The sequence below is a fragment of the Actinoplanes campanulatus genome (assembly GCF_014647795.1).
GTDB lineage: Bacteria > Actinomycetota > Actinomycetes > Mycobacteriales > Micromonosporaceae > Actinoplanes > Actinoplanes campanulatus.
Window position 1 is genome coordinate 1 of the sequence record NZ_BMPW01000012.1, and the last position, 57,671, is coordinate 57,671.

A 57,671-nucleotide genomic window follows, 5' to 3' on the forward strand; every position below is an offset into this window, starting at 1 on the left:
AGGGTGTGGGAGAGTAGGACGCCGCCGGACTCAACGTGATAGAAAGGCCCACCCCATACGGGGTGGGCCTTTCTTTTTGCCTTTTTTCGGTAACGGAAGGCTCACGCCCGGCGGGCGCTGCACGGCTGGGACGGCGCAGCGCCTCGCGGGGACTCCCGGAACGGGGTGGTGCGTTTGGGGGCGGGCACTTTCGTACCGGAAATGGGTTTTAGCTTCGGGTTTGGGTGGCGGAACGGATTTGGAGCATCAAGGGGGCGGCTTCGGCCGGGGTGCGGTTCGGGAACATGGCCAGGGCCAGGCTGCCGTGGTCGGCCCAGCCACAGACCGTCAGGTCGCCCTCGGGGGAATGGGTCACTCCGCATTTCATGGTGCCGCCCAGATCGCCGGCTTCCACATCGCTGATCTCGGTGACCGCGCCCTGGTCGTCGCCCACCAGATCGAAAGCGGTGTCCAGCTCGGAGCCGGGAGACCAGAAGAGCGAGGTGCCGCCGAAGAACAGGACGCTCTTCTCGTCGGCCCCGGTGTAGACGGCGCCCACCGCCTTGGTCATCGGGATCTCCGCGGAGAGAGCGGTCTGCAGGTAGTCGGCGGTCGCGGTGGCCTCCTCGCTGTCGTCGAGGGTGAGCGAGCCGATGCTGGTCGGTGTGGCGAGCGTCGTGTTGCGCTGGGAGTTGATCCGCCAGCCGAAGACGGCCATGGCTCCGGCGCCGGCGACCGTCACCGCGAGCAGGCTTGCCAGGACGATCGTGCGGGTCCTGCTGCGCGGCTTTGCGGGGCGGGTGGTGTCGTCGCTCTCCGCAGCGGTCAGACCGAACGCATTGTCACTGTCCGGGTCGTCGGGGGTCGCGCTCAGTTCCAGCGGGGTGTCATCGGGTGCGGGTGGTGGAGGGGCGCTGGGCTCGGAAGTGGGCGGTGTGGGCTGGTCCGCGGAGGACCCCGGAGCGGGCGCGGGCTCCGGCTGCTCCGGGGAGGCGGGAGGTGGTGTGTGCTGACCGCGGTCCGACATCAGGCGAGCCTATCCGGTGGCGGCCGGCGCCGTGGGTGGTGGACGGGCCGATCACCCGGGGCGCCGGGGTCCTTCGGAGGAGGTGCGAATTCGGGGCGGTGGGCGGGGATCCGTAGACTTGTCGGGTGACCGATGAGACCGAACCCCGTACTCCCGACAGCCGGCCCACCGGTGGCCTCTCCGCCCAGTACCAGCCGGGCGAGGTAGAGCAGCGGCGGTACGAGCGGTGGGTATCGGAGGGTTACTTCACGGCGGACCCGAAGAGTGACAAGCCGCCGTTCACGATCGTGATCCCGCCGCCGAACGTGACCGGGTCCCTGCACGTGGGGCACGCCCTCGACCACACGATTCAGGACACCCTGGTCCGGCTCAAGCGGATGCAGGGCTACGAGGTGCTGTGGCTGCCCGGCATGGACCACGCCGGCATCGCCACGCAGAACGTGGTGGAGCGGCAGCTCGCCGCGCAGCAGCTGTCCCGGCACGACCTGGGCCGCGAGAAGTTCGTCGAGCGAGTCTGGGAGTGGAAGGCCGAGTCCGGTGGCGCCATCCTCGGGCAGATGCGGCGGCTCGGCGACTCCGTCGACTGGTCGCGCGAGCGGTTCACCATGGACGAGGGCCTCTCCCGCGCCGTTCAGACGATCTTCAAGCGGCTGTACGACGACGAGCTGATCTACCGGGCCAACCGGATCATCAACTGGTGCCCGCGCTGTCTCACCGCGCTCAGCGACATCGAGGTGGAGCACACCGAGGACGAGGGCGAGCTGGTCTCGATCCGGTACGGCGAGGGCGAGAACTCGATCGTCGTCGCCACCACCCGTGCCGAGACGATGCTCGGTGACACCGCGGTGGCCGTGCACCCCGACGACGAGCGGTACAGGCACCTGGTCGGCACCGAGGTCGAGCTGCCGCTGACCGGCCGGCGCATCCCGATCGTGGCGGACGAGCACGTCGACCCGTCGTTCGGCACCGGCGCCGTCAAGGTGACCCCGGCCCACGACCCCAATGACTTCGAGATCGGGCAGCGGCACGGTCTGCCCAGTCCGGCGATCATGGACGAGCGGGCGATCATCACCGTACCCGGGCCGTTCGAAGGTCTTGATCGTTATGAGGCCCGTCCGGCGATCGTCGCGGCGCTGCGGGAGCAGGGCCGGATCGTCGCCGAGAAGCGGCCCTACCTGCATTCGGTGGGGCATTGTTCGCGGTGCAAGACCACGGTGGAGCCGCGCCTGTCGCTGCAGTGGTTCGTCAACACGAAGCCGCTGGCCAAGGCGGCCGGGGACGCGGTCCGTGACGGCCGGGTGAAGATTGAGCCGGCGGAGCTGTCCAAGCGGTACTTCGCCTGGGTCGACAACATGCACGACTGGTGCATCTCCCGGCAGCTGTGGTGGGGCCACCGGATCCCGGTCTGGTACGGGCCGGACGGCGAGGTCGTCTGCGTCGGACCGGACGAGCAGCCGCCCACCGGCGAGGGCTGGAAGCAGGACGAGGACGTCCTCGACACCTGGTTCTCCTCGGGCCTGTGGCCGTTCTCCACGCTGGGCTGGCCGGAGCAGACCGCCGACCTGGAGAAGTTCTACCCGACCAGCGTGCTGGTGACCGGCTACGACATCCTCTTCTTCTGGGTCGCCCGGATGATGATGTTCGGTCTCTACGCGATGGACGGCCGGCAGCCGTTCGACGTGGTGAACCTGCACGGCATGGTGCGCGACCAGTTCGGCAAGAAGATGTCGAAGTCGTTCGGCAACGTGGTCGACCCGCTCGACTGGATCGACCGGTACGGTGCCGACGCCACCCGCTTCACGCTGGCCCGCGGCGCCAACCCCGGCTCCGACGTGCCGGTCAGCGAGGAGTGGTGCCAGGGCTCCCGCAACTTCTGCAACAAGCTGTGGAACGCGACCCGGTTCGCCATGATGAACGGCGCGTCAGTCTCGGGCGACCTTCCTTCGCCGTCCGAATTGTCAGCTATCGACAAGTGGATCCTCTCCCGCCTCCAGCATGTGACCGCGGAAGTGGACGGCTACTTCGCGGCCTACGAGTACGCGAAGGTCTGTGACGCGCTCTACCACTTCGCGTGGGACGACGTGTGTGACTGGTACCTGGAGCTGAGCAAGCCGGTGCTGGCCCAGGGCAGCGCCGTGACGCAGCGCGTGCTCGGGCACGTGCTCGACCAGCTGCTGCGGCTGCTGCACCCGGTCATCCCGTTCGTCACCGAGGAGCTGTGGATCGCGCTGACCGGCGGCGAGACGGTGATGAAGGCGGCGTGGCCGTCGGCCGACCCGGCGCTCGTCAACGACGCTGCCGAGGAGGAGCTGGCCGCACTCCAGAAGGTGGTCACCGAGGTCCGGCGGTTCCGTTCCGACCAGGGGCTCAAGCCGAGCCAGCGGGTCACCGCGGCGCTCACCGGCCTGGGCAACGTCGGCATCGACGTGCACGAGCCGCTGATCCGTTCGCTGGCCCGGCTCGACGCGCCCGGCGCCGACTTCGCCACCACCGCCACCCTCGCGGTGACCGGTGGCATCACCGTCGACCTGGACACCCGGGGCGCCATCGACGTGGCCGCCGAACGGGCCCGGCTGGAGAAGGACCGGGCGGCCGCCGAGAAGGAGGCCACCCAGTGCCGGGCCAAGCTCGGCAACGAGGCCTTCATCGGCAAGGCCCCGGAAGCCGTGGTCGCGAAGATCAAGGACCGGCTCGCGGCCGCCGAGGCCGATCTGGTCCGGATCGCCGCCGCCCTCTCGGCGTTGCCGGCATCATGAGCAACCCCGAGTACGACGAGGTCGAGGCCGCGCTGGACAAGCGCGGCTTCACCCGCATGGCGTTCGACATGCAGAAGATCCGGGACCTGATGGACGTGCTGGGCAGCCCGCAGCGGGCATACCCGGCGATCCACCTGACCGGGACCAACGGCAAGACCAGCACGGCGCGGATGATCGACGCGCTGCTGCGGGCCCACGGGCTGCACACCGGCCGCTACACCAGCCCGCACCTGGAGAGCGTCCGGGAGCGGATCAGCCTCGACGGGGAGCCGGTGTCGGAGGAGCGGCTCGTCGCCACGTTCGGCGAGGTGGCGCCGCTGGCCGAACTCGTCGACGCGCGTTACGCGGAGCCGCTCACCTACTTCGACATGACGACGGCCATGGCGTACGCGGCGTTCGCCGACGCGCCGGTGGACATCGCGGTCGTCGAGGTGGGGCTCGGCGGCGAGGAGGACGCCACCAACGTCATCGAAGCGGGCGTGTGCGTGCTCACCCCGATCGGGCTCGACCACACCGAGTGGCTCGGCGACACGATCGAGGACATCGCCTGGCACAAGGTGGGCATCATCCACCAGGGCGCCACCGTGATCACCGCGCTCCAGACCGAGGAGGCCATGCGGCCCATCCTCGAACGCTGCGCCGACATGCAGGCCACCCTCGCCCGGGAGGGCAGCGAGTTCGGGGTGGTCGAGCGGACCCAGGCGGTCGGCGGGCAGGTGCTCACCCTCCAGGGGCTCGGCGGCGTCTACGACGAGATCTTCCTGCCGCTCTTCGGCGCCCACCAGGCGCAGAACGCCGCGATCGCGCTCGCCGCCGTCGAGGCCTTCCTCGGTGCCGGCGCCGGCAGGCAGCTCGAGGTCGACCTGGTCCGGGAAGGGTTCGCCCGCGTGGACTCGCCCGGCCGGCTGGAACGGGTGCGCAGCGCGCCCACCATCCTGCTCGACGGCGCGCACAACCCGCACGGGATGGCCGCCACGGTCACCGCGCTGGAGGAGGAGTTCTCCTTCCGGCACCTGGTGGCGGTCGTGTCGGTGCTCGGCGACAAGGACGTCACCGGACTTCTCGACCTGCTCGAACCGGTCGCCGCCAAGATCGTGGTGACGCAGAACAGCTCGCCGCGCGCCATGCCCGCCGAGGAGCTGGGCCAACTGGCGGTGGCCGTCTTCGGTGAGGACCGGGTGACGGTCACGGCGACCATGCCCGACGCCATCGAGGAGGCCGTCGTCCTGGCCGAGGAGGACTCCTCCGGGGACACCAGCGGCATCGCCGTGCTGATCACCGGATCGGTCGTCACCGTCGCCGACGCGCGGAAGCTGCTCAAACGATGAGCGCCCCGCAAGAGCCACGCCCCTCCGGGCTCAAGAACCCCCAAGCAGCGGTACGGGGACTCGGCGCCGGGACACTGGCGCTGGAGACGGTCGTGCTGCTGCTCATGGTGGCGCCCCTGAAGACGATCGCCGGAGACGGTAGCGGCCCGGCGATCATCATGGTGCTCGTCCTCGCCGTGCTGGCGATCGTGCTGGCCGGCAGCATGAAGCGGAGCTGGGCGTGGGCCGGTGGCACCGCACTCCAGGTCCTGTTGCTGCTCGGCGGGTTCCTGCACTGGACCCTGGCCGCGGTCGGGGTGATCTTCGGGTTGACGTGGGTGTACGTGCTGCACGTACGCCGGACGATCCTGGGCTGACACCCGGTCCCGTTCCGGGACCGGGTGATGCCCGTCAGCGAATGGCCCGCCACTGGGTGATCGCGATGTTGTGGTTGTCCGGGTCGCGGAACGTCGCCGACCACAGCTCCAGGCGGTCGCCACGGTTCACCGGGCGGGGCGAGTGGACGAACTTGACGCCCTTCTCCCGCAACTCGGCGTGCACCGCCTCGATGTCGCCGACCTCCAGGTTCAGGTAGATCAGCCGGCCCGCGTCGGACGACAGGTTGTGCACCGTACGCAGCACCAGGCGGGTGTCGCCGGACGCCAGCACGGCACTGCCGTCGCCGGTGTCGATCTCGTGGAAGCCGAGCACGTCCCGGTAGAACTCGGTCGAGCGCGCCAGGTCGGTGACCAGGATGGTGATGCCCACCCCGTGGATCGAGCCGGCCGGGCCCGGGCGGGCGCTCGGATAGCCGGTGATCACATCGGCGGCGTGCTCGTCCGGCTCGTTGCGGCCGGCGAAATCACCCCACGGGTTGCCGTCCTCCGGGTGCGGCGAGACGGCCGCGCGGCCCACCGCCACACCCAGGATGCCGTCGCGCAGCGCCGACGCGCCCTTCGGTGGCTGGGCCGGGGGCGCGACGATGCCGTCGGCCACGGCGGGCGCCGCCTGCGCGGACGTCTCCGGAGCCGGCTCCGGATTGCCGCGCAACGGCAGATCCAGCGGGATGTCGACCTGGTCGCGGGACGGATAGGAGACGGCCGGCGGCGGCGCGCTCGGGAACGGCCGGTCCGGGGTCGGGGCGCTCGGGGGCGTCGTCAGCGGGGACGGCGTGGGCGTGGCGCGCTCCGGGCGTGGCTGTGCCGGGAACGCCACCGGGGTCGGCCCCGGCCTGGTGTCCGGCTCGTCCTCGGCGGTCGTCGAAGGGGTGCCCGGCTCGGTGCCCGGCTGCACGAAGAAGCGGGTTCGGCTGCCCAGCGGATGGGCGTCGACGTTCGGGGGGACCGGCGTGGGTTCGTCCTCCGGCTCCGCCCACGGGGAGGTCGTGGGGCGCGCCCAGCGGTCGTCGTGGGGCGGTGCGGCCTGTCGCGGGGCCGGGCGATCCGGTGTTCCGGGGGTGGGCGCGGCCCAGCGTCCGTCACCGCGGGGCGCGGTCGTCTGCGATGGCCGGGACCACGGGTCCCGCGGTGGTACTTCGGCCCGGGCCGGGCGTGCCGTGGGGGTGGTCGTCTGAGGTGCGGGCGGCGTCGTGGCCGGGCGTGCCGTGGGGGTGGTCGTCTGAGGTGCGGGCGGCGTCGTGGCCGGGCGTGCCGCCGGGCTGGTCGTTTGAGGTGCCGGCGACGCTGCGGCCGGGGTGGTCGTCCGAGGTGCGGGCCGGGCCTGAGGTGGGGGTGGCGCCGCGTGACTCGGGCGGGGCACGCGCCTCGGGGGCGGTGTGGGGGCGTCGGCCGGGCGCGGGACCGGTGGCGGTGGGGGCTTCAACCCCTGGCTCCACGCGGTGGGTGGTGGCGGGGGAGTGCCGGTTCGGGGCGTCCGTGAGGCGGGCGAGACCGGATCGACCGGCCCGGTGCTGCGGCGTGGCCCTCGCGAACCCTCGGGGGCCTGCGACGACGGGCGCCCGGCGGGGACGGTCGGCGCGCTGGACGTGGCCGTCGTCTCCGGGGTGGATCGCTGGTCGTTGGCCGCACGCTCGTGGCGGCCGGGGTCGGAGGCGTCGGGCCCGGCCGGGGTCTCGCGGGGGATGCCCGGGGCGGTCTCCCGGGTGGTGCCCGGGTCGGCTTCGCGGGGGGTGCCCGGGACGGCTTCGCCATCGGAGGGGCGCGCCGGGGGGCCGATGTCGTCGGCTCGGCGGTGGGCCGCCTGGCGTGGAATCGCCGCCGACCGGGGCGAGGCCGCGGCGGCGGCCGTGGTGCCGGCGCCGGATTGCGCCGGGCGGGTGGGCGGGCCGTCCAGGTCCAGGTCGACGGCCGGGTCGACGGACTCCAGGTCCAGGTCGACGGCCGGGCCGGCGTCCCCCAGATCGAGATCGACGGCCGGATCGGCATCGGGTTCGGCGTGGGCGCGGTGTGCGCCCGTCGTGCCGGTCCCGGGCTGGTGGTGGCCGGGCTTCTCGGTGCCGCTCCGGTGGGTGTCGGCCTCGTCCGGGTAGGGGCCGGCCGGGTGGACGGTGCTCTGGGGAGTCTCCGCTGCCGGGCCGGTGTAACGGGTCTCCCGGGTGGGCGGGGCGGGGTCGTCGGTTTCGGTGGGCCGGCGGGGGCGGGGTGCCGGGGAGGCGGCCCGGTCGCTCTCGGTGCGGTGGGCCTCGTCCGCGTCGGGAGCCTCGGCGGTGCGGAGGTCGGCCGGTGGGGTGGGAGCCGACTCGGTCGACGTGCGCTGCGGTGGGGGCATGGTGGTGGCCGTCCGGCTGGTGGCGCGGGACGCGGCCGGTGGGGTGTCGCGCTCGACCGTCGCGGTGGCGGAGGAGCTCCGGGGGCGCGGGCTCGGGCGGGAGCCGGGCGGGCGGGTGGAGGCCGAGGCGGTCGTGGTGCGGGGACCACCCGCCGGGCCGGGTCCGCCGGCGGACGGGTCGGAAGGGTCGGGGCCGAACGGGCGGCCGGGGGCCTCTCCGGGCGAGGTGGCGAAGGCGGCACCTGACGGCGGGCCCGCGAACGACGCGGCGGGGCCGGGGGCCGGGCGCGGGCCGGCCGACGGGGCGGAGCCGGAGGTCGGGTGCGAATTGGCCGACGGGCCGGGGCCGGGAGTCGGGCGCGGGCCGGCCGAGGGGGTGGGGCCGGGGGCCGGGCGCGGGTCGGACGACGGGGTGGGGCCCGAGTCGGACGACGAGGTGGAGAAGTCCTCGGCGTGGTCGTGTGCACCGGACCTGGGCGGGTCGTCGAAGGCCGTGGACGCGGTGGCGGCGGCGGGGCCGAACGGCCGCGCCCGGCGGGGCAGCGGGGGCGGCTCCTCGTCGGTGCCGACCACCTGGCCCTCGACGATGGTGCCGGCGGGCGTGTCGCGGACCACGACCGGCGTGGTGGTCCGGCGGCCGAACCCGCCGGAGGAGGCACGCGGGCCGGGCGGGGGTGGCGGGTCCTCGGTGTCGACGTCCCACTCGCGTTCGCGGCCCTCCCACGGGGCCGGGTCGGCGGAGCCTAGAAGTTCCTCGTCGAGATCGTCCGGATCGAGGCCGTCGGCGGGGTCGGGAGGTGGCGGCGGATCCTCGCCCTGGGGGCGCGCGACGGCGTCCTTCCAGTTGATCCGGACGCGGCGGGTGTCGTCGACGTCGACGGTGATCGGGACGGTGGTGCCCGGATCCGGCCACTTCTCGATCGGCACCCGGGACTCGCGGACCATGGCGTCGAAGGCACCCAGGCCGGGCGCCACCACGATGAGCTCGATGCTGGCCCGCCCATATGCCCCGACCGGCGGCGGCTCGGTGATCGACCGCACCTCGGCGGTGCCCGCCACGGTGGCCCGGCCACCACGGCGCGACACGTTGAGGAAAGCGACCGCTATGGCGATGGCGAGAACGGCGACGCCGAAGAAGGCGACGGCCGAACTGCGCATGCCGAGCCCGTAAACGATCACGAAGGCCGCCAGCGTGGCCATGATCGCCGCTACCAGCTTGCGCGCCGGGGCGATTGGCCGGCCGGTCTGGTTCGCCACTGTGGACCTCCCGGTTGTTCCCGTCAGGTTATGGCCCTGCGGTGCGTCCGCGAAAGTGCGGCAGTACGGACATCGCCGCTCGCCCCGTTCGCGGTACCGATAGGCTGAACTCCCCGCGTGTCGGCCTGTAGTGATAACGGAGGAACTGCGTGTCCAGCCCTACCGAGCGTTCGCTCGTCCTGATCAAGCCCGACGCGGTGCGCCGCGGCCTGCTCGGTGAGATTCTGTCCCGTTTCGAGGGTAAGGGCCTGGTCATCGAGGCGCTGGAGTTGCGCACGATGGACGGCTCCCTGGCTGACGCGCACTACGCCGAGCATGTGGACAAGGCCTTCTACCCGCCGCTGAAGGACTTCATGACGAGCGGGCCGCTGGCGGCTCTGATCCTTTCCGGTGACTCGGTCATCGAGGTGGTCCGGGCCATGATCGGCGCGACCGACGGCCGCAAGGCGGCCGCCGGCACGATCCGTGGTGACCTGGCGCTCTCCAACCGGGAGAACCTGGTGCACGCCTCCGACTCCCCGGAGAGCGCCGAGCGTGAGCTGGCCCTCTGGTTCCCGAAGTTCTAGATCTGACAGTCGTTACAGGGTCTCCAGGCTCGCCCGGCGACGGGACTCGGCCTCGAAGACCTTGAGCAGGAGCGCGGCGAGGACCGCGTAGCCGGCGCCGACCAGCAGTTCCCGGCCCAGCGCGGGCGCGGCCGCATCGAGGCCGCGCCCGGCCGCGAGCAGCCGGGCCGCCTCCGCCGCGTGGGTGATCGGCAGCAGTTGTCCGACAGTGATCATCCAGTCGGGCAGTCCGTCGCGCGGCACGTTTACCCCGGTCAGCAGGAGCAGCAGCGCGGCCGACACGTTCGAGACCACCCACACGTCGCGGAACCGCAGACCCAGCGCGCCCAGCGTGAGCCCGAAGAAGCCGCAGGCCAGCGAGCCGGCGGCCAGGGCCAGAGCCAGACCGGGCAGAGCCGAGGCCGGGATCCGCAGGCCGAGCAGCAACACCCCCATGAGCAGCGTGAACGCGGCGATGAGCAGGCCGTTTCCGGCGTACGGCAGCACCCGTCCCCAGAACACCACGGTCCGGCTGCGCGGGGACAGCAGCACGTGGCCGAGGGTGCCGTAGCGGCGCTCGTTGGCGACCGCCATCGTCCCGCCGAACACGCAGGCGGTCGACGCGGCCAGAACCGCGTTGCCGACGATGAAGAACCGGTCGTCGGCCACCTGCAACTGCCGCCCCAGGTAGGCGAAGAACAGCAGCTGGAAGGTGGGCCCGGCGAGCAGTGTCCCGGTGTACATGGCGGGGGTGGTCCAGTTGAACAGGGCCCGGTACGCCAGCGCGCCACCGATGCCCATCAGTCGAAGTGTCCTCATGCCAGCGCCAGGGTCGCGGCCGCGCGGGCGCGGCGTTCGAACGATTTCAGCAGGACCGCGCCGAGCACCAGGCACACCGTGCCGAGGGCCAGGCAGATCCCGATCGACGGCCAGACCGGCCCGCCGACGGTGGCCTCGCGCAGCGCCCGGGCGCCCCACGTGGTCGGCAGGACGGCCGCGATCGGGGCGGTCCAGGCCGGCAGCACGCTGATCGGCACGAGCATTCCGGAGAGCAGCCAGATCGGGTAGTCGAGCGGGTTGGCCAGCGCGTTGGCGTTGCGCAGCAGCACGAACGTGGAGGCCAGCAGCAGGCCGAACATGCCGAGCCCGGCGATGCAGGCCAGGGTGGCGGCCCCGAAGGCGAGCGGGTGCGCCAGGTCGATCGGGATGCCGTAGACGAGGCGGCCCCACAGCAGGGTGGCGACCAGCGCGTAGCAGCCGGTGACCGCGGTGGCGGCGGTGAGCGGCAGGATCACCAGCACCGGGTGCCGGGGCGTCAGCATGATGATCTCGAGGGTGCCCTCGAACCGCTGGTGCTGGATGGCGCCGCCGGAGCCGGTGAGCACCGAGGCCCAGACGCCCATCAGGCCGGCGCCGACCGCGGCCTCCAGCAGCCGGTGCGGCTCGTCGCCGGCCCGGAACAGGTAGACCGCGAGGGTGGCCTGGACCAGCGGGATGACCAGTGCCATGGCGACCTCGAACGGGGACCGGCTGAGGTGCTTGGCGCGCAGCACGGTGCCGATCAGCAGGGTGCGTAGCGTCCTCATGCGGCACCCACGATCGCCACGTACGCGTCCTCCAGCGTCGGCTCCCGGCTGTCCACCCGGCCCAGCCGGATCCCGGCGAGTTCCCGCAGCACATCACCCTGTACGTCGACGTGCGCATCGGACTGGACGGTCAGCAGTTGCAGCGCCCCGCGGTCCTCCACCGAGGTTTCGCGGACGCCGGGCAGCCCCCGTAGGGCGCTGATCGCGGTGTCCGGGACGCCGTACGCCTCGACCTCCACGACCCGCCGCCCGTCTGCCCGGCTCCGCAGCTCGGCCGGTGTGCCGAGTGCCTGTATCTCGCCGCCGGAGATCACCGCGATCCGGTCGCAGAGCTCGTCCGCCTCAGCCATGTAGTGCGTGGTCAGCACGACCGTCGTGCCGCCCGCGGCCAGCCCGGCCACGGTGCGGCGCAGCTCCCGGGCGGCGACCGGGTCGACCCCGATCGACGGCTCGTCGAGGAACAGCACCTCGGGGGCGTGCAGCCGCTGCCGCATGCCGCGGGAGTAGCCCTCGACCCGCTCCTGCTCCCGTCCGGTGAGTCCGACGAGTTCCAGCAGCTCGGCGATGCGCCGTCTCTGGTCGCGGGGCGGTACGCCGTACAGCTCGGCGAAGTACCGCAGGTTGTCCAGCGCCGACAGCCGGTCGTAGAGGCCGCGGTCGCCGCCGAACACGTACCCGATCCGCCGTCGTACCTCCCGGGTCTGCTCGACCACGTCGAAGCCGCGGATCCGCGCGGTGCCGGCGGTCGGGATGAGCAGGGTGTTGAGCATCTTGATGGTGGTGGTCTTGCCGGCGCCGTTCGGGCCGAGCAGGCCGAACAGTTCGCCGCGGCGCACCGTCAGGTCGATGCCGCGGACCGCCTCCACCGTCTCGCGCCGGGGCCGCAGCCAGCCGGTGCGGGTCCGGTACGTGCGGCGCAGGCCCTCCGCCTCGATGGCGTAGTCGCTTTCCATGCCCGGAAAACTAGGGAACGACGGTCGATTCAGGAAACGAATTCGGTCGTGGCCGAATCGTCGCCGAGCAGCTTGACCAGTGCCAGCCCGGCCGGTTCCAGGCCGTAGAGGACCCGGCGTCCGGCCCGCCGCCGGTGCACCACCCCGGCGGCCTGCAAGCCGGCCAGGTGCTCGGAGACCGTGCTCGGCGCCAGCCCCAGCACTTCTGCCAGCCCGGTGGTGGTGGCCGGGATGGTCAGCGCCCGCAGCACGGTGGCCCGCCCCCGGCCGATGAGCAGGGTGAGCCGGTCGTCCGGGGCCGGGGTGTGGCTCTCGGCCAGTACGGCGGCGCCGCGCGCCTGGTAGGTCACCAGCACCACCTCGGGATGGTCCGAGGAGTAGAGCAGCGCGCCCCGCGAGAAGATCAGCGGCACCAGCAGGAGCCGCTGGTCGGTCGCGGTGAAGTCGTCCTCCAGCTGCTTCATCAGGGTGAGCACCGGCCGCTCCCAGCGGACCCGGTCGTGCAGCCGGGCGAGCAGGGCGTCCGGGCCGTCGGCGGCCAGCGCCCGGGCCCGCAGCAGGACCTCCTCGTCGAGCGCGGCCCGCATGGCCGGCCAGTACGGCGCCATGGCCCCGTCCCAGAAGGCGGCGAGCCCGTCGGCGAGCCGGTTCAGCGCGGTCTCCCGGTCGTCGAAGAACGGCCGCAGGCAGGGCGGAACTCCGTCCGGGTGGTGCCGGGCGACCTGCTGCGCGATCACCTCGGCGGGCGTGTGCCGGACCTCGTCGAGCTGCTCCTCGATGGTGGGCGCCGGCGACCCCGGCATCGGGGCGAGGAAGTCCGGCAGCATCCGGCCCACCTCGAAGTAGACCCGCAGCGGGGCGGTCGCCGGATCGGTGCGCAGCACGGCCTGCGCCCGCCGGGCCCAGCCGTCGTACGGCCAGGGCGCGGTCTCCGGGTGGCGGTGCAGCAGCCAGAGGCCGCAGACCGTCTCGATCAATGGGCTGATCGCGATCCGGGTACGCGACAGCGTCGGTTCGTCGAGCTCGATCCGGATCACGCCCACGAGTTTACGGTCGAAGGGCGAGTGGGCAGCTCCGCCCGGCGCGGGCGGCACCGGGCGCGAGCAGCGACGGACGTCGCTTCCGGCCCACGGCGGCCGCGCGTAGCCCGTACCCCTGAAGTAATGCGGATGAGAGAAGCTGAGCGTGCCCGGTATCGTTGTGCGCACGCAGGCTTTGAACCGGCCATCACCGGGGAGCCTCCGGAAGAACGGGTCTTTTTTGAAAGTGCCCTAGTAGAACCGGGCGGACACCGGACCGCGCAGCCTTCCGGCGAATGAGCGGGCGGGTCTCCACGAACCGCCAAGCGAGGTGGTACCGCGGGTCTTCGTCGAAGGCTCGTCCTCGCAGTCACGTCATGTGAACTGCTTGAGGGGAACACCAGATGGCCTACCCGAAACACACCGACGCCACCGGCGTTCCGGCGAGCCCGGATCTGCCGGCGGTCGAGCGCGCCGTCCTCGACCACTGGGCCGCCGACAAGACGTTCGAGGCGTCCGTCGAGCGGCGCCCGGCGGGCGAGAACGGCGCGAACGAGTACGTCTTCTACGACGGTCCGCCGTTCGCCAACGGCCTGCCGCACTACGGCCACCTGTTCACCGGGTACGTGAAGGACCTGGTGCCGCGCTACCAGACGATGCGCGGCAAGCGGGTGGAGCGGCGGTTCGGCTGGGACACGCACGGCCTGCCCGCCGAGGTCGAGGCGGAGAAGCAGCTCGGCATCACCACCAAGGCGCAGATCGTCGACCTGGGCATCGACAAGTTCAACGACGCCTGCCGGACGTCGGTGCTCGCCTACACCAAGGACTGGGAGCGTTATGTGACGCGCCAGGCCCGGTGGGTGGACTTCCAGAACGACTACAAGACCCTCGACCCGGAGTACATGGAGTCGGTCATGTGGGCGTTCAAGACGCTGCATGACAAGGGCCTGGTGTACGAGGGCTTCCGGGTCCTCGCCTACTGCTTCCGGTGCGAGACGCCGCTGTCCAACACCGAGACGCGGATGGACGACGTCTATCGGGATCGGACCGATCCGGCCTTGACGGTGAAATTCCGTCTGGAGACCGGCGAGGACATCGCGGTGTGGACCACCACGCCGTGGACGCTGCCGTCGAACCTGGCCCTGGCGGTCGGCCCGGACATCGAGTACGCGGTTCTGTCGGATGAAAACGGGCAAAAACTGCTGGTGGGTGCGACGCGAGTCGGCGCCTACGCCAAGGAGCTCGAAGGCTACGAGCAGGTCGGCAGCGTCTACGGCCGGGAACTCGTCGGCCGCCGCTACACCCCGCTGTTCGACTTCCTGGTCGAGCCGGGCGGGGAGAACGCCTTCCAGGTCCTCGGCGCCGAGTTCGTGACCACCGAGGACGGCACCGGTGTCGTCCACATGGCCCCGGCCTTCGGAGAGGACGACCAGAACGCGTGCAACGCGGCCGGCATCCCGACCGTCGTGACCGTCGACGACCACACCCGGTTCACCTCGCTGGTCCCGGACTACCAGGGCCTTCAGGTGTTCGACGCCAACAAGCCGGTGATCGCCACGCTGAAGGAGCGCGGCGTGGTGCTGCGCCACGACGGGTACATGCACTCGTACCCGCACTGCTGGCGCTGTGACACCCCGCTCGTCTACAAGGCGGTGTCGTCCTGGTTCGTGGCGGTGAGCACGTTCCGGGACCGGATGGTCGAGTTGAACCAGCAGATCAGCTGGACGCCCTCGCACATCAAGGACGGCTCGTTCGGTAAGTGGCTGTCCAACGCCCGTGACTGGTCGATCTCCCGGAACCGGTTCTGGGGCTCGCCGATCCCGGTGTGGAAGTCGGACGACCCGCAGTACCCGCGCGTCGACGTCTACGGCTCCTACGAGGAGCTCGCGCGCGACTTCGGGGTGACCATCACCGACCTGCACCGGCCCTATGTCGACCAGCTGGTCCGCCCGAACCCGGACGACCCCACCGGCAGGTCGATGATGCGGCGCGTGCCCGAGGTGCTGGACTGCTGGTTCGAGTCCGGGTCGATGCCGTTCGCCCAGGTGCACTACCCGTTCGAGAACAAGGACTGGTTCGAGCACCACTACCCGGGTGACTTCATCGTCGAGTACATCGGGCAGACCCGCGGCTGGTTCTACACCATGCATGTGCTGGCCACGGCGCTGTTCGACCGGCCCGCGTTCCGTAACTGTCTGAGCCACGGCATCCTGCTGGGCGAGGATGGTCGCAAGATGTCCAAGTCTTTGCGGAATTATCCGGACGTGTACCGAGTTTTCGATACTTACGGCTCGGATGCCATGCGCTGGATGCTGATGTCGTCGCCGGTCCTCCGCGGTGGGGACATGCCGGTCACCGAGGTGGCGATCCGTGACTCGGTTCGGCAGGTGCTGCTGCCGTTGTGGAACGTCTGGTACTTCTTCTCCCTCTACGCCAACGCTTCCAACTATGTCGCGAAAAATCGGACAGACTCCACCCACCTGCTCGACCGGTACATCCTCGCGAAGACCGGCGAGCTGGTCGCTCAGACGGAGAAGCAGCTCGACGACTACGACATCTCCGGCGCCGCGGCGACGGTCCGTAGCTACCTCGACGCCCTGACCAACTGGTACGTGCGCCGTTCCCGGGACCGCTTCTGGGCCGGCGACGAGGACGCCTTCGACACCCTGGCCACCGTGCTGGAGACCCTCACCAGGGTGGTGGCGCCGCTCGCGCCGCTGACCGCCGAGGAGATCTGGCGGGGCCTGACCGGCGGCCGTTCGGTGCACCTGACCGACTGGCCCTCGGCGGACGTGTTCCCGGCCGACCACGAGCTGGTCGCGTCGATGGACGCGATCCGGGACGTGGCGTCGGCGGCCCTGTCGCTGCGCAAGGCCAAGGGGCTGCGGGTCCGGCTGCCGCTGGCCACGCTCACCGTGGCCACCGCCGACGGAAGCCGGCTGGCCGGCCTCGGTGACCTGCTCAAGGACGAGGTCAACGTCAAGAACGTGGTCTTCACCGACGACGTGGCCGCGTACTGCCAGCAGGTCCTGACGGTCGTCCCGCGGGCGCTCGGCCCCCGGGTCGGCAAGCAGGTCCAGCAGGTGATCAAGGCGGTCAAGAGCGGCGAGTGGCAGCTCGTCGACGGCGCCCCGGTCGCGGCCGGCGTCACCCTCGCCGAGGGGGAGTACGAGCTGAGGCTGGTCGCCGCGGACGTGGAGAACTCCGCACCGCTGCCGGCCGGCGGCGGTGTCGTGGTCCTCGACACGGTCGTCACCGAGGAGCTGGCCACCGAGGGCCTGGCCCGCGACGTGATCCGCGTCGTGCAGCAGGCCCGCCGGGACGCCGACCTCGACGTCAGCGACCGGATCGCGCTCGTGCTGTCGGCCGCGCCGGTGGTCCGGGCCGCGGTCGAGGCGTACCGGGAGTTCGTCGCCGGTGAGACTCTCGCCACGTCGGTGGAGTTCGCCGAGCTGGCGGACGGCTTCACGGGCGAGGTCGGCGACGCCGAACAGGTGACGGTGACCGTTTCGGCCGTGTGATTCAACCGATTGGCCCGGATGTTCGCCTGGTGTGGGCGAATGTCCGGGCCGGTCCAAGATCACTAGGTACTTCGCGCCAACTGTCAGCTAACCTCACAACACCATCCACCCCCCACGCGTCCGGAGGACGAGTTGCCGCTGCTCTACTCGATCGGCAAGGTCACTGTCGGCAAGGTGCTGATGACCGGCTGGCGGCCGCACGTCGAAGGCATCGAGAACATCCCGCAGACCGGCGGCGCCATCTTCGCGGGCAACCACCTCTCCGTTGCCGACGAACTCCTCCTCGGCGCCGCGGTGCCCCGCCACCTGGCCTTCTGGGCCAAGTCCGACTACTTCACCGGCACCGGCGTCAAAGGTTTCCTCAACCGCAAGCTGATGGAGGGCCTCGGCGCCATCCGCGTCGAGCGCGAGGGTGGCCGGGCCGCCCTCACCGCCTTCGACGCCGCCATCCCGGCGCTGCGCGACGGTGAGCTGATCGCGGTCTACCCCGAGGGCACCCGGTCGCCCGACGGGCGCCTCTACCGCGGGCGGACCGGCGTCGCCCGGCTGGCCGTCGCCGCGGGCGTCCCGATCATTCCGGTCGGCGTCCTCGGGACCGACAAGGTTCAGCCGATCGGCCGTCTCGTCCCGAAGCTGGAGCGCGGCGTCATCACGGTCAAGTTCGGCAAGCCGATCGACACGGTGGGCCGGCCCGACGACCGCACCGCGCTGCGCGAGCTCACCGACCAGGTGATGGGCGAGATTCAGCGGCTCACCGGGCAGGAGTACGTTCCGCGCTACGCCCCCAAGCGCGAGGAATAGACCGCAGCGCCCAGGGCCGGCCGTTTCAAGCGGCCGGCTCCAGGACGGTGTCGCGGAGACTGCTCACCAGCTCGGCGCTCTCCTCCAGCGACCGCCGGGTGAGCAGAACCGTGGCGAGACTGCCGTGGTCCGCCCAGGCGCACGCCACCACCGCCGTGTCCTCCAGCCGGCCGGTCCCGCACAGCTGATGCGCGCCGAACACACCCAGGTCGAACGGCTGCACGTCCTTCAGCCGGAGCGAATCGGACAGCCGCGCCAGTTGAGCCTCCACGTCGGAGCCCGGGGTGAGCCGGAAACCGGTGACCCCGAAGACGGTGACGCGCTTGCCGCGCCCGTCGGCGTAGATGCCGGCGAAGGAGTCGCCGCCCGATCCGGCCGACTGCAACTCGTCGGCCAGCCGCTGTGCGGCGCGCTGGCCGGCCGCGGTGTCGCGCAGCCTCAGATCGGCGAAGGAGTCCGGGAGCACGGCCGTCACCGGGTACTGCCGGACGCCCGGCACCAGCCAGTAGCCGAGGGCCAGTCCGATGATCACCAGCAGCACGAGGCGGCGCAGCCGGCGGCGCCGGCGTGGCCGGGGGAGCGGCCGGGCCGCCCAAGGGGGTGGCGTGGCCGGCGGGCGGGGCTGAACCGGGATCCGGTTCGGGATCCGGTCCGGGGCCGCGACCTTCCGGCCCCACGCCCGGATCTTCTCCGGGGCCTTGCCGGCCGCCTCCTGACTCTTCGCCGCGGCGCTGCGGGCCGCTTCCTGGCTCTTCGTGGCGGTGCGGCGGCCCCAGGCGCGGACCTTCGGTGAGAGCAGCGGCGGCAGGCCGGCGCCGGCGGCCGGCGGCGGATAGGTGCCCGGTGGCGGGACGGCGGGTTGCGGGGCCGCGGCCCGGGTGGGCTCCGGCACGGGCGCGTCGAGGCGGGTCACCGGCAGATCGACCGGGGCGGCCGGTGTGGCGTAGGCGTCCGGCCAGACCGGAGTGTCCTGATCGGCCCACGGGTCGACGGCCGGCACCGCGGTGCGGTCGTCCTCCGGGTCGGCCTCGCCGCCGGTGAGCCGGTCGATCATGCGGGACCAGCGGGAGCGGCGCGGCCCCTGCTCGGGCACCATCGCGGCGCCGCTCCACCGGCCGGGAAGCGCCTCGGTGGGCGGGTCGTTCTCGCCGGATCCGGCGAACCGGGTGGGGTCGGGCATTCCGGCGGCCGGAGTCTCGTCACCCGGCTGCGGGTCGGCCATCTCTCCGATCTCCTCCACGCTCGGCGACACGATCGTCTTCACCAGGTTAGGGATGCTGTGCCAGTGGGACGGCGAGGCCGGATCCGGGCAGCGGACACCAATGGCGGACAACGAGGGCGATGTGCGAGACGCTCCGGAGTCGTATGGTTACCCGGACTTGGCATCGTCCGGCCTCGCCGGCCGGATGAGTGCCCGGATTCACGTTCGCGTGCAGACGGAAGAGGTCGCCGCACCATGAGCACGACGCAGAGGAACGCTGTCACGGTCTCCGGGGCGGCCTCCGGCCGTCCGATGCTGTTCGCCCACGGATACGGCTGCGATCAGAACATGTGGCGGCTGGTGACCCCGGCGTTCGCGGACACCCACCGGATCGTCCTGTTCGACCACGTCGGGAACGGGCGGTCGGACCTGTCGGCGTACCGGGACTCACGGCACGGCACGCTCGCCGGCTACGCCGAGGACATTCTGGAGATCGTCGAGGAGCACGATCTGCGGGACGTCGTCTTCGTCGGGCACTCGGTGGCCGCCATGATCGGCGTGCTGGCCGCGATCCGGGAACCGGACCGGTTCGCCGGGATCGTGATGGTCGGCCCGTCCCCGCGGTACATCGACGACGAGGCGGACGGCTATGTCGGCGGGTTCGCCCGCTCCGACATCGAGGAGATGCTGGAGTCGCTGGACAGCAACTATCTGGGCTGGTCCAGCGCGATGGCGCCGGTGATCATGGGCAACCCGGAGCGGCCCGAGCTGGGCGAGGAACTGACGAACAGCTTCTGCCGGACCGATCCGGCGATCGCCAGGAAGTTCGCGCAGGTCACCTTCCTCTCGGACAACCGCGCCGACCTGCCCAACCTCCGGGTCCCGTCGCTGATCCTCCAGTGCTCGGACGACGTCATCGCCCCCACCGTGGTCGGTGAGTACGTTCACAAGAACACCAGGGAGAGCACCTTCATGGCCCTCAACGCGACCGGGCACTGTCCGAATCTGAGCGCACCGGAGGAGACGGTTGACGCGATCAAGTCCTGGTTGTAGACACGGGCATGATCGGCGGACGATTGGCGTGAGTGAATCTGGCGGGCCGGACGTGACACAGGAGTTGCGACTGCCCTGGGACGACGATCCCGAGGATCTGTACGAACACGCGCCGTGTGGCTACCTCACGACGCTTCCGGACGGCACCATCGTCCGGGTCAACGAGACCTTCCTGACCTGGACGGGGTATGCCCGTACCGATCTGATCGGTCACAAACGGTTCCGTGACCTGCTCACGCCCGGTGACCAGATCTTCCACGAGACGCACTACGCGCCGTTGCTGACGATGCAGGGTGAGGTGCATGAGATCGCGCTCGACGTGGTCCGCGCCGATCGGAGCCGGGTGCCCACCCTGGTCAACGCGGTGCTGGAGTCCGGCCCCAACGGCACTCCCCGGATCATCCGCACGATGATCTTCAACGCCACCGAGCGGCGCCGCTACGAGCGGGAGCTGCTGGGCTCCCGCCGCGCCGCGGAGTCCTCCGAGCAGCGGGTGCGGGTGCTCCAGCAGATAGTGGCCGACCTGGCGGCGGCCCCTACCGAGGCCGAGGTGGCGGAAGCGGTGATCCGCGCCCCGGAACCCGCGTTCCAGGCCGCCAGCAGCAGCATCTTCCTGGTCGACCCGGAGCGGGACGAGCTGGTCGCGGTCTCCTCGACCGATCCGACCACCGGCAACTGGGACGACATGCCCCGCTCGTCGACCCGGGCGGTCGCCGAGGTGGCCCGGCGTGGCGACCTGCACGTGATCGCCACCGTGGCGGAGGCCGAGGAGCACTTCCCGGATCTGGCCGAGTCGATGCGCCGCTCCGAGCGCAAGACCGTGGTGCTGCTGCCGCTCACCACCGGGCCGGCCGAGGAGCACGGAGCCGTGGCGGTGCTGGGTGTGCTGGCGTTCAGTTTCCGTGAGGAGCGCGTGCTCACCGACGGCGAGCTGCGGGTGATCCGGCTGCTCGGACAGCAGGCGGGACAGGCGCTGGACCGCGCCCGGCTGTACGACGAGGGCCGCCGCCGCGAGGACCGGTCCTCCTTCCTGGCCCGCACCACCCGGGCGCTGGACGAGCAGCACCGCCTGTTGCAGCGGGCCCGCCGCCTGGTCGAGCGGGTGGTGCCGGAGATCGCCGACTGGGCGCTGGTCCGCCTCCAGGTGGGCCCGGCCGGCCTGGTCGAGTACCACGGCGGCCCCGCCCCCGATCCGGAGCTGCTGGACGCCCGGGTCGCCGAGGCGGTCGAGACCTGCGCGCCGGTCTATGCCGGCGACGGTGACGGACTGGACTGCACCGTGCTGCCGCTGACCGTCCGCGGCCGGGTGATCGGCACCCTGGCCCTGCGGATGGCCCCGGACCGGCGCGGCGCCGGGGCGGACCGGCTCTTCCTGGTCGATCTGGCCGACCGGGCCGCCCTGGCGCTGGAGAACGCCCGGCTCTACGAGCAGGAGCGGGCCATCGCCCGGACGTTGCAGCGCAGCCTGCTCGCCGCGGACGTGCCGGGCGCCGACTCCCGGTTCGCGCTGGAGACCCACTACCAGGCCGCCGCGCAGGACCTGGAGGTCGGCGGCGACTGGTACGACGCCTTCCTGATCACCGCGAACAAGCTGGCCGTGGTGGTCGGCGACGTGGTCGGGCGGGGCATCGACGCGGCCACCACGATGGGTCAGCTGCGCAGCGCGATCCGGGCGCTGGCCACCGCCGAGAACGGTCCGGCACGGCTCCTGGAGGGGCTGGACCGGTTCTGCGAGCGGGTCGAGTCGGCGCGGATGGCGACCGTCGTCTACGCCGAGATCGACCTGCTCAGCGGCGAACTCGCGTACGCCACGGCCGGTCACCTGCCGCTGCTGCTGCACGAGCCGGCCGGCCCGCCGCAGTACCTCATGCAGGCCCGTTCGGCGCCGCTCGGCTCCCGGGCCGGCGACCGCCGCCGGGTCGAGGACCGGATCCGGCTGACCGGCGGGAGCCGCCTGCTGCTCTACACCGACGGGCTCATCGAGCGCCGGGGCCGCGGACTCGACCGGGGTTTCGAGATCCTCGCCCGGGAGTTCTCGCGGCTGCGCGACGCCCCGCTCAAGGGCCTGACCGCCGGGCTGGCCGACATCCTGGTCGGCCGCGACCACGGCGACGACGTCTGCATGCTCTGCCTCTCTCTCGGCACCGAGGAGCGGCTGGAGCGCTCGATCGGCGCCGACCCGGTCCAGATCTCCCGGCTCCGCGCGGACATGCGGGGCTGGATGGCGGGCCACGGCATCGACCCGGACTGTCTGAACGCGGTGCTGCTGGCCAGTTCCGAGGCGGTGGCGAACGCGATCGAGCACGGCTACCGGGACGACCCGTTCGGGATGGTGGACGTGTCCGCCACGATCAGCGCCGACGCCGTGGAGGTCCGGGTCAGCGACCACGGCGCCTGGCGTGGGCCGGGCGCCGACCTGGCCCGGGGCCGCGGCCTGCAACTGATCTACGAGTCGATGGACGAAGTGAGCTTCGACCAGGGGGAGGGGACCACGGTGACCATGCGGCGGCATAGAGGCGCACGATGACGGACCATTGGGTCAGCTTCTCCCGCCGGGGGACCGCCGAACTGGTCCACCTCAAGGGTGAGATCGACCTGGCCAACGCCAACGACATCGGCCGGGCCATCGTGGCCCGGACCACCGGGGCCGACGCCGTGGTGATCGACCTGACCGCGGTTTCGTTCCTGGACAGCGCCGGGGTCCGGTTGCTCGACTTCATCGTGGGTGACCTGGATGATCGGAGGAAGCCGGTTCGGCTGGTCGTCGGCGAGCATGGGGCCGCACGGATGACGTTGCAGCTCTGTTCGTTCCGCAGTGACCTGCTGGCCACCGATCTGGACCGGGCGGCGGAGGAACTGGACCGATAGCCTCCATCGGCCTCGCGTACCCTGGACACCCATGAGCGTGAGTTCCGTCTTCCCGCAGCTCGAGCAGCTGCTGCCCCGGGTCAGCAAACCGATCCAGTACGTGGGCGGCGAGCTCGGCGCCGTCGTCAAGGACTGGGACGCCACCACGGTCCGGTGGGCGCTGATGTATCCGGACGCGTACGAGGTCGGCCTGCCCAACCAGGGTGTGCAGATCCTCTACGAGGTGCTCAACGAGCAGGAGGACGTGCTCGCCGAGCGCACCTACGCGGTCTGGCCGGACCTCGAGGCCCTCATGAAGGAGAACGGCGTCCCGCAGTTCACCGTCGACGCGCACCGCCCGGTGAAGGCGTTCGACGTGTTCGGCCTGTCGTTCGCCACCGAGCTCGGCTACACCAACATGCTGAGCGCCCTGGACCTGGCCGGCATCCCGCTGGACAGCGCCGACCGGGACGAGACCCACCCGATCGTGCTGGCCGGTGGCCACGCCAGCTTCAACCCGGAGCCGATCGCCGACTTCATCGACGCCGCCGTGCTCGGTGACGGCGAGGAGGCGGTCCTGGAGATCACCGGGATCATCCGGGACTGGAAGGCGGAGGGCTGCCCGGGCGGCCGGGACGAGCTGCTGCTGCGCCTGGCCCGCACCGAGAGCATCTACGTGCCCCGGTTCTACGACGTCGACTACCTGCCCGACGGCCGGATCCAGCGGGTCGTGCCGAACCGGCCGGACGTGCCGTTCCGCGTCGCCAAGCGGACCACCATGGATCTGGACGCGTGGCCGTACCCGAAGAAGCCTCTCGTCCCGCTCGCCGAGACGGTCCACGAGCGCTATGCCGTGGAGATCTTCCGGGGTTGCACCCGGGGCTGCCGGTTCTGCCAGGCCGGCATGATCACCCGCCCGGTGCGGGAGCGGTCGATCACCACGGTCGGCCAGATGGTCAAGGAAGGCCTGGAGTTCTCCGGCTTCAACGAGGTCGGCCTGCTCTCGCTGTCCAGCGCCGACCACTCCGAGATCGGTGACATGTGCTCCGGTCTGGCCGAGCAGTACGCGGACACCAACGTCTCGCTGTCGCTGCCGTCCACCCGGGTCGACGCGTTCAACATCGATCTGGCCCAGGAGCTGTCCCGCAACGGACGGCGGACCGGTCTCACCTTCGCGCCGGAGGGCGGTTCGGAGCGGATCCGCAAGGTCATCAACAAGATGGTGACCAAGGAGGACCTGATCCGTACGGTCGTGACGGCGTACTCCAACGGCTGGCGCCAGGTGAAGCTGTACTTCATGTGCGGCCTGCCCACCGAGACCGACGAGGACGTCCTCGAGATCGCGCACATGGCCCACGAGGTGATCCGGGCCGGCCGCGAGGCCGCCGGCACCAAGGACATCCGCTGCACCGTGTCGATCGGCGGTTTCGTGCCGAAGCCGCACACCCCGTTCCAGTGGGCCTCGATGGAGCGTCCCGAGGTCATCGACGCCCGCCTTCGGCTGCTCAAGCAGGAGATCAACAGTGACCGTTCGCTCGGCCGGGCGATCGGTTTCCGCTACCACGACGGTGAGCCGTCGCTGATCGAGGGCCTGCTGTCCCGCGGTGACCGCCGGGTCGGCAAGGTCGTCCGCCGGGTCTGGGAGAAGGGCGGCCGCTTCGACGGCTGGTCCGAGCACTTCTCGTACGCCCGGTGGGTCGAGGCCTGCGACGAGGTCCTGCCCGAGATGGGCGTGGATCTGGACTGGTTCACCACCCGCGAGCGTGAGGAGCAGGAGGTCCTGCCCTGGGACCACCTCGACTCCGGCCTCGACAAGGACTGGCTCTGGCAGGACTGGCAGGACTCGATGAGCGAGTTCGAGCAGGACGACTGCCGCTGGACCCCGTGCTTCGACTGCGGCGTCTGCCCGTCGATGGACACCGAGATCCAGATCGGCCCGACCGGCAAGAAGCTGCTTCCTCTTACACCCGTGAACAATCTGCGGGTCCCCGCTTAGGAGATAGACGATTCCCCCGAAGAACCAACCCGTCGGCGGCCAGGCGCCGGTCGTCCAGCGGATCCGTCTGCGGTACGCCAAGCGTGGCCCGCTACGGTTCACCTCGCACCGCGACTTCGCCCGAGCGTTCGAGCGGGCGCTGCGCCGTGCCGCCGTGCCGATCGCCTATTCGCAGGGCTTCACCCCACACCCCAAGATCTCGTACGCGAGCGCCGCGCCCACCGGGGTCGGCAGTGAGGCGGAGTACCTGGAGATAGGCCTCCAGGCGCCGGTCGACCCGGAGCAGTTGCGTGCCGCACTGGACGCCGCGCTCTCCCCGGGCCTCGACGTCCTGGAGGCGGTGATCGCCGGCGAGGGCAGCCTGGCCGACCGGATCGACGCCTCCCGCTGGCAGCTGGAACTGCCCGGGGTCGACCCCGGGGACGCCGAGAAGGCGGTGACCGCGTTCCTCGACTCCGCGGAAGTCCTGGTGGAACGCATGACCAAGCAGGGTCGCCGTACCTTCGACGCCCGGGCCGCGGTGACCCGTTGTGCGTTGGCCGGGGAGCCGGACCTACCTTCCGGGGCCGTTGGCGTACGGTGTGCGATAATCGACCTTGTCGTACGGCAGGTGACGCCCGCCGTGCGGCCCGATGACGTCCTCTCCGGCCTGCGCGTGGTGGCCGGCCTGGAGCCGCCGGTGCCCCCGCGGGTTACCCGGCTGGCCCAGGGCACACTCACCGCGCAGGGGGAGATCGTCGATCCGTTGGACGCGGATCGCGGGGACGTCGGAATCGGAGGACGCTAGCCGCAAACCGGCCGGCGTTCGTAGAACGTTTTTCAACGTGGCGAGGGCGGCAGCGCCCCGAGCCGGTCAACGGCCCGGCGGTCTTCGGCCCGCTGCCAGGTTGAAAAAGGTTCACTTGACAGACTTCGGCAAGCCCGTCCCCAATCGGCCGGGCCCGAAAAACTTTGCAGCGACCCTGCGTGGCAGCGCTCACCCGCGCCCGGGGTCGCCGAGAACTGGAGAGCGCCCCATGCTCGATAACGAGCCCCCAGTCAACCTGGGAGAACAGGGCGGCGAACGGGATGGAGCAGTGACTCCTCCCGGAGATACCGCCGCAAGCACCACCCCGGCACGCCGGACGCGGGCCCCGCGCCGCAAGGCGGCGGCGCCTCCGCCCGAGGCCGAGGCGCCGGACAGCGCCGCCGAGCCCGGTGCGGAGACCGAGACCCCGGCTCCCGCTCCGGTGAAGAAGGCCACCCGGAGCCGGAAGAAGGCCGCCGCGCCGGCCGCCCCGGCCGAGGCGCCGGTCGCCGACGAGCCGGTCGCCGAGACTCCGCCGCCGGTGAAGAAGGCCACCCGGGCCCGCCGTAAGAAGGTCGAGCAGCCCGCCCTCGCCGAGGTGGAGGAGCAGCCCGCTCCCGCCGCCCCGGTCGCCGAGGTCGCCGAGATCCCCGTCGCCGCCGCGGACGAGGACGAGGACGAGGCCGCCCTCATCGAGGACGCCGCCGTGGAGGCCGCCGCCGCGGCCCGCGAGGCCGCCGTACCGGTCGTCGGGGTCCTGCCGCTCGATGACGACTTCGTCGAGGAGAAGCCGGCCCGGCCCGCCCGGGCCCGCCGGGCCGCGCTGCCGCCGGCCGTGCTCTTCATGCCGCCGGAGGCCGCCGAGGCCGAGCCCGCCCCGGTGAGCCGTCGCCGTCGCGGCGCCGCCGAGCCGCCGGTGGCCGCCGAGGCCCCGGCCGCCGAGGTCGCCGAGACGGCCGAGGAGGAGACCGAGGAGGCCGTCGAGGCCCCGCGTCGTGGCCGGCGTCGCCGTCGTGGCGCGGCCGAGGAGCCCACCGAGGTCACCGCCACCGAGACCGAGCCGGTCACCGACGAGGTGGACGAGGTCGACGAGAGCGCCGACGACGTCGAGGACGGCGCCGACGAGGACGAGGACGAGGACGGCGGCATCCGCCGTCGCCGCCGCCGGGGCCGTCGTGGCCGCGGCCGGGGCAAGGGCCCGTCCGACGAGGCCGACGAGAACGACACCGAGGAGGGCGACGCCGAGGAGGGCGCCGAGGCCTCCGCCGAGGACGGCGAGGAGGACGAGGAGTCCGAGGACGGCGAGGGCGACGGGGTAACCCGCCGTCGGCGCCGGCGCCGGCGCAAGGGTTCCAGCGGTGACGGCGAGACCGGCGGCATCGAGGACGGCGTGCACACCGTGGTGCGGGTGCGCGAGCCCCGGCGTACCGACGAGGTGCAGGGTGTCTCCGGCTCGACCCGGCTCGAGGCCAAGCGCCAGCGCCGCCGGGACGGCCGGGAGCAGCGCCGTACCCGTCCGCCGATCCTGAGCGAGTCGGAGTTCCTGGCCCGCCGCGAGGCGGTGGACCGGGTCATGGTGGTCCGGCAGAAGCAGGACCGTACCCAGATCGCGGTCCTCGAGGACGGCATCCTGGTCGAGCACTACGTGGCCCGGGCCACCTCCGGCACCATGGTCGGCAACGTCTACCTCGGCAAGGTGCAGAACGTGCTGCCGAGCATGGAGGCCGCGTTCGTCGACGTGGGCCGCGGCCGCAACGCCGTGCTCTACGCCGGTGAGGTCAACTGGGACGCCACCGGCCTGGAGGGGCGGGCCCGCTCGATCGAGCAGGCGCTGCGCTCCGGCGACTCGGTGCTGGTGCAGGTCACCAAGGACCCGATCGGGCACAAGGGCGCCCGGCTGACCAGCCACATCGCGCTCTCCGGCCGGCACCTGGTCTACGTGCCCAACGGCAACGCGTCGGGCATCAGCCGCAAGCTGCCGGACACCGAGCGCAAGCGGCTCCGCGACATCCTGAAGAAGCTGGTCCCGGACGGCGCGGGCGTGATCGTCCGGACCGCGGCCGAGGGCGCCAGCGAGGACGAGCTGGCCCGCGACGTGAAGCGGCTCCAGGCGCAGTGGGAGGACATCCAGGCCCGGGCCGCCGAGGGCAACGCGCCGCGCGCCCTCTCCGAGGAGCCGGACCTGGTCATCCGGGTGGTCCGGGACCTCTTCAACGAGGACTTCCGCGACCTGGTGGTGCAGGGCGAGCAGGCGTACGCCGAGGTGGAGAACTACCTCGACTCGGTCTCCCCGGACCTGCTGGAGCGGCTCCGCCGGCACACCGGCACGCAGGACGTCTTCGCCGAGTGGCGCATCGACGAGCAGATCCTCAAGGGCCTGGACCGCAAGGTCTTCCTCCCGTCCGGTGGTCACCTGGTGATCGACCGGACCGAGGCGATGACCGTGGTCGACGTCAACACCGGCAAGTACACCGGCGCGGGCGGCAACCTCGAGGAGACGGTCACCCGCAACAACCTGGAGGCGGCCGAGGAGATCGTGCGCCAGCTGCGGCTGCGTGACCTCGGTGGCATCGTGGTGATCGACTTCATCGACATGGTGCTGGAGAGCAACCGCGACCTGGTGCTGCGGCGGCTCACCGAGTGCCTGGGCCGGGACCGGACCAAGCATCAGGTCACCGAGATCACCTCGCTGGGCCTCGTCCAGATGACCCGCAAGCGGATCGGCGCGGGCCTGCTGGAGGCGTTCAGCGAGAACTGTGACCACTGCAAGGGCCGCGGTTTGATCATCCACCCGGAGCCGGTGCCGGAGAAGCGGTCCAACGGCGGTGGCGGCAGCAGCAGCAGTGGTGGTGGCGCCCAGGTGAAGGCGGTCGCCGCGGCGGTGCGTACCGAGGCGCCGGCCCCGCAACCGCAGTCCTCCCGGCAGCGGCGCCGCCGCGGTGGTGGTGGCGACAGCGCCCCGGTCGAACCGGTGGAGCAGATCGAGGCCGTCGAACCGGTGGAGCAGATCGAGCCGGTCGAGCTGGTGGAGCCGGCCGTCGAGCCGGTGACGCCGGTGGAGGAGCCGCCGGCCGTCGCCCAGGTGGCCGAGGAGCCCGGTCCGGTCGCGGAGGTGGCCGAGGTGCCGCCGGCCGCCCCGGTGGCGGGTTCCGGCATCGTCCGGCGCGTGCAGCCGGCGCTGACCACCTCGGACGGCGACGACGACTACGACATCAGTGGTTACGACCTGTCCCGGTACGACTCGGCGGAGGCCAACGGGCACGCCGGCGAGGCCGAGCCGATGCGGCTGGCCGGGGCCGACGACCCGGACGCGGCCGAGGACGACGACGAGGACGACGAGGACGACGACGTGGTGGGCGCCGGCACGGGCACCCGCCGACGGTCCCGGCGGGGTGGCGCACGGCGCCGCACCCGCCCCTGAACGGCTGAAACCCGGCCCGGTAGCGATCTGTAAAGAAAGCTAACTACCGGGCCGGGTTTTCCGTTACCCTCGGCGGGATCGATCCCTGTCCCCGAGGAGACCGACGCTCATGCGTACCCCTGCTCTCGCCTCCATGGCGCTCGCCGCGCTGCTGCTGGCCGGCTGTTCCGGTGGCGACCCCGCGCCCACGGCCGCCGGGCCGACACCGGCCGTGGCCGGGTCGGCGGCCGCCACCACCGAGAAGCCCACCGACACCGCGCTCGCCGAGGACACCGAGGCGATCTGCGCTCAGGCGAGCCGGACCAGCACGAGTTTCGGCACCACCTTCGCCGAGGACTACCAGCTGCTGATCAAGGCCGCCGCCGAGGGCGCCGAGGCGAAAGCCAAGGCTCGGGAGAAGGTCACCCGGGACGTGGAGAACTTCTCTTTCGCCCTGCTGGACATGTCGAAGCTCGCCTCGGACGCGGAGCTCAAGAAGGCGCTCGCCGCCATGGGCGCGCAGATCACCGCTCTCAAGGGTGACGTGGCCAAGATCGATGACAAGAAGCTGGCCGCCCTGCATGCCACGCTGGACAAGGCCTGCGGCCGGGGGTAGAGCCCGGTTTGGGCCTCGGCCCGGCTATGAAGTAGTCTTGCCGACAGCGCCTTTTCGGCGCTAGTTCCGTGCGCGCCTCCAAGCGCTTGCCGGAGCCTCTTAGCAACATCCGCCAGCAGCCTTACGGCTGCGTAAGTCTCAGGGAGTCCGCGTCCCATGTACGCGATCGTCAAGACCGGCGGCAAGCAGTACAAGGTTGCCGAGGGCGACGTGATCGAGGTCGAGAAGCTCGCGGGTCAGCCCGGCGATGCCCTGACCCTCGCCGCGGTCCTCCTCGTCGACGGTGACAACCTGGTGACCGAAGCGGCCAAGCTTGCCAACGTTACGGTGTCCGGCGAGATCGCCGAGCACACCAAGGGTCCGAAGATCCGGATCCACAAGTTCAAGAACAAGACCGGATACCACAAGCGCCAGGGGCATCGTCAGCCGCTGACCCGCGTCAAGGTGACCGGCATCAAGACCGGGAAGTAGGCGCGCCATGGCTCACAAAAAGGGTGCATCCAGCTCGCGTAACGGCCGTGAGTCCGCCGCTCAGCGACTGGGTGTGAAGCGGTTCGGTGGCCAGCTGGTCAACGCCGGCGAGATCCTGATCCGCCAGCGGGGCACGAAGTTCCACCCGGGCGACCTGGTCGGCCGTGGCGGCGACGACACGCTGTTCGCGCTTGCCGCCGGCAACGTCCTGTTCGGCACCTTGCGTGGTCGCAAGACCGTCAGCATCGTGCCGGTCGCGGAGTAGTTTTTCTCTACAGCGGGCCGTGGACCCTCGGGTCCGCGGCCCGCTGTCGTTTTCAACCCGGCGGCTGGCCCTCGGCGCTTTCTCAGCGACGCTGAGACAGCACTGAGAACCAGCCAGCAGTAGTAGGAGTCGCAAAGTGACCACGTTCGTCGACCGGGTAGTGCTGCACCTGCAGGCGGGTGACGGCGGGCACGGCTGTGCCTCCGTGCACCGGGAGAAGTTCAAGCCGCTCGGTGGGCCCGACGGCGGCAACGGCGGGCACGGCGGCAGCATCACCCTGGTGGTGGACCCGCAGCAGCACACGCTGCTGGACTTCCACTTCCACCCGCACATCAAGGCGAACAACGGTGGCGGCGGCGCCGGGTCGAACCGGGACGGCGCGACCGGCAGGGACCTGATCCTCAAGGTGCCGGACGGCACGGTCGTGCAGACCGAGGACGGCGAGGTGCTGGCCGACCTGATCGGCGCCGGCACCGAGTTCACCGTGGCCCGCGGCGGCCGGGGCGGCCGGGGCAACGCCTCGCTGGCCAACGCCCGGCGCAAGGTGCCCGGCTTCGCCGAACTGGGCGAGCCCGGCGACCAGCTGGACGTGGTCCTGGAGCTGAAAAGCGTCGCCGACGTCGGCCTGGTGGGTTTCCCGTCGGCCGGCAAGTCGTCGCTGATCTCGGTGATGTCCGCGGCCAAGCCGAAGATCGCCGACTACCCGTTCACCACGCTGGTGCCGAACCTGGGCGTGGTGCAGGCCGGTGACGAGACCTACACCATCGCCGACGTGCCCGGTCTGATTCCGGGCGCGGCCACCGGCAAGGGCCTGGGCATGCAGTTCCTGCGGCACATCGAGCGGACCTCGGTGCTGGTGCACGTGCTGGACGCGGCGGCGCCGGAGATCGAGCGGGACCCGCTGGCCGACCTGGACGCGATCGAGGCCGAGCTGTCGGCGTACGGGGGGCTGGAGGACCGGCCGCGTCTCGTGGTGCTCAACAAGGTCGACATCCCGGACGGGCGGGACCTCGCCGAGATGGTCCGCCCCGACCTCGAGGCCCGCGGCTACCAGGTCTTCGAGATCAGCGCGATCACCCGTGAGGGCCTGCGTGAGTTCAGCTTCGCCCTGGCCAAGCTGGTCGCCGAGTACCGGGCGGCCAAGCCGGTCGAGGAGGCGACCCGGATCGTGATCCGTCCCCGGGCGGTCGACGACACCGGCTTCACCATCGAGCAGGACGAGGACGGCGTCTTCGTGATCCGCGGCACCCAGGTGGAGCGCTGGATCAAGCAGACCAACTTCGACAACGACGAGGCCATCGGCTACCTGGCCGACCGGCTGGATCGGATCGGCGTCGAGAGCGAACTCGCCAAGAAGGGCGCCCAGGCCGGCGACCCGGTGCGCATCGGCACGCGCGAGTTCGACTGGCATCCCAACGCCGGGGAGTACGTCTCCGGCCCGCGCGGCACCGACTCCCGCCTGGAGGAGCTCGACACCCGGCCGTCCGCGGCGCAGCGGCTCGCGGCCCGCAAGGCCCGCCGCATCCGCAACGACGACGAGATTCAGCACATGGCCGCCGACGGGACGGTCAGCACGGTGTCGAACTCGCAGATGCCGGTGCTGGTCACCGACGAGGACGACGACATCGAGGAATAGTTCGGCGCGATCGATACGGCGAGGGCGCCGCCCTCGCCGTATCGACGGACGGTGGCGGGGCATGATGGTCGTCATGCCGACCCTGACCCGTGCCGAGGCCGCCGACCGAGCGGCCGTCGTGGACGTCGAGGATTACCACGTCGACCTGGACCTCACCGCGGGCGGTGACACGTTCCGATCCCGTACGGTGGTCCGGTTCCGGGCCCGGCCGGGCGCCGCCACTTTCCTGGAGTTCGAGCCGGTCGAGGTCGCGTCGATGACGCTGAACGGTGTGCCCGTGGCGCCCGGGGCGTCCACCGGTGTCCGGCTGGAGCTGACCGGCCTGGCCGAGGAGAACGAGCTGGTCGTCGATGCCCTGATGCGGTATTCGAACGACGGCGAGGGCCTGCACCGGTACACCGACCCGGCCGACGGCCGCACCTACCTCTACCAGCACCTGTTCATCAACAACGCGGGCCGGGTGCTGCCCAGCTTCGATCAGCCCGACCTCAAGGCGTCGTTCCGGGTGAGCGTGACCGCCCCGGCCGACTGGGTGGTGGCCACCAACGGCATCCTGGTCTCCCGGGAGGGCGGGCGCTGGGAGTTCGCGCCCACCAAGCGGATCTCCACCTACCTGGCCAGCCTGATCGCCGGGCCGTACCACGTGGTGACCAGCGAGCACGACGGCATCCCGCTGGTGCTCTACGCCCGTGCCGCCCTGGCCCAGCACCTGGAGGCCCAGGCGCCGGAGATCCTGCAACTGACCCGGCAGGCGCTGGACCGGTTCCACGAGATGTTCGAGATCCGCTACCCGTTCGGGCACTACCAGCAGGCGTTCGCGCCCGAGTTCAACTTCGGGGCCATGGAGTACCCGGGCCTGGTCGTCTTCCGGGACGAGATGATCCCGCGCTCCAAGGTCACCGACAGTGAGCGGGAGCGCCGGGCCAACATCATCGCCCATGAGATGGCCCACATGTGGTTCGGCGACCTGGTCACCATGGCCTGGTGGGACGACCTGTGGCTGAACGAGTCGTTCGCCGAGTACCTGGGCAGCCGGGTGACCGCCGAGGCGACCCGGTTCTCCGACGCGTGGACCACCTTCGCGATGCAGCGCAAGGCCTGGGGACTGCGGGCCGACCAGCGGCCCTCCACCCATCCGGTCGCCCCGTCCGAGGTCTCCGACACCGACGAGGCACTGCTCAACTTCGACGGCATCTCGTACGCCAAGGGCGCCGCCGTCCTCAAGCAACTGGTCGCCTGGCTCGGTGACGAGGCCTTCCTGACCGGGCTCAACGCGCATTTCGAGGCGCACGCGTACGGCAACGCCACCCTGGCCGACCTGCTCGGCGCGCTGTCCAAGGCGTCCGGCCGGGACCTGTCCGGCTGGGCCGAGGTGTGGCTGCGCCGGGCCCAGGTCAACACGCTGCGTGCCGAGGTGACCCGGGACGGGGCGAACTACGCCGAGGTGGCCGTGGCGCAGACCGCCCCCGAGGGCTATCCGACACTGCGCCCGCACCGGATCGGCGTCGGCCTGTACGACCGGGTGCCCGGCGGAGGCGTGGTGCGCCGCAAGCGCCTCGAGGTCGAGCTGGAGGCGTCCGGGCGTACCGTGCTGACCGCTCTCACCGGGGAGCCGGCGGCGGACCTGCTGCTGCTCGACGACGGCGATCTGACGTACGCGAAGATCCGCCTCGACCCGGAGTCGGCCGCCGGCGTGCCGCAGCTCCTGCCGCTGCTGGACGACTCGCTGGCCCGGGCCGTGATCTGGGCCGCCATGCTGGACGCCGTGGTCGACGGCGAGCGCCCGGTCGCCGAGTTGGTCACCCTGGTCCTGGCCGCGCTGCCGATGGAGACCGAGGTGGCCGTCGTCGAGGACGTGCTTCGCGCCACCCGTGGCCTGGTCGACCGGTACGCCACCCCGGAGACCCGCCCGGCCGCCCTGGAACTCGTCGCCCAGGCCGCCGACCGGCTGCTCGCCGCCTCGATGGGCGGCAGCTCCCGGCAGCTCGCCGCGGTCCGTGGTCTGATCGGCGCCACCGTCGACACCGCCCGGCTGCACGGTTGGCTGGCCGGCGACGGCGTGCCGGACGGGCTCACCGTCGACGCCGACCTGCGCTGGCTGATCATCTACCGGCTCTCGGTCCTCGGCGCGGCCGACTCGGAGATCATCGAGACGGAGCGCGAGCGGGACCGCAGCGCCTCCGGCGAGCAGTGGGCCGCCAGGTGCCGGGCCGCCCGGCCGGACGCCGCGGCGAAGGAGGCCGCCTGGGCCGCGGTCATCGGCGACGGCTCGCTCTCCAACCGGCTCGCCGAGCTCACCGCGGCCGGCTTCTGGCAGCCCGAGCAACTCGACCTGCTGGAGCCGTACGTCGAGCGGTACTTCGCCGACATGCCGGAGATGATGCGGGTGCGCAGCGGGATGAGCGCCGAGCACATCGCCGTGGTGGCGTACCCCACCGTGGCCGTGTCGGCGCGCACCCGGGAGCTTGCCGCCGACCTGCTCGCCACCGACGGGCTGAACCCGATTCTGCGCCGTGTGGTGCAGGACTCCGACGACGACATGCGGCGGGCGCTGGCCGCCCGCGGCTGACCGGATTCGGTCGACTCCACCCCCGCGGCCTCGGGGCTTTCGTAGCCTGAGGCTTCGGGGGTGAATGCGTGGAGTGGTCTGAGGAGCTGGCCGGCGGTCTGCTGCAGGCCGCGCCGGACGCGATCCTGGTTCTGGCCGACGGCCGCATCGTGCTCGCCAACGACCGTGCCGGGCAGATGTACGGCTGGCCGATCGAGGAACTCGTCGGCCAGTCCATCGAGGTGCTGCTCACCGACCATTCCCGGGCGCTCGCCCCGGAACGGCGGCGCCTCATCGAGGAGGGGCCGCCCGGCTCGATCGGCCGGATCGTCACCACCGCCCGGCGGCGCGACGGTGAGGAGTTCCCGGTCGAGTCGTCCACCGCACTCGTCGACACGGCCCAGGGCCGTGTCGCCGTCGCCGTGGTGCGCGACGTCACCGAACGGGCCCGTGCCGAGGAGGAGAAGGACCGGCTCCGGGCCGAGGCGCACGCGCACCGCAGCCAGCGCCTGGAGAGCCTGGGCCAGCTGGCCGGTGGGATCGCCCACGACTTCAACAACATGCTCGGGGTGATCCTCAACTACGCCAACTTCGTGATCGAGGAGGCCGAGTCGGCGGAACCGGACGTCGCGATGATCGCCTCCGACGCCATGCAGGTGGTCCGGGCCGGTAGACGCGGCACCGACCTCACCCACCAGCTGCTCGCCTTCGCCCGGCGGGAGGTGGTCCGGCCGCAGCCGGTCGACCTCAACGCGCTGATCACGCAGGTCCAGGAGCTGCTGCGGCGTACCCTCGGCGAGCACGTCAACCTGATCTTCCGGCCCGGCTGCGGCCTGCCGATGATCACCTGCGATCCCAGCCAGATCGAGCAGATGCTGGTCAACCTGGCCCTCAACGCCCGGGACGCGATGCCCTCCGGCGGCAACCTGGTGATCGACACCGCGGCGCTCGGCGACCGGGTCCGGCTGCGGGTCTGCGACTCCGGCCGGGGCATGCCCACCGACGTGGCGGAACGGGCCTTCGAGCCGTTCTTCACCACCAAGGGCAGCGCCGAGGGCTCCGGACTGGGCCTGGCCACCGTCTACGGCATCGTCACCCAGGCCGGCGGTGAGGTGACCCTGAACAGCGAGGTGGGGCTCGGCACCACGATCACCGTGCTGCTGCCGGCCGGGGCCACACCGGCCGCCGACGGGGCCCCCGAACGGCCGGCCGCGACCGGTGGGCGCGGGGAGACCCTGCTCGTGGTCGAGGACGAGGACGCGCTGCGTGACGTGGCCGGGCGGATCCTCACCGGCGCCGGCTACCGGGTGCTCGCGGCCGAGGGCGGCGTCCAGGCCCTGGAACTGGCCGCCGGCCATGACGGCCGGATCGACCTGCTGGTCAGTGACGTGGTGATGCCCGGGATGCTGGGCAAGGAGCTGGCCGAGCGGCTGGTCGTCGCCCGGCCGGGGACGCGGGTGCTCTACATGTCCGGCTACGCGCAGCCGGTGCTGGCCTCGCAGGGCACCCTCGACCCCGGGGTGGCGCTGCTGGAGAAACCGTTCACGGCCGACGACCTGCTCGTGGCCGTACGCCGTCGTCTGGATGGTTGATCTTTTCGGGTTATTCTCTCCTGATGTCCGGAAAACGCGTGGGAATTATGGGTGGCACCTTCGACCCGATCCACCACGGGCACCTGGTCGCGGCCAGTGAGGTGCAGGCCCGCTTCGATCTGGACGAAGTGATGTTCGTCCCCACCGGCCAGCCGTACGAGAAGGGCCGTGTCTCACCCGCCGAGGACCGCTACCTCATGACGGTCGTCGCCACCGCCTCCAACCCCCGCTTCCACGTGAGCCGCGCCGACATCGACCGGGACGGCCCCACCTACACCGTCGACACCCTGCGGGACATGCGTGCCGTCTACGGCCGATCGGCGGAGCTGTACTTCATCACCGGGGCGGACGCGCTGGGCCGGATCATGTCGTGGAAGGACGCGCTCACCATGTTGAAGCTGGCGCACTTCATCGGCGTCACCCGGCCGGGCTTCGAGCTCTCCGGGGCCCACCTGCCGGCCGACAGCGTGACCCTGGTCGAGGTGCCGGCGATGGCCATCTCGTCCAGCGACTGCCGTAACCGGGTGGCGTCCGGCCTGCCGGTCTGGTACCTGGTACCGGATGGTGTTGTGCAGTACATCAACAAGCGGGGCCTGTATCGGGACTCGGGTATTGCCAAGCCGGTGTGAGACGCTTGAAGTCCGCAAACCCGACCGAGGGGACTCTTCTTTGCCCGTCACCGAACGTGCTCTTGAACTCGCTCTGACGGCCGCTCAGGCCGCTGCGGACAAGAAGGCACACGACATCTCCGTCATCGACGTCGCCGACCAGATCTACATCACCGACGCCTTCGTCATCGCCTCGGCGTCCAACGAGCGTCAGGTGATCGCGATCGTCGACGCCATCGAGGAAGCTCTCATCAACCTGCCGGAGAAGGCCAAGCCGGTGCGGCGCGAGGGCCAGAACCAGGGCCGGTGGGTGCTGCTGGACTACGTCGACATCGTGGTGCACGTGCAGCACAGCGAGGAGCGCGAGTTCTACGCCCTCGACCGGTTGTGGAAGGACTGCCCCATCATCCCGTTCGTCGACCGGGACATGGTCGACGCGACGGCCGGCACCGAGGCGCCGTGACGAGGCTCATCGTCTGGCGGCACGGCAACACCGACTGGAACGCGGGCGCCCGCGTGCAGGGGCAGACCGACGTGCCGCTCAACGACCTCGGCCGGCGGCAGGCCGTCGACGCCGCCGAGCTCCTCGTCCGGATGCGCCCGGCCGCGATCGTCGCCAGCGACCTCAGCCGGGCCGCCGACACCGCGGCCGCGCTCGCCGCACTGACCGGCCTCGCCATCAGCACCGACGAGCGGCTCCGCGAGCGGCACTTCGGCGAGTGGCAGGGCCTCACCATGGCCGAGGTGGCCGCTCAGCGGCCCGAGGAGCACGCCCGCTGGACCGCCGGTGCGGACGTCATCGGCGGTGGTGTGGAGACCCTCGAGGACCTCGGCAAGCGGGTCTCCGACGCGCTCCAGGACGCGGCCCGGCAGGCCCCGCCCGGCGGCACGGTGGTGGTCGCCACCCACGGTGCGGCGGCCCGGCAGGGCGTCGGCCACCTGCTCGGCTGGGGGCGCGAGCAGCTGCGCACGCTCCGTGCCCTGCAGAACTGTCACTGGGTGGAGCTGACCCACGACAGCGCGCGGGGGTGGCAGATGGCGGCGTACAACGTGGGTGTCCTCGCCGAGCGGCCCGTCCCGCCGCCCGTCTGAGGGAACCGGTCGATGTCCGGTAACGTCTCACCACCATGCTGATCCGTAAAACCGTCGTCCCCGTCGCGCTGCTCCTGGCGCTCTCCGCCGGTTGCGCGAACAACACCGCCCCCCTCGATGCCGGCGGCGCCCCCGAGCCGGCTCCGGTGACCTCCAGCGCTGTGCCCTCGGCACCCGCCGGCTCGGCCACCCTCACCGGGACCGTGACCGCCGGCGTCGAGCCGAACTGCCTGCTTCTCAAGGACGGCACCGGCGACCACCTGCTCGTCTTCGACGACCAGAAACTGCAGGCCACGGTGCAGGTCGGCGCCGAGGTCACGGTGGTCGGCAAGGCCGATCCAGGGATGATGACCACCTGCATGCAGGGTGAGCCGTTCCTGGTCTCCTCGGTGGCCGGCAGCTGACGTCCATCTGAATCAAGTACCTTGCCTGCATGACCATCGCGGTCGTGACCGACTCCACCGCGTACCTGCCGGCTGAACTCGACGGCATGTACGACCTGACCATCGTGCCGCTCACCGTCGTGATCAACGGCTGGGGCGGCCTGGAGGGCATCGAGGTCTCGCCGGCCGAGGTGGCCCGGGCGCTCACCGCGCGCCGGGCCGCCGTCAGCACCTCACGGCCGGCGCCCTCAGCCTTCACCGAGGTGTACCGTCGCCTGCTCGACGAGGGCGCCGACGGCGTCGTCTCGGTGCACATCTCCGCCAAGTTGTCCGGCACCTACGAGGCCGCGCAGCTCGCCGCCGCCGAGATCGGGTCCCGCGTCAAGGTGGTCGACAGCGGGACCGCGGCCATGGGGCTCGGCTTCCCGGCGCTGGCCGCCGCGGAGGCCGCCCGCAAGGGCCACGACCTGGACGCGGTCTGGCAGGAGGCCACCGACCACGCGGCCCGGGTCAGCACCCTCTTCTACGTCGACACGCTCGAGTTCCTCCGCCGCGGGGGCCGGATCGGCGCCGCGTCGGCCCTGCTCGGCACAGCTCTGTCGGTGAAGCCGATCCTGCACGTCGACGAGGGCGCGGTCGTGGTCCGCGACAAGGTCCGCACCGCCGGGCGGGCCCTCACCCGCCTGGTCGATCTGGCCGTCGAGGCGGCCGGCGACGGTGAGGCCGACGTCGCGGTCCATCACCTGGGCACGCCGGACCGGGCGGCCGCGCTGGTCGGCGACCTCAGCGCCCGCCTCGGCGACCGGCTGCGGGACTGCTACCTCACCGAGGTGGGCGCGGTCGTCGCCGCCCACACCGGCCCGGGCCTGGCCGGCGTGGTGGTCCATCAGCGCGCCTGACAAGACGCCGCTATAGAACCCTTGTGGGTCTCGGTCCGCGTTTCGCTTCCGGCTCCTTTTCTTGTACGCGTGTCCTCGTTTCGTTCCTGTCAGGGCCGTTCCGCCCGCTCGGCCCCTCTCCCTGCCCACTCCCGCCTCTGCCGCCCCCGCCGGGCGTAGATCCGTTGGACACCCCCGCATGTGCTGCCGCTCACTCCGGGTGGGTGGTCGCGGTCGTGCTTGCCAGGCATCCGGGGCGGTGGTCCCGGCCGTCACGCCGGTGGGTGGTGAACGGGGTTCCTCGCTCACCGGGGGTTCCGGCCGGTCGGGTTCTCGGAGGTGGGCGCACACGGAAGCCGCCACGTGGGCGGCCGTCGCCGCTATATGCCACGTAGGAGACCACGACACTGCCGCCGTGTGTTACACCCCCTGGGGTAGGCGCGACCACCCGCCCCGGGCGACCGGCGCAACGGCCGCGAGCGGGCAACCCGGGTGCCTGGGCGGGCGACACCGCGACCGCCCGCCCAGCGTGACCGAGAGCGGGGCCGGCCGTGAGCGGCGGCAGAGGGGGCGGTGGCGACTGGGCCGGCCTGCCCGGGCACCGATCTGAGCCCGGCGGGCGCGGCACAGGCCGGAGCGGCAGTGAGCGCGCGCGGACCGGACGGGACGGCCCTGATCGGACGGGACGCGGACACGCGTACAAGAAAAAGGAGCTGGAAGCGACACGCGAACCTCGACCACGAACGGTCTCTAGCCGGGGAAACGCTCCCAGGAGGAGGCCAGCCAGCGGGCCGGGGTGTGTTCGCCGGCGGTCAGGTGGGGAGCCAGGGCGGACCAGGGGAGGACGCGGTCGGCCAGCTGGACCTCGTCGGCCTCGGGAAGCAGCGTGGGGGTGTCGCGGGGCCAGACCGCGCGGGTGCGCCAGCCCTCCGTGGCGGAGCCGAGCAACTGGATGACGGCGGAGGGCAGGTCCGGATCGGGCGGCTGGTGGGCGTACTCGTGGACGGCCAGCAGGCGCTCGGCGCGACGGACCGTCTGGTGCAGGGGATGGTCCGGTGGAGCCGGGTAGGGGATGGTGCAGCCTCGGTCGTCGCTCGTGTAGGCCATCGGGCTCAGCGCGTGCGGGGACGTCGCGAAGATCGTCTCCGCCTCGGCGAAGAGGCCCGGCAGGTGGGGGCCGCCGTCGGCGGTGACCAGGAGGGTGCCGCGCTCGGGGGCGAAGGCCACCGGGGTGCCGCCGACCTGGTCGGCGAGGCGCGACAGCCAGCCGTCCAGCAGCAGGTGGGAGGTCCAGTAGGCGTTGCCGTCGTCGACGAACCGGACCACCACCGGGCCGGTCGCCACGCCCCGCAGGACCGCGCCGGTCAGGTTGCCGCGGGCGGTCGTGAAGATCCGCTCGGTGCGGACTCCCCAGGTCGTCGACTGCGCCGGGGTGACGTAGGTCATCGTGTCGGGCTGGTCGACCACCACGAACTCGGAGAGGAACGGCAGCACCGGCCGGCGTAGCGGAGAGCCCGGAGCGGCGCCGCGGAGCACCGGGCGCAGCAGCGGAGCGGCGTCCGGCCACTCGGCCGGGATGGGCTGAAGAGCGGCGATCAGGGCATCCAGGTGCGTGCGGTCGCGCAGCAGCGGGTCGAGACGCAGGATGGTCGGCTCGGCGTCACCCGGGGCGGTGAACCGCACCTCGAACGGCGTGGCGTGATAGCGGGCGTCCCGGACACCGGCCCGGCGCAGCCGCCGGACGACCTTGGCGGCCAGACGGGCGCGGGCGATCCTGCGGAACAGGCCCACGGAGTCCCTCTTCTTACGTCAGGGTTGGCGCGACACGATCGCGCGGGCGTCGAGATCATCGTCGGTGGTGACGGTGGGCGTCAATCCGTTCCCGAGGGCCGCCGCGAGGGCCGCCGCGGTCTGCGCCTCGGTGATCTCGGAGATCAGCAGCCCGCCCGGGGCCAGCCAGCCGGCCGCCCCGGCGGTGACCGCGCGGAACACGGCCAGGCCGTCGTCGCCGCCGTCCAGCGCGGTACGCGGTTCGTGATCCCGGGCCTCGGCGGGCAGGAACGGCAGGTGGCGGGTCGCGACGTAGGGCACGTTGGCCAGCAGGAGGGTGATCCGGCCGCGCAGCTCCGGCGGCAGGGCGCCGTACAGATCGCCCTGATGGACGGTGTGGCCCGGCAGGTTGTCACGGGCGCACGCCACGGCGACCGGATCCACGTCGGCGGCGTGCAGGACGATCCCCGGAACCCGGTGGTGGACGGCCAGGCCCAGGGCGCCGGAACCGCAGCACAGGTCGACGACCACATCACCCGGGCGGACCGCGGCGGCGCCGAGACGTACGAGCAGTTCGCTGCGCACCCGGGGCACGAAGACCCCCGGCCGGAGGCGTACGCGGACGCCGCAGAAGTCGGCATGGCCGACCACCTGCTCCAGGGGCTCGCCGGCGGCACGCCGCTCGACCAGCGCGGCCAGGTGGTCCGCGGAGGTCGCGGCCCCGCTCAGGATCTCCGCCTCCTCCTCGGCGAACACGCAGCCGGCGGCACGCAGCCGGACGATCGCGGCGGCTCGGGCATCTGTCACACGCAGTCCTCAGCACGAATCGAAGGGCACCGGACGGTTGTCCACAATGCCGCGTCATCCACAAGGCCACGGGCGGGGGAACGCCGATCGCTCCTACGGTCGGCCCGTGCGAGAGGCGAAGGATAGCGGTGACGTCGTGGGGGCGCGGCTGCGGGCCGTGCTCGACGGGGGCGCGGCCCCGGCGGACGGGCCGTTGGAGTGGGCGGACATCATCCCCGCCTGGTCGGCGGAGGAGGACGATGTCTCCCCTTTAGAGAGCCGTTCCGCCGGCGGTTCGCCGGGTGGGGACGCTCCGCCCGCCGCCGGCTCGGGCGCCTTGCCGGGTGAGGGCGCCTTCGAGAGCGGGCACCGGCGATGGTTGCACGCCTTCGATCCGGGGCGGCCCGGGGTGCGGGCGCTCGGCGCGGTGGCGCTGACGGTCGTGCTGATCGCGGCGTTCGTGGCGTGGCGGGCCCGGCCGCGGGTCGATCCGGTCGAGCCGTCCCCGGTGGTGGCGGAGACGGGCCCCTCGGCGCTGCCCCGGCCCGTGGCCTCCTCCGGCGAGGTGGTGGTGGCGGTGGGCGGCAAGGTCCGGCGGCCGGGCCTGGTGCGGCTCAGCCCGGGTGCCCGGGTCGCCGACGCCCTGGCCGCCGCGGGCGGGGCCGACCCGGGCGTGGACGTGGCGATGCTCAACCTCGCGCGGAGGCTCGCCGACGGCGAGCTGATCATGGTGGGGGTCACGCCGCCACCGGGTGCCGTGCCGGCGGCCGGGCCGTCCGCTCCGGCCGGCCCGGGATCGCCGGTGAATCTGAATGCCGCCACCCTCGCCGATCTGGACGGGTTGCCCGGGGTCGGGCCGGTGCTGGCGCAGCGGATCCTGGACGCGCGCGAGACGCAGGGCGGGTTCCGGGCGGTCAGCGACCTGCGGAAGGTGGACGGCATCGGGCAGGCCCGGTTCGAGCAGCTGAAAGACCTGGTGACGGTCTGATGGGCGGGGCTGTTCCGGATCTTCGGCTGGCCGGGTTCACGATCGGGCTGTGGCTCGCGGCGCTGGGCGCGCTGCACCTCTCCGCCGGGTGGGGGATCGTGGCCGGGGCGGGTGGTCTGGGATGCGCGGCGGTTCTCGCCGGGGCGCTCAGGTCCGCGGCCGGGGTGCGCTGGATCGGCGTGGCGGTGGCGCTCGGGGCCGGGTGCGGCGCCGTCGCCACCGCGGCGCGGATGTCGGTGCGGGAGGCGCCGGCGCTGTCCGTGCTCGTCGAGTCCGGTGCGACGGTCCGGGCCGCCCTCGTGGTGCGTGACGATCCCCGGCTCCTGGCCCGGTCGGCCGGGCCGCCGACGTTTCTGGTGGCGGTCACCCTGGAGTCGGTGACCGCGGAGGACGCGCCGCCGGTCCGGCTCTCCGCGCGGGCCCTGGTGCTCGGAGCCGATCCGGGCTGGCGGGGGCTGCTGCCCGGGCAGCGGGTCACGGTCACCGGCCGCCTCCTGCCGCCCCGCCCCGGTGACCTGCGGGCCGCGGTGCTCTCGGCGCGGACCCCACCGGTGCCGGAGGGCCGGCCGTCGTGGGCGCAGCGCGGCGCCGGTGTGCTGCGGGCGGGACTCCAGCGGGCCTGTGAGCCGCTGCCGGACGACTCCGGTGGCCTGCTGCCGGGCCTGGTGGTGGGCGACACCAGCCGGCTGGACCCGGCCCTGGAGGAGGACTTCCGGGCCACCGGGCTCACGCACCTGACGGCCGTCTCGGGGACGAACGTGGCGATCGTGCTGGGTGTGGTGCTGTTCGTGGTGCGCCGGTTCCCGGCCGGGCCGGTCCTCTGCGCGGTGCTGTGCGCGGTCGCGCTGGCCGGGTTCGTGATCCTGGCCCGGCCGTCGCCCAGCGTGATCCGGGCCGGTGCGATGGGCGCCATCGGGCTGTTGGGTCTGGCCGGCGGCCGGCCACGGGCGGCGGTGCCCGCGCTGGCCGCCGCGGCCGCGGCGCTGCTGATCGCCGACCCGGAGCTGGCCGCCGATCCGGGGTTCGCGCTGTCGGTGCTCGCCACGGCCGGGTTGCTGCTGCTCGCGCCGGTCTGGCGCGACGGGCTCCGGCGGGCCGGATGCCCCGCGGGGGTGGCGGAGGCGCTGGCCGTGCCGGCCGCCGCGCAGGTGGCCTGCGGACCGGTGGTGGCGGCCATCTCCGGCACGGTCAGCCTCATCTCGGTGCCGGCGAATCTGGTCGTGGTCCCGGCGATCGCCCCCGCCACGCTGCTCGGCGTGAGCGCGGCGGTGCTCTCGCCGGTCTGGCCGGCGGCCGCCGAGTTCACCGCGTGGCTCGGGCACTGGCCGGCGGAGTGGCTGGTGCTCGTCGCGCACACCGGTGCGCGGGTCCCGGCGGGCGCGTTGCCCTGGCCGGACGGCGCGGTCGGCGGGCTGCTGTTGGCCGGGTTGACGGTGGCCGTGCTGTTCGCCGCGCGGCGGGCGATCGTGCGGCGTGTGGCGACCGTGGTGGCGCTCGGGGCGGTCCTCGGCGCGCTGCCGGTGCGGTTGCTCTCTCCGGGGTGGCCGCCGCCGGGGTGGTTCGTGGTGGCGTGCGCGGTCGGGCAGGGAGACGCCGTGGTGCTGGCCGCCGGGGCGGGGCGGGCCGTGGTGGTGGATGCCGGGCCCGAACCGAACGCGGTGGACCGGTGCCTGCGGCGGCTCGGTGTGCGGGAGGTGGCGGTCCTGGTGGTCAGCCACTTCCACGTCGACCACATCGGCGGCGTCGACGGGGTGTTCCGGGGCCGGCGGGTGGGTGCGGTGATCGGGCCCGCCTGGCCGGAGCCGGCGAGCGGGCGGGCCGCGGTGGAGAAGGCCGCCGCGGAGGCCGGGGTCGCGGTGGGGGTGGCCGGGGCCGGGTGGGCGTACTCGGTCGGTGGGCTGCGGCTGGAGGCGCTCGGGCCGATCACTGAGATGCGTGGCACCAACTCGGATCCGAACAACAACTCGCTGATCCTGCGAGCCGGGGCCGGCGGCCGTTCGGTGCTGCTGCTCGGCGACGCGGAGACCGAGGAGCAGGAGGATCTCGTCGCGGGCCTGGGGGCGGCCGGGCTCCGGGCCGACGTGCTCAAGGTGGCTCACCACGGGAGCGCGCTGCAGGCGACGGCGCTGCTGGACGCCGTGCGGCCGGCGGTAGCGCTGGTGTCGGTCGGGCGGGACAACGACTACGGCCATCCCAACGCCGGGGTGATCGGGCGGATCGCGCGGGGCGGGGCGCGGGTCCTGCGTACCGATGAGTCGGGGGACGTGGCCGCGGTGATCGTGGAGGGGCAGCTGGCGGTGGCGGTCAGGGGTGATCCGCCGTCGTGACGACCCTTCCAGGCGGCACGACACGCCCGGAGAGGCGTGAGATTTGCACCTGATAACGCTCAATAATGGACGAAAGGTGCAAACCATCATGGCAAGGCGTTAGTCCTGAGCAGGCGACCCTGCGAGCCGGGCGACATGTCAGCCTGCCGATATGTCTGGTTTCGCGTTCGGTGATCGGCGTTCTGCGCTAACGAGTGAGGCTCGCGGACTTGTCGCTCCCCCGTGCGACGATGTTGCGCGTGAATGCCGTGCCGCCCCCCTCGTTGCTGCTCGTCCAAGGCGATGAGGAGCTGCTCGCCGCCCGTGCCGTCGCTGAGGCCGTCGAGGCGGCCCGAGCCGCTGACCCCGGCGCGGACGTTCGGGAGTTCGAGGCCGGGTCGCTGGTCGCCGGTGAGGTCGCCGAGATCCTCAGCCCGTCGCTCTTCGGCGGCCGCCGGGTCCTGGTGATCCGGAGCGGTCAGGACGCGCGCAAGGATCTGACCACCGCCCTGCTCGCCTACGCGAAGAGCCCCGACCCCGACGTGACACTGATTGTCACCCATGTGGGCGGGGCCAAGGGCAAGGCGTTCGCTGACGGGCTGCGGGCCGCCGGCGCGACCGTGGTGCCGGCGATGAAGCTGAAGAAGGACTCGGAGCGGATCGCGTTCGTGCGCAACGAGTTCCGCCGCAACGGGGCCCGCTGTGACGACGCCGCGGCCTCCGCGCTGCTCCAGGCGGTCGGCAACGACCTGCGCGAGATCGCGGCGGCCTGCTCCCAACTGCTCGCCGACACGGACGGGAAGATCACCGAGGCGGTGGTGGCCCGCTACTACAAGGGGCGCGCCGAGGTGACCGGGTTCGCGGTGGCCGACGCCGCCATGGTCGGCGACCTTCCCGGTGCGCTGGAGGCGCTGCGTTGGGCGCTGCACGTCGGGGTCGACCCGGTGCCGATCGCCGACGCGCTCGCCGACGGCGTGCGGACCGTGGCACGGGTCGCGTCGGCGGGGCGGGGGAATCCGTACCAGCTGGCCGGCACGCTCGGCATGCCGGCCTGGAAGATCGAGAAGGCCCAGGGGCGCAGCCGCGGCTGGACCCCGGAAGGGCTGGCCGACGCCATGCGGGCGGCCGCCGAGTGCAACGCCGCGGTCAAGGGCGGCGCCGAGGACCGGGGCTACGCCCTGGAACAGACCGTCTTCGCGATCGCGGCGGCCCGCCGGGACGGAGGAAACCGATGACCCGGACGATTCGCTCCCGCCGCGCCGACGAGGCGAACCGGCCGCTGTATGCCCGGGCGCTGCGGCTCCGGCGCCTCGCGCCCAGCGGGCTGCTCTGCTTCGTCTTCCTCGAGGGCGCGGTCGTTCTCGGGATCCTCCTCGCGCTGGCCGAGCTGGTCAGCTGGTGGGGAGTGCTCGTCCTGCCGGTCACCGTGGCGCTGATGGTGAAGTTCAACGACCTGGTGGCCGGTGTGATCACGCCACGGCCGGTGGCCACCGAGACCGCCTCGGCGCGGGTGTCCGTGCTGCGCCCGGCCGCTATGCCGGAGCACGGGCCGGCGTCCTCGGAGACGCTGTCGGCGTACCGGTCGGTCGATGAGACGCCGGGTGCCCCGGACTCCGCGCGCTACGCGCCGGAGCGGAAGACCGCCGAATACGGCCCGGCGGTGCTGTCCGAGTCGCTCGGGGACGGGTTTTCGACGGAGGACCTGCCCGGTGTGCCTGCGGTGGGATATCCCGGCACGTATTCCCGCGGGCCCGCCTACGGTGACGGCGGGGGCAACCACAACGCCGGGCCGGGGCACGGTCTCGCTGGTGGCTCGCTTCATGCCCAGCCGGCGGTGACGCCCGCGACCGGGTACGCCTCGGCTACCCAGGACCCGGCAGAGGACGCCGGCGCCGCGGGGAAGGGCGCGCCGATCCGGCGGCCGTGGGCCGAGCAACTGGACATGCGGCAGCAGATGGCTCGTCAGACGGCGGCTCGCCGCTACGAGTGAGGGCTGCTCCTCAGCATCAGGCGGTCTGCCCGGAAGGGTCGCCGCACCCATCGCCATGCCCCTTGAGGGCACCGATTCCGTGAAAATGGGACCGGGCACCGCTGTGGACCCGAAGGTCCAGCGGTGCCCGGTTGTGTCCAAACCGGCCCACCCGAAGGTCGGCCGGGGTCAGCTACCGCTGCTGTGCGGCTCTGACACGATCCGGAACGAGCGGATCAGGCGGACAGCGCGGCGATCTTCTTGGCGATGGCCGACTTACGGTTCGCCGCCTGGTTCTTGTGAATGACGCCCTTGCTGACGGCCTTGTCCAGCTGACGCGAAGCGTCACGCAGAAGAGCGGTGGCCGACTCGACGTTGCCCGAGTCGCTCGCCTCGTGCAGCTTGCGGATCACGGTCTTCAGCGAAGACTTGACCGACTTGTTGCGCAGACGGGCCTTCTCGTTCTGCCGGTTGCGCTTGATCTGGGACTTGATGTTCGCCACGCGACAGCCTTGTCCTGACTAGGTTCGGAAAAATGGTCTCAAGCGATGGTCGCCTCGTCATCAGTCCCGACTCGGAGCCGGAGCAGTTGACAGGGTGTCACCACACGCGATGAGCCAGACTACCAGCACCGTTCCGAGCCGCCAAAACGGCTCCGGCCCCCGCGGTCAGCGAGTCCAGCCGCGGCGCTCGGCCAGCCAGGCCAGCGCCTGGGTTCCGCTGAACCGCTGATGCTGACGGCTGTGCGGGGAGGCACTGGTCGGTCCGTCGGCCGCCCGGACCAGCCAGTACCCGGCCAGCGCGGCCAGGGCGCCGTCCACCCCGTCCGGCGGCGGGTTCCACGTCCGGATGTGGGCGTCGGTGTCCAGGCCGCTGGCGTACGCGCTGATCAGGAGCGTGACCGTGTCGAACCAGGGTGCGCCCAGGCAGGGCCACGTCCAGTCGCAGAGCCAGGCCCGGCCGGAGCCGTCGACGAGGACGTTGTCGACGCGCAGGTCGCCGTGGCACATGCCGGAGCCGCCGGCGGTCGAGGGCAGCCGGCGTTCGAGGTCGGCCAGTTCGCCCAGCCGCTCCGGCGCGACGGTGCCCCGTGCGGTCACCGGCATCGGCTCGTGTCCCGCCTCGATCAGCGACCACCAGGACATCTCCGCGCGCAGGATGTCCGGCAGCGCGGGCAGCCCCACGGCGAGCAGTTCGGGGGAGGGGTGGGCCAGCGCCGACGCGGCCCGGCCCCAGGAGGTCAGCGTGGCCTCCAGGTCGGTCCCGGACCACGGCAGCGACGGGATCCGGCCGTCGACCGGCTCCATGCACAGGACGAACCATCCGGCCTCGGCCAGGGTCCAGCGGGGCCGGGCCGCGATCACCTCCCCGGGGAGGGCCGCGGTGATCGCCTGCTCACGTGCGTACCACTGGGCGGTGGGGTCGTCGAGCCGGGCGGCCTTGACGAAGGCGCGGGCGCCGGTCCCGGTGGTGAGCAGCGCGGCGAAGGCCCGGGTGAAACCGCCGCCGGCGCTGCGCGCGGCGACGACCGGCGATCCGAGACGCGCGGCGATCGCCTTTCGCACGCCACGCGGCAGATCACACCATTCCGGGCGTACGGCGGTGGCGTCGTACGGTACGTCGGGCAGCGAGATCGGCCGCATGTTCCCCATCCTGCCGCCGGCGGAATTGTCGTACCCCACTGGGAGGATCGCAGGCATGAGAACCGACGATTTCTGGGCGGTCATCGACCGTGCCACCGCCGACCGGCCGGCCTCGCCCGCCGAGGTGGCCGAGCGGGCCGTCGCCGACCTGGCCACGCGCGATCCGGAGGAGATCGTCGCCTGGGGCCATCACCTGGACAAGGTGATGGCCGCGTCCGGCACCGAGGATCTGTGGGCCGCCGCCTACCTGATCAACGGCGGCGTCGACGAGGCCGGGTTCGACGCGTTCCGGGGCTGGCTGATCGCCCACGGGCGCAAGGCGGTCGCGGCGGCGGTGCAGAAACCCGATGTGCTCGCCAACGTCGTCGTGATCAAGGAGGCGGCCGACACCGGCGCCGTCTTCGCGGCCGAGGAGGTGCTCGACATCGCGGCCCGGGCCTACGAGCAGGCCACCGGTGGGCCGCTGCCGGCGGGGGAGCGGCCACGCACCCGCCCGGAGGTCGCCGACCTGTGGGATTTCGACAACGAGGACGAGATGCACCGCCGTCTCCCGCGCCTGTCCGCCCTCTTCCTGGAGCCACCGGACTGACGCGCGGGCCGGAGGGGCCGGCGGGTGTCCGGGGCGTGGGACCGGAGCGGGCCTGGTGGGGCGGGTTGGGCAGACTCGGCGGCATGAGTGCTGAATCGGGAAGTGTGGCCGCGGTCAGTCGCAACGACGTCTACTCGTTCACGAAGCCGAATCGCGACGAGATCGTGCTGGTGGCCGGGATCGGTGTGGAGGGCGACGTGCACGCGGGCGTGCACGTGCGGCACCGCAGCCGGGTGAAGGCCGACCCCACTCAGCCGAACCTGCGGCAGGTGCACCTGATCCAGGCGGAGCTCTTCGACGAGGTGGCCCCGAAGGGCTACGACGTGCCCTCCGGCGGTCTGGGGGAGAACGTGACCACCCACGGCCTCGATCTGCTCGGGCTCCCGCGCGGCACGATCCTGCGCTTCGGCGCCGAACCGGCTGAGGGGCCGGGCGGCGGGGACGGGGTGGCGGTGCTGGGGCCCGTGTTCGCGGCGGCCGACGCCGCGACGCTGGACGAGCCCACCGCCCGGGCCGCGGCGGCCGTCAAGGAGGCCGCCCGGCGGGACGGCGGTGGCGATCCGCGGCCCGCGGTCATCCTGGCCGGGCTGCGCAATCCCTGCGCGCAGATCAACGGGTTCCGGGCCGGCCTGCTCAAGGAGGTGCTCCGGACGGACGAGCGGGGCAACCCGGTCCGCAAGGCCGGGGTGATGGGGGTCGTGCTGCGAGGTGGGGTGATTCGTCCCGGGGATCCGGTTGCCGTGGAGCTTCCGCCGGGCCCGCACGGACCGCTCGAACGGGTGTGATCGGACCAGCCCTCGCGGGCGTGGGACGATAGGGGGCGCCGGCTGAGATCCGGCGCCCACCCGAACCCGAAGACCAGCCCGAGAAGAACGGATGACCGTGCCTGGACCGCTCGACCCCGGCGTGAACGTGATCGGATCGACCGATCCGAGCCGTATCCGCAACTTCTGCATCATCGCCCACATCGACCACGGCAAGTCGACGCTGGCCGACCGGATGCTGCAGATCACCGGGGTGGTCGACCCGCGCCAGATGCGCGCGCAGTATCTCGACCGGATGGACATCGAACGCGAGCGCGGCATCACGATCAAGTCGCAGGCCGTGCGCATGCCCTGGGTGGTCCGCGAGGGCGACAAGCAGGGCGAGTCCGCCGTCCTCAACATGATCGACACTCCCGGTCACGTGGACTTCACCTACGAGGTGTCCCGCAGCCTGGCCGCCTGTGAGGGCGCGATCCTGCTGGTCGACGCCGCGCAGGGGATCGAGGCGCAGACTCTCGCCAACCTGTACCTGGCGATGGAGAACGACCTCCACATCATCCCGGTGCTCAACAAGATCGACCTGCCGGCCGCCCAGCCGGAGAAGTACGCCGAGGAGCTGGCCAAGCTGATCGGCGTCGAGCCCAGCGACGTGCTGCGTGTCTCCGGCAAGACCGGTGCCGGCGTGGACCACCTGCTCGACGAGATCGTCCGGCAGTTCACGGCGCCGGTCGGCGACCCGGACGCCCCGGCCCGCGCGATGATCTTCGACTCGGTGTACGACGTCTATCGCGGCGTGGTCACCTACGTCCGGGTGGTCGACGGCCGGATCCAGGCCCGCGACCGGATCAAGATGATGTCCACCGGCGCCGTGCACGAGCTGCTGGAGCTGGGCGTCGCCTCGCCGGAGATGGAGAAGGCGGGGGCCCTCGGCGTCGGCGAGGTCGGCTACCTGATCACCGGTGTGAAGGACGTCCGCCAGTCGAAGGTCGGCGACACCGTCACCGGCAACAACCGTCCGGCCAAGGACGCGCTCGGCGGCTACAAGGAGCCGAAGCCGATGGTCTACTCGGGTCTCTACCCGATCGACGGCTCGGACTACCCGGCGCTGCGTGACGCGCTCGACAAGCTCAAGCTCAACGACGCGGCGCTCACCTACGAGCCGGAGACCTCGGCGGCGCTCGGCTTCGGCTTCCGCGTCGGCTACCTGGGCCTGCTGCACCTGGAGATCATCGGCGAGCGGCTGGAGCGCGAGTTCGGCCTGGACCTGATCTCCACCGCGCCGAACGTGGTCTACCAGGTGATCACCGAGGACGCGAAGGAGACGGTGGTCACCAACCCGAGCGAGTTCCCGAACGGCAAGATCGCCGAGATCCACGAGCCGGTGGTGCGCGCCACCGTCCTGGTGCCGAACGAGTACGTGGGCGCCGTCATGGAGCTCTGCCAGAGCCGCCGGGGCAGCCTGCTCGGCATGGAGTACCTGTCCTCCGAACGGGTGGAGCTGCGCTACACGCTGCCCCTCGCCGAGATCATCTTCGACTTCTTCGACCAGTTGAAGAGCAAGACCAAGGGGTACGCGTCCCTCGACTACGAGCCCTCCGGCGAGCAGGTGGCCGACCTGGTGAAGGTGGACATCCTCCTGCACGGCGAGCCGGTCGACGCGTTCAGTGCCATCGTGCACAAGGACAACGCCTACTCGTACGGCACGACGATCGCCGCCAAGCTCCAGAAGCTCATCCCGCGGCAGCAGTTCGAGGTGCCCATCCAGGCGGCCATCGGCTCCCGGATCATCGCCCGCGAGACGATCCGCGCGATCCGCAAGGACGTGCTCGCGAAGTGCTACGGCGGTGACATCAGCCGGAAGCGGAAGCTGCTGGAGAAGCAGAAAGAGGGCAAGAAGCGGATGAAGATGGTGGGCCGCGTGGAGGTTCCGCAGGAGGCCTTCATCGCCGCGCTCTCCACCTCCGACAGCACTGACGCGAAGGGGTCAGGCAAGAAATAGGGCGGTTTGATTCCTCGGGGGGTCGGGAACACAGGGGCTCGACGGACGCAACCACCAAGCTCCACCCCCCGAGGAGGAACCTCATGGAACTCACGCTCACCGGCATCATCGTCGCCCTGATCGTCGGCCTCGTGGTCGGCGCGCTCGGCCGGCTCGTCGTACCGGGCCGCCAGAACATCCCGCTCTGGCTGACCCTGGTCGTCGGTGTGGTGGCCGCTCTGCTGGGTACTGTGATCGCCCGCGCCGCGGGTGTCGCGGACACCGCCGGTTTCGACTGGATCGAGTTCTTCTTCCAGGTGGCCCTGGCCGCCATCGGTGTGGCGCTGGTCGCCGGTGTCGGTGGCCGTCGCGGCATCACCCGGTGACCGCGGCCTGACCGCGACGACGGAAACGCCGGTCCCGCCCCACGGGCCCGGCTTTCCGCGTCTGCGGGGCTCAGAAACTCAGTGGAAGACCTCGGCGACCACCTGCGCCTGGTCGCCGGCGCTGCCGTCGGTCACCGGCTGCCACTTCCCCTCGGGGGCGCGCCATTCGAGATCACCGAACCGGACCCGTTCGAGGCCGGTGCCCGAGGCGTGCGAGACCAGCCAGTGCGCGAACCGCCAGCCGACGCTGGGATCGGCCACGGCCACGGTGAGCCCGGCCGTCTCGGCGCTGCGGGCCTGGCCGCCCAGCTTCCTGCCCCAGTCCAGCTGAAGGCTGCTGAGCAGGGCGGTGGCCGCCTCGGCGCCGCGGATGGCGGGGGTGTCCGGGACGACGCACTCGACGGCCCCGGTGGCCCGGCCGGTCAGCGCGGCGGCCAGCACCCGGGATTCGTCGGCCCATTTCTCGTACGCGTTCGGGTACGCCGAGCGCTGCACCCGCTGGGCCGCGTCGGTGACCCGCATCTTCTCCCAGCCCTTGACCTTCTTGAGAGCCGTGTAGAACTTGCCCGCCGAATACCTCGGGTCCATGATCTGCTCCACCGTGCCCCAGCCCTGGCTGGGCCGCTGCTGGAAGAGGCCGACCGAGTCGCGGTCCCCGCCGTCCAGGTTCTCCAGCTCCGACTCCTGGAAGGCGGTGGCGAGCGCGACCACCACCGCCTGCTCGGGCATCCCCCGGCGCACGCCCACCGCCGCGATCGTCGCCGCGTTGGCCATCTGTGCCGAGTCCAGGGTCACCTCGCCCTCGGCGCTGACCGTGCACTCCGGGCCCAGCTGCGGCAGCTTGATGGTGCCCGCCAGGTTGTTGATCAACACGATCACGCCGACCACACCGACGAGGGTCAGCGCGGTGATCACACCGACGATCGATCTGGTTCGCACCGTCACCTCCTCAGCCGAGCCGGACGCCCAGCCTAGACAACGACCGCTCGTGCCCCGGGCGGGGATGATTCATCGAACCCAGTCGGGGTCACGCCTCTCCCGGGACGCCGCCACACCCTCCCGGCCCTCCGCGGACTTGAAGTATCCCGCCGACCGCTGTGCGAGCTCGGCCAGGTCGGTACGGATGGACTCGCTCCGCGTACGCCGGAGAAGTTGTTTGGTGCCGGCGAGCGCGAGTGGCCCGCCGCGGATGAGCGACGTGCAGTAGGCCGCGACAGCGGCATCGAGATCCTCCTCGGCGACCGCCGCGGTGACCAGGCCCACCTCGGCGGCCCGGGTCCCGTCGAAGACGTCGCCGGTGAGATAGAGCTCGGCGGCGGCCCGGGGCGCCAGGCGTGGCAGCACGGTCGAGCTGATCACCGCGGGGATCACCCCGAGCCGTACCTCGGTGAAGGCGAACGTCGCCGAGCGGGCGCAGACCGCGATGTCGGCCGCGCCGATCAGGCCGAGGCCGCCGGCCCGGGCCGGACCGCCGATCCGCGCCACCACCGGCTTGGGGAACTCCCAGAGCGCGGCCAGCACGTCGGCGAGCATCTCGGCGGGCAGTCTGTCGCCGGGCCGGGCGGCGGCGGTCTCCTTGAGGTCGACGCCGGAGCAGAACACCGGGCCGGTATGGGACAGGACCACCACCCGGGAGTCCGGGTCGGCGGCCGACGCGGCCAGCGCGTCGAGCAGCCGCCGGAGCAGGGCGGTGGAGAGGGCGTTGCGGTTTCCGGGGTTGTCCAGGGTAAGGGTGGTCACCCCGGCGCCGGTGGCGGTACGGACCAGATCCATGCCGGGAACCTTAACTACGCTTGCTGGATGGCCGGCGCACTCCCCGATGGTGAACCCGTACCCGACGACGGGTCGCTCCCCGACGAAGCCACCCGTGAGGTCGGCAAGGACGGGTTCGCCGTCTACGTCCACGTGCCGTTCTGCGCCAGCCGCTGCGGCTACTGCGACTTCAACACGTACACGGCGAGCGAACTGGGCGGCGGGGCGAGCCGCGAGGAGTACGCCGACACCGTCCTGGCCGAGCTGGCCCTGGCCGCCCGGGTGATCGAGCCGGGCCGGGTGGACACCGTCTTCGTCGGCGGCGGCACACCCACGCTGCTGCCGGCCGGCGACCTGGCCCGGATCCTGGACGGCATCGACCGCACCTGGGGCCTGGCTCCCGGCGCCGAGGTGACCACCGAGGCCAACCCGGAGTCGGTGGACCCGGCCTACCTGCGGGAGCTCCGCCGCGGCGGGTTCACCCGGATCTCGCTGGGCATGCAGTCGGCCGCCGAGAACGTGCTGCGGGTCCTGGACCGCCGGCACACCGCCGGGCGGGCGCCGCGGGCCGCCGCCGAGGCCCGGGAGGCCGGGTTCGAGCACGTCAACCTCGACCTGATCTACGGCACGCCGGGGGAGACCCCGGAGGACTTCGCGGCCTCGCTGGACGCCGTGATCGGCGCCGGGGTGGACCACGTCAGCGCGTACGCCCTGATCGTCGAGGACGGCACCCGGATGGCCGGCCGGATGCGCCGGGGCGAGCTGCCGTACCCGTCGGACGACGTGGCGGCCGACCGCTACCTGGCCGCCGAGGCCGCGCTGAGTGAGGCCGGTCTCACCTGGTACGAGGTGTCCAACTGGGCGAAGCCGGGCGGGGAGTGCCGGCACAACCTGCTGTACTGGACCGGCGCCGACTGGTGGGGTCTCGGGCCGGGCGCGCACAGCCACGTCGGCGGGGTCCGCTGGTGGAACGTGAAGCACCCGGTGACCTACGCGAAACGCCTGGCCGCCGGGACCTCGCCGGGCCACGCCCGGGAGACGCTGAGCGGTGACGACCGGCACATGGAGGACGTCATGCTCCGGGTCCGGCTGCGCGACGGCATCCCGCTGGACCGGGTCGGCGCCACGGGTGCCGCGCGGGCCCTGGCGGACGGGCTGCTCGAGCCGGGGGCCTACGACGACGGCCGCCTCGTGCTCACGCTGCGCGGCCGCCTGCTGGCCGACGCGGTCATCCGTGACGTGGTGTGAGTCTCACCTGATGAAGCGCGCGCTCAGCGGATAGTTGAACGGCTCGTTGTTGGCCGCCTTCACCCCGGCGACGACGCCCAGGATGGTGGCGATGAGCCACGCCGCGCCGACGATGAAGAAGCCCACCCCGACGCAGATGAGCACGCTGCCGACCAGGCCGATGATGCCCCAGAGCAGCTGGAAGTTGAGCGCCTTGACGGCCTCCTCCCGCACGTAGGGCGAGGTGTTCCCCCGGGCCAGCAGGGCGACCAGCGGCGCGATCCAGCCGAAGAACGTGCCGCCGAAGAACGCGCCGGCGGCCCCGCCGAAGTGCGCCACCAGGATCCAGGTGCGCTCGTCGCCGGCGGTGGACGGAGGCTTGTAGCCGTACCCCGGAGGCGGGTTGTAGGGCGGCGGCGGATATCCGCCCGGCGGCTGATAGCGAGCGGTCGGATCGTCGTCCGGTGGGCGGGGTTGTTCTGTCATGAAAGACACGCTAGGACCCGCTATCGAGCCGGTCGAGGACCAGGCAGGTACTTTCGATCATCGCGCTGCCGCCCCCGGGGACGTAGACTGGCACTCTATTAGCGGGAGTGCCAGAGGGGGAGGGGTCATATGAGTCTGGATGACCGCAAGCTCGAGGTGCTCCGGGCGATCGTCGAGGACTACGTCGAGACCCAGGAGCCGGTCGGCAGCAAGGCCCTGGTGGACCGGCACAAGCTCGGCGTCTCTCCGGCCACCGTGCGTAACGACATGGCGGTGCTGGAGGAGGAGGGCTACATCCGGCAGCCGCACACCAGCGCCGGGCGGGTCCCCACCGACCTCGGCTACCGGCTCTTCGTCGACCGGCTCACCCGGATCAAGCCGCTCAGCCCGGCCGAGCGCCGCGCGATCGAGCGCTTCATGGTCGGCGCCGTCGACCTGGACGATGTGGTGCACCGCACGGTCCGTCTGCTGGCCCAGCTCACCCGCCAGGTCGCCGTCGTCCAGTACCCGAGCCTCTCCCGCTCCTCGGTGCGCCATCTGGAACTCGTGCCGATCTCCACCACCCGCCTGATGCTCGTGATGATCACCGACACCGGCCGGGTCGAGCAGCGCCTCGTCGAGATGCCCGGCCCGGTGCACGACGGCGACGTGTGGGACCTGCGCCGCCGGGTCAACGAGAAGCTCTCCGGTCAGCGGCTCGCCGACACCCCGCCCCTGGTGCAGCGGCTGGTCGACGAGTGTGACGATCCCGAGCGACGGGTCACGATGGCATGCCTCGCGTCGGTACTCTTGGAGACCCTCGTCGAGCGGAGTGAGGAGCGCCTCGCCCTCGCCGGCACGGCCAATTTGACACGTGGCGGTGTGCTGGACTTCCAGGGCACGCTACGGCCCGTCCTCGAGGCTCTCGAGGAGGAGGTGATCCTGCTGAAGCTCATCGGCGACCTGGAGCCCCGGACCACCCGGGTCCGGATCGGTGACGAGAACGAGATCGACAACCTGCGGTCGGCGTCCGTGGTGAGCAGCGGTTACGGACCGGGCACCACGATCGTTGGTGGGCTCGGCGTGCTGGGGCCGACCCGGATGGACTACCCCGGCACTATCGCTACCGTTCGTGCAGTGGCACGCTACGTTGGCGACCTGTTGGCACAGAATTGACGGATTCGCGCAGACATTGAGGACTCCAAACCCCGTGGCCAAGGACTATTACGGAATTCTCGGTGTGAGCCGGGAGGCAACCGACGACGAGATCAAGCGCGCCTACCGCAAACTCGCTCGGCAGTACCACCCGGACGTCAACCCGGATCCGGAAGCGCACAACAAGTTCAAAGAGATCAACGCGGCGTACGAGGTCCTCTCCGACGACCAGAAGCGCCAGATCGTCGATCTCGGCGGTGACCCGCTCGCGCCCGGTGGCGGCATGCCCGGCGGTGCCGGCGGCGCCGGCCCGTTCGTCGGCTTCCAGGACATCATGGACGCCTTCTTCGGCACGGCCGCCGGTGGCGGCTCCCGGGGCCCGCGCCCGCGCACCCGTCCCGGCGCCGACGCCATCCTGCGTCTCGAACTGGACCTGGTGGAGACCGCCTTCGGTGTCGAGGCGCCGATCACCGTCGACACCGCGGTGCTCTGCACCCAGTGCTCCGGCGCCGGCACCGCGCCCGGCACCCACCTGGCCACCTGCGAGGTCTGCGCGGGCCGCGGCGAGGTCCAGTCGGTGCAGCGCACCTTCCTCGGCCAGGTCGTCTCGTCGCGCCCCTGCCAGAACTGCCAGGGCCACGGCACGGTCATCCCGACCCCCTGCCCGACCTGCGCCGGCGACGGCCGGATAAGGACACGCCGCTCGCTCACCGTCAAGATCCCGGCGGGCGTCGAGGACGGCATGCGGATCCGCCTGGCCCAGCAGGGCGAGGTCGGCCCCGGCGGCGGCACCGCCGGCGATCTCTACGTGGAGATCCACGAGCGGCCGCACGACGTCTACTCGCGCAAGGGCGACGACCTGCACTGCCGGGTCACCCTGCCGATGACCGCGGCCGCGCTCGGCACCCGGATGACGATCAAGACCCTCGACGGCGAAGAGAACATCGAGGTCAAACCGGGCACCCAGCCGGCCAGCACGCTGCGCATCCGCGGCAAGGGCGTCCCGCACCTGCGCGGTCAGGGCCGCGGCGAGCTCTTCGTG

47 protein-coding genes and 1 pseudogene (1 of these 48 running past the window's edge) are annotated in these 57,671 nt (G+C 71.9%); 34 read left to right on the forward strand and 14 right to left on the reverse strand.

Translation table 11 applies throughout. The features are described 5' to 3' along the window. Positions 1-208: 208 nt before the first annotated feature. Positions 209-1,006 carry a hypothetical protein gene (locus IEZ13_RS22960; protein WP_183226161.1) on the reverse strand — a complete coding sequence of 266 codons (798 nt, stop codon included), beginning with the start codon at positions 1,004-1,006 and terminating at the stop codon, positions 209-211. Positions 1,007-1,131: 125 nt separating this feature from the next. Here IEZ13_RS22960 and IEZ13_RS22965 point away from each other — a divergent pair, with 125 nt between their 5' ends. The 3 genes from IEZ13_RS22965 to IEZ13_RS22975 are packed head-to-tail and all read left to right on the forward strand — an operon-like array spanning position 1,132 to position 5,446. Beyond that, entirely contained in the window at positions 1,132-3,762 is a 2,631-nt protein-coding gene (locus tag IEZ13_RS22965; protein WP_183226162.1) for a valine--tRNA ligase, read from the forward strand. Next, complete coding sequence (locus IEZ13_RS22970; RefSeq protein ID WP_183226163.1) at positions 3,759-5,090, forward strand: bifunctional folylpolyglutamate synthase/dihydrofolate synthase; 1,332 nt, start codon at positions 3,759-3,761, stop codon at positions 5,088-5,090. The genes IEZ13_RS22965 and IEZ13_RS22970 overlap by 4 nt, the downstream gene beginning before the upstream one ends. Then, positions 5,087-5,446 carry a DUF4233 domain-containing protein gene (locus IEZ13_RS22975; protein WP_183226164.1) on the forward strand — a complete coding sequence of 120 codons (360 nt, stop codon included), beginning with the start codon at positions 5,087-5,089 and terminating at the stop codon, positions 5,444-5,446. Before IEZ13_RS22970 ends, IEZ13_RS22975 begins: the two co-directional genes overlap by 4 nt. Positions 5,447-5,480: 34 nt before the next feature. Here the strand turns inward: IEZ13_RS22975 and IEZ13_RS46700 are convergent, their stop codons facing one another. Next, positions 5,481-9,053, reverse strand: coding sequence for a VOC family protein (locus IEZ13_RS46700; protein WP_229794923.1), 3,573 nt, complete (start codon positions 9,051-9,053; stop codon positions 5,481-5,483). A gap of 149 nt (positions 9,054-9,202) precedes the next feature. Here IEZ13_RS46700 and ndk point away from each other — a divergent pair, with 149 nt between their 5' ends. Then, entirely contained in the window at positions 9,203-9,619 is a 417-nt protein-coding gene (gene ndk / locus IEZ13_RS22985; protein WP_183226165.1) for a nucleoside-diphosphate kinase, read from the forward strand. A gap of 12 nt (positions 9,620-9,631) precedes the next feature. Here the strand turns inward: ndk and IEZ13_RS22990 are convergent, their stop codons facing one another. Genes IEZ13_RS22990 through IEZ13_RS23005 form a run of 4 tightly spaced genes read right to left on the reverse strand, consistent with a single transcriptional unit; the run spans position 9,632 to position 13,174 of the window. Further along, the gene (locus tag IEZ13_RS22990; RefSeq protein WP_183226166.1) at positions 9,632-10,417 is read right to left on the reverse strand and encodes an ABC transporter permease; all 786 of its coding nucleotides are present in this window, start codon (positions 10,415-10,417) and stop codon (positions 9,632-9,634) included. Next, positions 10,414-11,184 (reverse strand): ABC transporter permease, encoded by a 771-nt coding sequence (locus IEZ13_RS22995; protein ID WP_183226167.1) that lies wholly within the window; start codon positions 11,182-11,184, stop codon positions 10,414-10,416. The genes IEZ13_RS22990 and IEZ13_RS22995 overlap by 4 nt, the downstream gene beginning before the upstream one ends. Beyond that, positions 11,181-12,137: an ABC transporter ATP-binding protein gene (locus IEZ13_RS23000; protein ID WP_183226168.1), complete on the reverse strand. Its 957-nt coding sequence runs from the start codon at positions 12,135-12,137 to the stop codon at positions 11,181-11,183. The genes IEZ13_RS22995 and IEZ13_RS23000 overlap by 4 nt, the downstream gene beginning before the upstream one ends. Before the next feature lie 29 nt (positions 12,138-12,166). Next, positions 12,167-13,174, reverse strand: a complete 1,008-nt coding sequence (locus tag IEZ13_RS23005) for an ArsR/SmtB family transcription factor (RefSeq protein ID WP_183226169.1) — start codon at positions 13,172-13,174, stop codon at positions 12,167-12,169. Positions 13,175-13,560: 386 nt separating this feature from the next. Here IEZ13_RS23005 and ileS point away from each other — a divergent pair, with 386 nt between their 5' ends. Then, positions 13,561-16,677 (forward strand): isoleucine--tRNA ligase, encoded by a 3,117-nt coding sequence (gene ileS, locus IEZ13_RS23010; RefSeq protein ID WP_183226170.1) that lies wholly within the window; start codon positions 13,561-13,563, stop codon positions 16,675-16,677. Between the two features lie 132 nt (positions 16,678-16,809). After that, complete coding sequence (locus IEZ13_RS23015) at positions 16,810-17,478, forward strand: lysophospholipid acyltransferase family protein (protein WP_183226171.1); 669 nt, start codon at positions 16,810-16,812, stop codon at positions 17,476-17,478. 25 nt (positions 17,479-17,503) lie between these two features. Here the strand turns inward: IEZ13_RS23015 and IEZ13_RS23020 are convergent, their stop codons facing one another. Next, on the reverse strand, positions 17,504-18,742 hold the full coding sequence (locus tag IEZ13_RS23020; protein ID WP_183226172.1) for a hypothetical protein: 1,239 nt from the start codon (positions 18,740-18,742) through the stop codon (positions 17,504-17,506). 192 nt (positions 18,743-18,934) lie between these two features. Between IEZ13_RS23020 and IEZ13_RS23025 the strand changes: the two genes are divergently transcribed. From IEZ13_RS23025 to IEZ13_RS23105, 17 genes are all read left to right on the forward strand, one after another. After that, positions 18,935-19,732 (forward strand): alpha/beta fold hydrolase, encoded by a 798-nt coding sequence (locus IEZ13_RS23025; RefSeq protein ID WP_183226173.1) that lies wholly within the window; start codon positions 18,935-18,937, stop codon positions 19,730-19,732. A 28-nt stretch (positions 19,733-19,760) separates the two neighbouring features. Further along, the gene (locus tag IEZ13_RS23030; protein ID WP_229794925.1) at positions 19,761-22,259 is read left to right on the forward strand and encodes a SpoIIE family protein phosphatase; all 2,499 of its coding nucleotides are present in this window, start codon (positions 19,761-19,763) and stop codon (positions 22,257-22,259) included. Then, on the forward strand, positions 22,256-22,600 hold the full coding sequence (locus IEZ13_RS23035; RefSeq protein ID WP_183226174.1) for an STAS domain-containing protein: 345 nt from the start codon (positions 22,256-22,258) through the stop codon (positions 22,598-22,600). The genes IEZ13_RS23030 and IEZ13_RS23035 overlap by 4 nt, the downstream gene beginning before the upstream one ends. A 31-nt stretch (positions 22,601-22,631) precedes the next feature. Then, complete coding sequence (locus tag IEZ13_RS23040; protein ID WP_183226175.1) at positions 22,632-24,575, forward strand: TIGR03960 family B12-binding radical SAM protein; 1,944 nt, start codon at positions 22,632-22,634, stop codon at positions 24,573-24,575. A gap of 67 nt (positions 24,576-24,642) precedes the next feature. Then, entirely contained in the window at positions 24,643-25,362 is a 720-nt protein-coding gene (locus IEZ13_RS23045) for a TIGR03936 family radical SAM-associated protein (protein ID WP_203833938.1), read from the forward strand. Between the two features lie 229 nt (positions 25,363-25,591). Then, the gene (locus IEZ13_RS23050) at positions 25,592-28,783 is read left to right on the forward strand and encodes an Rne/Rng family ribonuclease (RefSeq protein WP_183226176.1); all 3,192 of its coding nucleotides are present in this window, start codon (positions 25,592-25,594) and stop codon (positions 28,781-28,783) included. Between the two features lie 109 nt (positions 28,784-28,892). Next, a complete protein-coding gene (locus tag IEZ13_RS23055; protein ID WP_183226177.1) occupies positions 28,893-29,378 on the forward strand; it encodes a hypothetical protein in 486 nt (161 codons plus the stop codon). Between the two features lie 156 nt (positions 29,379-29,534). Further along, positions 29,535-29,849 carry a 50S ribosomal protein L21 gene (gene rplU / locus IEZ13_RS23060; protein ID WP_093621557.1) on the forward strand — a complete coding sequence of 105 codons (315 nt, stop codon included), beginning with the start codon at positions 29,535-29,537 and terminating at the stop codon, positions 29,847-29,849. A 7-nt stretch (positions 29,850-29,856) separates the two neighbouring features. Beyond that, positions 29,857-30,114 (forward strand): 50S ribosomal protein L27, encoded by a 258-nt coding sequence (gene rpmA, locus IEZ13_RS23065; RefSeq protein WP_183226178.1) that lies wholly within the window; start codon positions 29,857-29,859, stop codon positions 30,112-30,114. Between the two features lie 136 nt (positions 30,115-30,250). Beyond that, complete coding sequence (obgE, locus tag IEZ13_RS23070) at positions 30,251-31,750, forward strand: GTPase ObgE (protein ID WP_183226179.1); 1,500 nt, start codon at positions 30,251-30,253, stop codon at positions 31,748-31,750. A 73-nt stretch (positions 31,751-31,823) separates the two neighbouring features. Then, positions 31,824-34,319, forward strand: a complete 2,496-nt coding sequence (gene pepN, locus IEZ13_RS23075) for an aminopeptidase N (protein ID WP_183226180.1) — start codon at positions 31,824-31,826, stop codon at positions 34,317-34,319. A 68-nt stretch (positions 34,320-34,387) separates the two neighbouring features. After that, positions 34,388-35,890: an ATP-binding protein gene (locus IEZ13_RS23080; RefSeq protein WP_183226181.1), complete on the forward strand. Its 1,503-nt coding sequence runs from the start codon at positions 34,388-34,390 to the stop codon at positions 35,888-35,890. Between the two features lie 23 nt (positions 35,891-35,913). Then, entirely contained in the window at positions 35,914-36,519 is a 606-nt protein-coding gene (gene nadD, locus IEZ13_RS23085) for a nicotinate-nucleotide adenylyltransferase (protein ID WP_183226182.1), read from the forward strand. A gap of 40 nt (positions 36,520-36,559) precedes the next feature. Continuing rightward, complete coding sequence (rsfS, locus tag IEZ13_RS23090) at positions 36,560-36,961, forward strand: ribosome silencing factor (RefSeq protein ID WP_183226183.1); 402 nt, start codon at positions 36,560-36,562, stop codon at positions 36,959-36,961. Further along, complete coding sequence (locus tag IEZ13_RS23095) at positions 36,958-37,590, forward strand: histidine phosphatase family protein (RefSeq protein WP_183226184.1); 633 nt, start codon at positions 36,958-36,960, stop codon at positions 37,588-37,590. Before rsfS ends, IEZ13_RS23095 begins: the two co-directional genes overlap by 4 nt. 35 nt (positions 37,591-37,625) lie before the next feature. After that, positions 37,626-37,994, forward strand: coding sequence for a hypothetical protein (locus IEZ13_RS23100; protein WP_183226185.1), 369 nt, complete (start codon positions 37,626-37,628; stop codon positions 37,992-37,994). A 29-nt stretch (positions 37,995-38,023) separates the two neighbouring features. Next, the gene (locus tag IEZ13_RS23105; protein WP_183226186.1) at positions 38,024-38,872 is read left to right on the forward strand and encodes a DegV family protein; all 849 of its coding nucleotides are present in this window, start codon (positions 38,024-38,026) and stop codon (positions 38,870-38,872) included. Positions 38,873-39,601: 729 nt separating this feature from the next. Here IEZ13_RS23105 and IEZ13_RS23110 read toward each other — a convergent pair. Then, entirely contained in the window at positions 39,602-40,642 is a 1,041-nt protein-coding gene (locus IEZ13_RS23110) for a hypothetical protein (RefSeq protein WP_183226187.1), read from the reverse strand. An 18-nt stretch (positions 40,643-40,660) separates the two neighbouring features. Continuing rightward, positions 40,661-41,434: a putative protein N(5)-glutamine methyltransferase gene (locus IEZ13_RS23115; protein ID WP_203833937.1), complete on the reverse strand. Its 774-nt coding sequence runs from the start codon at positions 41,432-41,434 to the stop codon at positions 40,661-40,663. Positions 41,435-41,534: 100 nt separating this feature from the next. Here IEZ13_RS23115 and IEZ13_RS23120 point away from each other — a divergent pair, with 100 nt between their 5' ends. The 4 genes and pseudogenes from IEZ13_RS23120 to IEZ13_RS23135 form a co-directional block, all read left to right on the forward strand. Beyond that, positions 41,535-42,395 carry a ComEA family DNA-binding protein gene (locus IEZ13_RS23120; protein WP_229794928.1) on the forward strand — a complete coding sequence of 287 codons (861 nt, stop codon included), beginning with the start codon at positions 41,535-41,537 and terminating at the stop codon, positions 42,393-42,395. Beyond that, positions 42,395-44,722 (forward strand): ComEC/Rec2 family competence protein, encoded by a 2,328-nt coding sequence (locus tag IEZ13_RS23125; protein ID WP_183226189.1) that lies wholly within the window; start codon positions 42,395-42,397, stop codon positions 44,720-44,722. Before IEZ13_RS23120 ends, IEZ13_RS23125 begins: the two co-directional genes overlap by 1 nt. 230 nt (positions 44,723-44,952) lie before the next feature. Further along, the gene (gene holA, locus IEZ13_RS23130) at positions 44,953-45,936 is read left to right on the forward strand and encodes a DNA polymerase III subunit delta (RefSeq protein WP_183226190.1); all 984 of its coding nucleotides are present in this window, start codon (positions 44,953-44,955) and stop codon (positions 45,934-45,936) included. Continuing rightward, positions 45,933-46,163, forward strand: a pseudogene (locus IEZ13_RS23135) (hypothetical protein); the annotation flags it as partial. The gene holA and the pseudogene IEZ13_RS23135, both read left to right, overlap by 4 nt. Positions 46,164-46,906: 743 nt before the next feature. Here the strand turns inward: IEZ13_RS23135 and rpsT are convergent. Together rpsT and IEZ13_RS23145 are read right to left on the reverse strand one after the other, a co-directional pair. Continuing rightward, positions 46,907-47,173 carry a 30S ribosomal protein S20 gene (rpsT, locus tag IEZ13_RS23140; protein WP_183226191.1) on the reverse strand — a complete coding sequence of 89 codons (267 nt, stop codon included), beginning with the start codon at positions 47,171-47,173 and terminating at the stop codon, positions 46,907-46,909. A gap of 165 nt (positions 47,174-47,338) precedes the next feature. Beyond that, entirely contained in the window at positions 47,339-48,313 is a 975-nt protein-coding gene (locus tag IEZ13_RS23145; protein WP_183226192.1) for a phosphotransferase family protein, read from the reverse strand. Between the two features lie 55 nt (positions 48,314-48,368). On the opposite strand from IEZ13_RS23145, the gene IEZ13_RS23150 reads away from it, so the two are divergent. The 4 genes from IEZ13_RS23150 (at position 48,369) to IEZ13_RS23165 (ending at position 52,030) form a co-directional block, all read left to right on the forward strand. After that, entirely contained in the window at positions 48,369-48,902 is a 534-nt protein-coding gene (locus IEZ13_RS23150; RefSeq protein ID WP_183226193.1) for a DUF4240 domain-containing protein, read from the forward strand. 83 nt (positions 48,903-48,985) lie between these two features. Further along, entirely contained in the window at positions 48,986-49,687 is a 702-nt protein-coding gene (locus tag IEZ13_RS23155) for an MOSC domain-containing protein (protein ID WP_183226194.1), read from the forward strand. Positions 49,688-49,778: 91 nt separating this feature from the next. Beyond that, complete coding sequence (gene lepA / locus IEZ13_RS23160; protein WP_183226195.1) at positions 49,779-51,665, forward strand: translation elongation factor 4; 1,887 nt, start codon at positions 49,779-49,781, stop codon at positions 51,663-51,665. 83 nt (positions 51,666-51,748) lie between these two features. Then, the gene (locus tag IEZ13_RS23165) at positions 51,749-52,030 is read left to right on the forward strand and encodes a GlsB/YeaQ/YmgE family stress response membrane protein (RefSeq protein WP_183226196.1); all 282 of its coding nucleotides are present in this window, start codon (positions 51,749-51,751) and stop codon (positions 52,028-52,030) included. Positions 52,031-52,108: 78 nt separating this feature from the next. Here the strand turns inward: IEZ13_RS23165 and IEZ13_RS23170 are convergent, their stop codons facing one another. Together IEZ13_RS23170 and IEZ13_RS23175 are read right to left on the reverse strand one after the other, a co-directional pair. Next, positions 52,109-52,975 (reverse strand): hypothetical protein, encoded by an 867-nt coding sequence (locus IEZ13_RS23170; protein WP_183226197.1) that lies wholly within the window; start codon positions 52,973-52,975, stop codon positions 52,109-52,111. Between the two features lie 63 nt (positions 52,976-53,038). Then, positions 53,039-53,803 carry an enoyl-CoA hydratase-related protein gene (locus IEZ13_RS23175; RefSeq protein WP_183226198.1) on the reverse strand — a complete coding sequence of 255 codons (765 nt, stop codon included), beginning with the start codon at positions 53,801-53,803 and terminating at the stop codon, positions 53,039-53,041. Positions 53,804-53,830: 27 nt separating this feature from the next. On the opposite strand from IEZ13_RS23175, the gene hemW reads away from it, so the two are divergent. Further along, the gene (hemW, locus tag IEZ13_RS23180; RefSeq protein WP_183226199.1) at positions 53,831-55,030 is read left to right on the forward strand and encodes a radical SAM family heme chaperone HemW; all 1,200 of its coding nucleotides are present in this window, start codon (positions 53,831-53,833) and stop codon (positions 55,028-55,030) included. 3 nt (positions 55,031-55,033) lie between these two features. Here the strand turns inward: hemW and IEZ13_RS23185 are convergent, their stop codons facing one another. Continuing rightward, the gene (locus IEZ13_RS23185) at positions 55,034-55,495 is read right to left on the reverse strand and encodes a DUF4870 domain-containing protein (RefSeq protein WP_183226200.1); all 462 of its coding nucleotides are present in this window, start codon (positions 55,493-55,495) and stop codon (positions 55,034-55,036) included. Positions 55,496-55,624: 129 nt separating this feature from the next. Here IEZ13_RS23185 and hrcA point away from each other — a divergent pair, with 129 nt between their 5' ends. Further along, positions 55,625-56,650 carry a heat-inducible transcriptional repressor HrcA gene (hrcA, locus tag IEZ13_RS23190; RefSeq protein WP_183226201.1) on the forward strand — a complete coding sequence of 342 codons (1,026 nt, stop codon included), beginning with the start codon at positions 55,625-55,627 and terminating at the stop codon, positions 56,648-56,650. A gap of 34 nt (positions 56,651-56,684) precedes the next feature. After that, positions 56,685-57,671 carry the 5' portion of a molecular chaperone DnaJ gene (gene dnaJ, locus IEZ13_RS23195; RefSeq protein WP_183226202.1) on the forward strand. 150 nt of this gene lie beyond the right edge of the window, so 987 of the gene's 1,137 nt are visible here — the first part of the coding sequence; its start codon is at positions 56,685-56,687; its stop codon lies beyond the right edge, outside the window.

What these genes read in the sequence shown, in the direction of transcription:
- IEZ13_RS22960 (WP_183226161.1), bottom strand. Translation starts at nt 1,006, where the DNA reads ATGTCGGACCGCGGTCAGCACACACCACCTCCCGCCTCCCCGGAGCAG.
- IEZ13_RS22970 (WP_183226163.1), top strand. Translation starts at nt 3,759, where the DNA reads ATGAGCAACCCCGAGTACGACGAGGTCGAGGCCGCGCTGGACAAGCGC.
- IEZ13_RS22975 (WP_183226164.1), top strand. Translation starts at nt 5,087, where the DNA reads ATGAGCGCCCCGCAAGAGCCACGCCCCTCCGGGCTCAAGAACCCCCAA.
- IEZ13_RS22990 (WP_183226166.1), bottom strand. Translation starts at nt 10,417, where the DNA reads ATGAGGACACTTCGACTGATGGGCATCGGTGGCGCGCTGGCGTACCGG.
- IEZ13_RS22995 (WP_183226167.1), bottom strand. Translation starts at nt 11,184, where the DNA reads ATGAGGACGCTACGCACCCTGCTGATCGGCACCGTGCTGCGCGCCAAG.
- IEZ13_RS23000 (WP_183226168.1), bottom strand. Translation starts at nt 12,137, where the DNA reads ATGGAAAGCGACTACGCCATCGAGGCGGAGGGCCTGCGCCGCACGTAC.
- ileS (WP_183226170.1), top strand. Translation starts at nt 13,561, where the DNA reads ATGGCCTACCCGAAACACACCGACGCCACCGGCGTTCCGGCGAGCCCG.
- IEZ13_RS23025 (WP_183226173.1), top strand. Translation starts at nt 18,935, where the DNA reads ATGAGCACGACGCAGAGGAACGCTGTCACGGTCTCCGGGGCGGCCTCC.
- IEZ13_RS23035 (WP_183226174.1), top strand. Translation starts at nt 22,256, where the DNA reads ATGACGGACCATTGGGTCAGCTTCTCCCGCCGGGGGACCGCCGAACTG.
- IEZ13_RS23040 (WP_183226175.1), top strand. Translation starts at nt 22,632, where the DNA reads ATGAGCGTGAGTTCCGTCTTCCCGCAGCTCGAGCAGCTGCTGCCCCGG.
- IEZ13_RS23050 (WP_183226176.1), top strand. Translation starts at nt 25,592, where the DNA reads ATGCTCGATAACGAGCCCCCAGTCAACCTGGGAGAACAGGGCGGCGAA.
- IEZ13_RS23055 (WP_183226177.1), top strand. Translation starts at nt 28,893, where the DNA reads ATGCGTACCCCTGCTCTCGCCTCCATGGCGCTCGCCGCGCTGCTGCTG.
- rplU (WP_093621557.1), top strand. Translation starts at nt 29,535, where the DNA reads ATGTACGCGATCGTCAAGACCGGCGGCAAGCAGTACAAGGTTGCCGAG.
- rpmA (WP_183226178.1), top strand. Translation starts at nt 29,857, where the DNA reads ATGGCTCACAAAAAGGGTGCATCCAGCTCGCGTAACGGCCGTGAGTCC.
- pepN (WP_183226180.1), top strand. Translation starts at nt 31,824, where the DNA reads ATGCCGACCCTGACCCGTGCCGAGGCCGCCGACCGAGCGGCCGTCGTG.
- nadD (WP_183226182.1), top strand. Translation starts at nt 35,914, where the DNA reads ATGTCCGGAAAACGCGTGGGAATTATGGGTGGCACCTTCGACCCGATC.
- IEZ13_RS23100 (WP_183226185.1), top strand. Translation starts at nt 37,626, where the DNA reads ATGCTGATCCGTAAAACCGTCGTCCCCGTCGCGCTGCTCCTGGCGCTC.
- IEZ13_RS23105 (WP_183226186.1), top strand. Translation starts at nt 38,024, where the DNA reads ATGACCATCGCGGTCGTGACCGACTCCACCGCGTACCTGCCGGCTGAA.
- IEZ13_RS23125 (WP_183226189.1), top strand. Translation starts at nt 42,395, where the DNA reads ATGGGCGGGGCTGTTCCGGATCTTCGGCTGGCCGGGTTCACGATCGGG.
- holA (WP_183226190.1), top strand. Translation starts at nt 44,953, where the DNA reads ATGTTGCGCGTGAATGCCGTGCCGCCCCCCTCGTTGCTGCTCGTCCAA.
- IEZ13_RS23145 (WP_183226192.1), bottom strand. Translation starts at nt 48,313, where the DNA reads ATGCGGCCGATCTCGCTGCCCGACGTACCGTACGACGCCACCGCCGTA.
- IEZ13_RS23150 (WP_183226193.1), top strand. Translation starts at nt 48,369, where the DNA reads ATGAGAACCGACGATTTCTGGGCGGTCATCGACCGTGCCACCGCCGAC.
- IEZ13_RS23155 (WP_183226194.1), top strand. Translation starts at nt 48,986, where the DNA reads ATGAGTGCTGAATCGGGAAGTGTGGCCGCGGTCAGTCGCAACGACGTC.
- lepA (WP_183226195.1), top strand. Translation starts at nt 49,779, where the DNA reads ATGACCGTGCCTGGACCGCTCGACCCCGGCGTGAACGTGATCGGATCG.
- IEZ13_RS23165 (WP_183226196.1), top strand. Translation starts at nt 51,749, where the DNA reads ATGGAACTCACGCTCACCGGCATCATCGTCGCCCTGATCGTCGGCCTC.
- IEZ13_RS23175 (WP_183226198.1), bottom strand. Translation starts at nt 53,803, where the DNA reads ATGGATCTGGTCCGTACCGCCACCGGCGCCGGGGTGACCACCCTTACC.
- hemW (WP_183226199.1), top strand. Translation starts at nt 53,831, where the DNA reads ATGGCCGGCGCACTCCCCGATGGTGAACCCGTACCCGACGACGGGTCG.
- IEZ13_RS23185 (WP_183226200.1), bottom strand. Translation starts at nt 55,495, where the DNA reads ATGACAGAACAACCCCGCCCACCGGACGACGATCCGACCGCTCGCTAT.
- hrcA (WP_183226201.1), top strand. Translation starts at nt 55,625, where the DNA reads ATGAGTCTGGATGACCGCAAGCTCGAGGTGCTCCGGGCGATCGTCGAG.